This is a genomic window from Archangium sp. Cb G35, assembly GCF_001896145.1.
GTDB classification, from domain to species: domain Bacteria; phylum Myxococcota; class Myxococcia; order Myxococcales; family Myxococcaceae; genus Archangium; species Archangium violaceum.
The window spans coordinates 749,730-806,670 of the sequence record NZ_MPOI01000001.1 but is presented as its reverse complement, the minus strand read 5'-3'; the positions used below and the strand labels follow the sequence as shown (position 1 = coordinate 806,670).

The following is a 56,941-nucleotide window of genomic DNA, read 5'->3' as shown; positions in this document are numbered from 1 at the left end:
CACCACCATGGACACCTTCCAGGCGCGGCTGAAGGCGGCCCTGCCCGGGTGGATCGAGCGCGCGCGGACGGAGGGCGTGGACCTGCGCCTGGGCGTCACCAGTACGGGCCTGGGGGCCCGGGCCGGCGTGTGCGGCGGTCCGGCGGGCGGCGGTGAGGCCGGACGGCTCGCCCCGGTGGATGGCCGGCGCTCCCGGGCCATCTCCAGCACCGCGGCCACGGCGGCCGCGACGGTGCAGGCCAACATCGACGAACTGGGGCTGTGCCACAACCTGGTGCAGGGCCTGGAGACGATGCGCCAGGCGCTCTCCTCGCCCCTGGCCACCAGCGCGGATGATCCGCGCACCCCGCTGCCCAACGACGGCAACCTGGGCTTCATCCGCTCCACGGCCCGGCTCGCGGTGGTGGTGGTGTCCGACGAGGACGACCACTCGGGCTTCGACCCGGAGAGCTACGTGCAGTTCCTCCAGGCCGTGAAGGGCACGGGCATGGCGCACCGCACCCAGCTCTACGCGCTGGTGCCCACCGACACCCGCTGCACCACCGCCGGTGGGCCCGGGCCTCGCTTCTCCAGCGTGGCCCAGCGCACGGGCGGCGCGGTGGACTCCATCTGCATCGGCAACTACGGCCCCTTCCTGGACAAGCTGCTCCAGCGTGCCGGCGAGCCCCAGGCGGACTTCTCCCTGAGCGCCACGCCCAACGGCACGGAGGAGATGTCCGTGCGCGTCCAGGGCCGGCGGCTGCCCGAGGACCAGTGGTTCTATGACCCGGCGCGTAACGCCGTCGTCTTCCAGTCCGCCGCGGTGCCCACCCTGGGCCAGACCATCGAGGTCCGCTACCGCAGCGCCTGCGTGGTCACCCCCGTGAGCACCCCCTGAGGGCTCCTCCGAGGGAGCCTCCGAGGGGGCCCAAGAGGGATTCCGGGGACCCCGTCAAGCGCGCGGGGTCCCTTCCGCTCGTGGCCCGGGGGCGGCTATGGTTGGGTCCTTCGTGGAAACCTTCGGCCGTTACGAGCTGCTCCGAAAACTGGCGACTGGCGGAATGGGCCAGGTCTTCCTGGCCCGGCAGAAGGGGCCCGTGGGCTTCCAGAAGCTGCTCGTCGTCAAGCGGCTGCTGCCCCACCTCTCCGAGGACACGGACTTCATCAAGATGTTCCTGGACGAGGCCCGCATCGCCGGCGTCCTCAACCACCCGAACATCGCCCAAATCTACGAGCTGGGGGACGTGGACGGCGTGCTGTACATCGCCATGGAGTACGTCCAGGGCGAGGCCGTCAGCCAGGTGAACGCCCGCGCCAACCACCGCAAGGGCGGGCTGCCCCTGGGGCTCAAGTGCCGCATCATCGCGGACGCCGCCGCGGGGTTGGATCACGCGCACCAGGCGCGCTCGCCCTCGGGCCGCAAGCTGGGGCTGATCCACCGGGACGTGTCGCCGCAGAACGTGCTCGTGGGCTTCAACGGCAACGTGAAGCTGATCGACTTCGGCGTGGCCAAGGCGTCCGGGAAGCTGAGCCACACGGTGGTGGGCACCATCAAGGGCAAGCACGCATACATGTCCCCGGAGCAGGCCCGCGACGAGGAGCTCGACGCGCGCTCGGACGTGTACGGCCTGGGCATCGTCTTCTACGAGCTGCTCACCAGCCAGCGGCTCTTCAAGCGCGAGTCGGACCTGGCCACCCTCAAGGCCGTGGTGGGCGCCAAGGTGATTCTGCCCTCCGAGGCCGTGCCCGGCATTCCGAAGTCGCTGGACGCCGTGGTGATGAAGGCGCTGGCCCGCAAGCGCGAGGAGCGTTTCCAGAGCGCCGGGGAGTTCCAGCTCGCGCTCGAGGACTTCCTGCTCGCCGAGCGGCTCCCGGGCACCCCGGCCCACCTCACCGCCTTCATGAAGGAGCTGTTCTCCACGGAGCTCGAGGAGGAGCGCTTCGCCAGCGAGCCCACCGTCATCCAGTATGATCCACGGCTGGCACGGGAGATCAGCTCGCCCTCCTCGACCAAGGTGGCGCCCACGCAGGCCCCGGGGCCCCAGGTGAAGCAGGCGCGTCCAGCGGGCGCCACGCCTCCGAAGGGCCGGGTGCAGGCCGCACAGGCTCCCGCCGCCCGGCGTCCTGCTCCGGTCCGCGATCCTGGCGAGGACACCGAGGAGACGTAGGCCTTCCCACAGGCGAGCAGACAGGCGGCTCGCGTGAGGCGCCATGGACATTCTATTGGTCCGGAGGCAACTTCAGAGGGAAGATGGACCCGGGTGACGTGACACGTCAGACTGGGGTGCTAGACCGGCTCCATGGAAACGGAGACGGGCGTCGAGGGGCAGAGGGAAGTCATGGGACGTGAACGAGCCACATACGCCGACCTGGAGGCCCTCCCGGAGCATGTGGTGGGGGAGCTCATCGACGGGGAGTTGTACGCCAGTCCCCGGCCAGCAATGACTCACTCGGTGGCGTCCTCCGTGTTGGGGGCGAGATTGAACGTGGCATTCCATCGAGCAGGCCCCGGCGGGTGGGTCCTCGTGGATGAACCGGAGCTGCACCTGGGTGAGGACGTGCTGGTACCGGACATTGCTGGCTGGCGCAGGGAGCGGATGCCGCGCGCGCCGAGCGCCGCGGCCATCACGCTCGCGCCGGACTGGGTGTGTGAAGTGCTCTCCCCCTCCACGGCCAGGCTGGACCGGAAGGTCAAGCTCCCCGTGTACGCACGCGAAGGCATCCGGCACGTGTGGCTCGTGGATCCAAAAACGCGCACGCTGGAGGTATTCCGGCTGGACGGAGCCAACCATTCACCGCTGGCCACCCACACCGGTACGGCCCGGGTGCGCGCCGAGCCCTTCGAGACGCTGGAGTTGGAGCTCGCCGCCCTCTGGGACGAGGTATAGCCACGCACCAGGAATAGGGATGACAGACCCCGTCCGGAGGAGCACCCTTCCGCCATGGCGAACACCCATCCCGGGACGAGCAGCTTCGACTACCCCATCGCCTACCTCACGGACGTGGAGGGCATCTGGGAGAAGCTGGACAGCTTCTGCCAGGACAACCCACACGTGCACCTCGAGGCCGGGGAGCGGTTGGTGGTGCGTCCTGGCGCCACCTTCGTCTACGGGGGAGACGCCGTGGACCGGGGGGCCGATGGGCTCCGCGTCGTGCGCACGCTGCTGGAGGCCCGGCGGCGGCAGCCCTCCCAGGTGGTGCTGCTGGCGGGCAACCGGGACATCAACAAGCTGCGCCTGCTGCGCGAGCTGAACGGCCACCCCCTCCCGAAAACCCCCGCCGACATGCGGGCCGCCCCCCGGCCAATGCTCCTGCGGTGGATCTTCGACAACACCATGGGCGCCAGCGGCGCCTTCGAGTTCCGCCGCGAAGAGCTGGAGCGCACCGGCACGCCCGTGAGTGAGGAGGACGTGGTGGACAGCTTCCTCGAGGACGTCCGCCCCGGGGGAGCCATGCGCGACTACCTGTCCGTCTGCCAGCTCGCCCACCGCACCGGCAACACGCTCTTCGTCCACGGTGGGGTGCATGAGCGCAGCCTTGGGGCGGTGCCCACGGGCGAGCACGTGGAGGGCGTGGACGCCTGGGTGGAGGCCCTCAACCGCTGGTACCGCGAGCAGCTCTTGGCCTTCCGCGAGGAGCGCCTCGAGCCGGATGGCACCCCGGCCTGGGAGCCCCTCATCGCCTACCAGGCCCCCATTCCCGGCGAGCGCATCAACCTCGGCAGCGTGGTGTACGGACGCATGGCCGACACGCTCAACCACCCCGGGCTGCCCTCCCCCGCCCTCATCGAAACCCTCGCCCGCTCGGGCATCCACCGGGTGGTGGTGGGACACACGCCGAGCGGCGACTGTCCCTCGGTGCTGCGCGAGGAGTCCTTCGAGCTCGTCCTCGCGGACAACTCCTACGGCCGCGTCGAGGGGGCCTCGCGCGTCTTCCTCCGTGACGACAGCATCCACGTGGAAGGACAGGTGAAGCTGGAGGACGGACGGCTGGAGCGGCTCCGCTTCCAGCTCACGCTCGGCGACCCCTCGAGCCCCATCGGCCGGCAGTTGCTCGACACCGGGCAGCTGGTGAAGGGGCCACTCGAGAGCGGGGACTGGCTGCTGTTCCGCGCGCTGCCGCAATACCGCGTCGAGCAGCTCCCCGTGGCCCCGAGCGCACTCGAGGGCCGGGCCCTGGGCCCCGCGCGGGCGGCGGCTCAGGGCGCGTAGAGCCCGGCGTTCAGTCCACGAGCGCCTGATAGACGAGCTGGCGCAACTGCGAGCGCAGCGGATAGGTGTTCGAGGGGAGCAGCTGGGTCATGAAGACGACGGTCATCTCCTCGGCCGGGTCCACCCAGAAGGAGGTGCTCGCCATGCCGCCCCAGTGGTACTCGCCCACGGTGGACAGCGTGCGGTAGGCCACCGGATCCAGGACCACGGCGAAGCCGAGCCCGAAGCCGACGCCGTCGTAGCGCGTCTCGGCGAACAGCGGCCGGCCGAAGGCCGTGAGGTCCGCGCCTCCGGGCAGATGATTCTGAACCATGTAGCGGAGGGTCCTCGGGGAGAGCAGCCGCACGCCCTCGAGCTCGCCGCCGTTCAGGAGCATCCATGTGAAGCGCGTGTAATCGCGGGTCGTCGACACCAGCCCGCCGCCGCCCGACAGCCACGGAGGCGGCTTCAGGATGCCCTTGCCGAGCACCTCGGAGCGGATCGTCCGGGTGCGCGAGGCGTCCGCCGAATACAGCGCGGCCAGCCGGTGCTGCCGGTCCTCGGGGCACCAGAACATCGTGTCCTTCATCCCGAGCGGGCCGAGGATGCGCTCGTGGAAGAAGGCCTCGAGCGTCTGCCCGGACACGACCTCGATGAACCGGCCGAGCACGTCCGTGGCCACCGAGTAGTTCCACTCGGCACCGGGCTGGAAGGCGAGCGGCAGCTCCGCCCAGCCTCGGACGCACGCGGCGAGGTCCGAGAAGTCCGAGGCACCGAGCTCGAAGCCGCGAAGCCGGTAGATCTCATCGGTGACGTGCACGCGGTGGAAGCCGTACGTGAGCCCGGCGGTGTGCGTGAGCAGATGCCACACGCGGATGGGCTCGATGGCGGGCACGGTGATGGGCCGGACCGCTGAGCCTCCGACGTAGACGCGCGGCTGGGAGAACTCGGGCAACCACCGGCTGACGGGATCGGACAGCTCGAACGCGCCCTCCTCCCACAGCATCATCGCCGCGATGGAGGTGATGGGCTTCGTCATGGAGTAGATGCGCCAGAGGGTGTCCGTCTCGACGGGGCGGCCGGCCTCCTTGTCCGCGAGCCCGTACGAGGACAGGTGCGCGACCTTGCCCCGGCGGGACACCATCACCTGCCAGCCCGCGAGCCGCCCGTCGTCCACGTACCGCTGGAAATGCGTGTCGATGCGCCGCAGCCGCCGCGCATCCAGGCCGACCTCACCCGGGTCGACGTTGATGCCAAAGTCCGCCATCCGTTGATTCTCCCTCGGCGGGCCAGGAGCTCAGAGGCTCGCGAGCGCCACGCGGTAGAGGGCCCGGTAGCCCATCCGCGGCGCCGGCTCGAAGCGCTCCGCCGAGAACAGCTCCTCCAGCAGGCGCTTGCCGTCCTCGGTCTCGTGCAGGCTCAGCAGCGCGCGCTCCAACTGGCCCGCCACTTCCGGCGCCACGCCCATGCCCACCGGAACCCCGTCATTGGGCGCTTCCTCGGTGTAGGCGATGAGCTCGAACGCCCCGCCCTTCCCCGGCAGCACCACCTCCACGCCATCCGCGTACGTCAGCCCCGTGGACTCCGGCGGGCAGAAGATGCTCGCCACGTCCGCGTGGCCCCCCTGCACCGCCTCCAGGGCCGCCTTGTACGAGCCCGCGAACTGCTGCGCGGCGAACGTCTTCACCGGCTCGCGGCCCCCGGCCTTCAGATACGCCACCGGCAGCAGGTAGCCACCCACCGAGTCCCGGTCCACCCACGCCACACGCGTGCCCTGCAGCGTGTCCAGCGTCAGCCCGGAGCCCGCCCGCGCCACCAGCGCCGAGCGGTACGACGAGCGCCCGCGCCGCACCCCGCGCGCCAGCACCCGCACACCCATGGCCTCCACGCGCGCGCACACGAAGGGCGGCGCCCACACCGCATCCGCCCGGCCTGCCAGCAGGTCCTTGGCGAGTGCCTCGTAGGTGGAGGCCACGCTCACCTCCACCTTGCGGCCCAGGGCCTTCTCGATGAACGCGGTGAGCCGCTCGGCCCGCTCGCGCGCCAGCGAGTTGCCCAGCGAGGGCGGCAGACCGAAGCGGAAGGAGAATCGTGCCGGGTTGGGAGGAGGGGCGGACATGGTCGGGAGCCCGTGTCTACGCCTCGGCGTCCAGTCGCGCCACTTCGTCGTCCGCCAATCCGAACGTCGCCTGGAGCATGTGCAGAATCCGCTGCTCGGCGAGGCTCGGTTCCTGGCCTCCCGCGTGGGCGATCTTCGTCGCCAGCCGGTAGGCCTTCAGCCGCTGCTGGTGCGTCGTCAGCCCGTGCGCCATCACCTGCAACCGGGCCGGCAGCCCCTCGGCGGCCAGTGCCGACACCGCCTCGCTCACGAAGGCCTGCGCCCGCTCGGGGCTCACGTTGTGGAAGAGCGGATCCGACGCGAAGCTCTCCACCAGCGCCCGCGCCTCGGCCTCCTTCAGGTGCCCGTCCGCCGCGCTCACCAGCACCATCACCTCGGCGAACAGCCGCTCCAGCGGCTCACCCAGCGCCTCCGACAGGCTCCCTCCGCCCTCGATGACGTCGATGATTTGAGCCACCTCATCCTCGGAGATGCCCAGCGCCGCCTGGAACGTCTTGAGCAGGCCCAGCTCCGTGCGCGTGGCCCGGTGGTCCGAGAACGCGATGGACGCCGCCAGCCCGAAGGCCAGCATCCGGTTCTTGTGGTTGGGCAGCCGCGCCCGCAGCGAGGCGAGAATCTCCTCCAGGTCGTGCGCCTTGGACAGCCGCTGGGCGCTCGCCTCCACCAGCGCGTTGAGCTCCTCGGGTTTGGTGCCCTCGAACTCGGGGCGCTCGATGACGCGCCGCAACAACATCTGCAGCTCCCGCTGAGACACCTGGCCATCCGCCATGGCCGCCAGCAGCATCACCTCCACCAGCGCCTCGTTCCGCTCCCTGCGCGCCTTCACCGCTTCCTTAGGCATCCGCCAGCCCTCCCTGGATTCGTGCTGTGGTCGTCGTCTGCGCCTGCGTCTGCGCCTGCGCTTCCCCTGCTGGAGTACCCTCGGAGGCGAGCGAGGAGAAGTCGAAAACGCTCTTGTCCATCAGGTGACTCGGCCGCACGTTGCTCATGGCGGAGAGCACGCTCTGCCGGACGTTGGGAATCTCCTTGCCCAGCTCCTCCATCAGCTTCTGCATGCGCTTGCGCTGGAGGTTCTCCTGCGTGCCGCACAGGTCACAGGGGATGATGGGGAACTGCCTGGCCTCGGCGTAGGCGGCGATCTCCTTCTCCGGCGCGTAGCACAGGGGGCGGATGACGGTGTTGCGCCCATCATCGCTCTTGAGGATGGGCGGCATGGCCTTGAGCGAGCCGGCGAAGAAGAGGTTGAGCAGCAGGGTGTGGATGAGGTCGTCCCGGTGGTGGCCGAGGGCGATCTTGTTGCAGCCCAGCTCCACCGCCGCCGTATAGAGGATGCCGCGGCGCATGCGGGAGCAGACGGCGCATTGCGTCTTCCCGGGAGGCGTCTTCTCCAGGACGATGGAGTAGGTGTCCTCCTTGAGCATCTTGTAGGCGAAGCCCTCGGACTTGAACCAGCCCTCCAGCTTGTCGGCCGGGAAGCCGGGGTGGCCCTGGTCGAGGTTCACCGCCAGCAGGTCGAACTTCACGGGCGCGCGGCGCTGGAGCTCCCGGAGGAGGTACAGCATGGTGTACGAGTCCTTGCCACCGGACACACCCACCATGATGCGGTCCCCCTCGGAGATGAGGGAGTAGTCCGAAATGGCACGGCCCATGTGGCCGAGCAGGCTCTTCTCGAGGCGAAGGACGTCGGGGTTCATCGGGGTTGTCATCCTAGCGGCGGCTTGGGAAAAAACACGCTACACGTACACACCTGGTCCGCTAGCCTGCTCTCCGCCATGCAGAGCTTCCCACAAGGTGCGCAGGACATCATCGATTCAGAGGGGGCCCAGACGGCCGCCCGGAAGCTCGAAGGGGCCCGGGAGCTGGCCGTGGACGTGGAGGCGGATGCGATGCACGCCTTCCGCGCCCGCCTGTGCTTCCTCCAGGTGGCCACGGACGAGGAGGTGCTCCTCTTCGACACGCTCCAGCCCGGGGTAGAAGCCTCGCTGCTGGCCCCGGTGATGGGGGACCCGGACCGGACCAAGTTCTTCCATGCGGCCGGGGGGGACCTGCCCTACCTGGCCGAGGCGGGAGTGAGGGTGCGGGGGCTGTTCGACACGCACCGGGCGGCGACACTGCTGGGCTGGCCCAAGGTGGGGCTGGCGGACCTGGCGCGCGAGCGGCTGGGCGTGGAGCTGCCGAAGGAGCACCAGCAGTCGGACTTCTCGCTGAGGCCGCTGCCGCCGGGGATGCGGGACTACATCGCCAACGACGTGCGCTACCTGGTGGAGCTGGGCCGCCAGGTAAGGGAGGAGACGCGCAAGGCGGGCATCCTCGAGGAGGTGCTGCTGGACTGCCAGCGCATGTGCGACGAGGCGGCGGCGAGGCCGGAGGTAGGGGCGGACTTCAAGCCGCGCCTGCCGAAGGCGGGGCTGACGCCGGCGCAGATGGTGCTGGCCAACGCGATTGCCCAGGCGTTGCACCGCAAGCGGCTGGAGTGGGCCGAGGCGGAGAACGTGCCCATGGGGAGGATGCTCTCCAACATGGCCATCTCGGACATCGCGGTGAAGCCGCCGGGCAACCCGAGGGAGCTGGCGAAGGCGGCGGGAGTCCGGGGTGCCTTCGTGAGGTCGCATGGGGACGAAATCATCGCCCTGGTGCGCGAGCTGCTGGAGAAGTCCCGGCGGGGCGAGCTGAAACCATCGGAGGAGCAGAAGGGACCGAAGGACGCGAACCGGCGCAAGCGCGAGGAAGCGCTGAAGGCGTGGCGCGCGGAGAAGGCGACGGCGCGGAAGGTGATGCCGTCGGTGGTGCTGCCCAACCCGGTGTTCGATGTCCTCCTGTCACGGCCCCCGGCGAATCTGGACGAGCTGAGGGCGGTGCCGTACATCGGGGAGAAGCGGGTGGAACTCTACGGAGAGGACCTGCTGACGCTGCTCGCCCAGCACCCCGTGCAGGGCTGAGTTCCTGCGCCATCCGTCCCCGTGCATCCCCGTCCCTACTTCCCCTCTCCCCCCGGGAGAGGGACGGGGTGAGGGTATCCGGGCCCGTGCTCACGGCTCACGGGCCATTCGAGGCTTGGGTCAAGACGGCTCATTTCTTCCTTTCGTCCAGGTGCGCTCCTGCCGCTTCGGGATTGAAGCCAACCGGCCAGCGTGTGCTCTTGTCGTAGAGAGCACCGAAAAATTTGGTTTCCTCAATGTGAGCATCTCGAAGATTGGCACCGTGGAGTCTGGTCTGTAACAGGTTGGCACGGGTCAGCACCGCCCGCTCGAACGAGGCATCTCGCAGGTTCGCGCTCATGAACTTGGCTTCTGTCAGATCAGCATCAGCCAACACAGCCCCCCTCGCATCAGAGAATTGGAACGACGCACTCGTGAGGTTGGCCCCACTCAAGTCCGCCCCACGGACATCCGCGCTCGTTAAATCCGCCTTCACCATGGAGCACCCGCGGAACCGGACATGGTCGAGAGTCGCTTTCAAGATGGCACCATCGAGCTGAGCTCCCGAGAAATCAGTGGGCCTACTGCCCTCGGCGATATGCCCGGGAGTGAGAATGTCCCGAGAGAAATTGGCGCCTCGCAGGTCGGCACCACGGAAGTCCGCATCTCGTAGCGTCAGGTCAGACATCGAGGCATCCCGGAACTGGCCTTTCGTGGCCACGATGAAGGGGCCGATGCGCATCAACCAGAACCACGCCAACATCGAGCGAAGTGTGAGTTTGTCACGGCCTTTCAAGCCCGGGGTGTCGCGCAGGCTGCTGCCAATCGCCAGGGCAGCCTCGCGCAGCCAGGGCATCCGGTCCTCACGCAGCGAATGCTCGCTGCGTGGCAGGAACGCCTGCTCCTCCGACTCGAAACGCTCCTGGGCCCACCTCAACAACACTTTGTGCTCATCGCCTGTGAGACCGAAGGGGGACTGGGGGCGATGCGGCAGCGGCTCGCCGTTCAGGATCTCCATCAGGAAATCGAAGGTCCGGTCCTCACGGCTAAGGAGCCGCCCACCGAGAAGCGGTCTCTCGATGTCCTTCCACTCTTTTTCCCGGCTCTGGACGAGCGCCTTCAGCCGATCCGCCCAGTAGCGGGCCACCAGATATTCACGGAAGGACTTGTGTCCGAAGAGGATCTGGCTCGCCATTCCCGCGCGCAAGTGAGCCTGCATTGTCAGCAGCAGCCCCACCTGGATGACGTCGATGCTGTCGGATGCATTCTGCTCCACGCCCAACTCTTCCACGATGAGGTTCTCGATGTCGCGCCGGGTGAGCACCTGCTGCTTGCGGTGAGGCTCCAACATCTGACGCTGCTCGAGCTTCGTGGCCTCCCACGCCACACGTCCCATCAGCCAGAGCATTGCGTCCGGGGCCTCCGCATCCGAGGAGAGCAGTTCCTTCTCCACCAGATGCTCACGCAGCTTCGAGGAGGCCTCGGCGACATTCCAGTGCTGCTCACGGGCTACTTCGTGCTTTCCCTTGGCGATCTGCCCGAAGAACTCCTCGTACAGCGCCGCGCGGCTGGTGCTGGCTTCCGCGGAGTGCTGGCTCCAGGTCTGCGCCACCATGAACAGCAGGATGGGCGTGACCATGAGCTCATTGAGTCCGCGGGCCTGCAACTCCGGATAGGCCGGCCCTGTCCCCCCCTGGAGCCCGCGCCAGCGCTCCAACCATCTGTCGCTCTGAGCCCTTGTCCATGGAAGGAGTTCCAGCAACGGGATGTCCTTCAACTCCTTTTCACCCGGAAGGGCCCCTGGACGGGAGAAGATGATGAATCGGTGGCGATCCGTGGCCTCTTCCTTGACGCGTTTGAAGAAGGACTCCAAGCGCCGTTCCCCGAGGATGACCTCGTCCAGGCCGTCGAGCAGGAAGATGGCCCGTTGCCCTGGCTCGGGAAGGGTCAGCGCCTCGTCGCTCGCCTTCAAGTCCAGACCCAAGGCATCGGCCTGCCGCTTCCAGGCACTGCGTACGGTCTGTTCGAGGTTGAAGCCCTCATCGGGAAAGTCCTCGGCGCACCGGATGTAGATGGGCAGCATCAGGTCAGGAGAAGGCGCGCGCGCGCGCAGGAAGTGTTGGGCCCAGCGCTGCGCCAACGTCCGCGCGGTGAGCGACTTCCCCATCCCAAAATCCGCTTTGACAACGAGCACGCCCTTCTTGGGCTCGCGCAGCAAGCGCTCGATGAGCTCCGTGACGGGCTCTCGCGCCTCCTCTCCCGTCATCCGGGCATCCGGCTCGATGTACATCGTCCCGAGTGGCATGAAGGGAATGGGGTCTTCGACGGACCACTCATGTCTCTCGATGTTGCCGAAGATGTGGCGTTCGCCCCAGCTCTCGAGTTCCCTGAGGAGAAGCTCGCGCAGCAGGCGCACGCGGTAGTCACCCGACAGCCGCTCCAGGTATGACTCCAGCGGCTGTCCCTCGGAGGAGCTGAGCGCCTGGTTGTACGCAAGCAGGAAGTAGCGCTCGAACTCCAGCCTCCCCGCCTCCCCCAATTCGAGCAGCGGGGGTGCGGCTTCTTCATCATCGAGCTTCTGGTCCGTGAACGCTTTCCAGAGTGCTCGATAGTACGGCGTGGCCAGCGGGCTGCCGGAGAGCGCCGCGACGTGCCTCCACTCCGTCATTCCAGCGGGGAGGTCACCGGGCCTACCGAGTTCCCCGAGGGATTCGGCCGCGAGGCTCACGCGCAATTCGATCTCCTCCGCCCGCTTCCGCTCCTCCTTCTTCATGAAGCCCCAGAATCCCTTGGAGCTGGGAGCCAGCGACTTGTTGAAGGCCCAGTGGCGCCCGAAGGCCTGCCCGAAGCAACGGGTGATGACCCCGAAGTGCAGTGCCTCCATGTCCAGCGCGCGCTCGCCGCGCCCGCCCCGAAGCTCCCCCAGCAGGTCAACCAACGCGGGAAGGGTCTCCAACTCCTTCGTATCGAAGCCCTGACTCGTCCACGCTTCGTACGCTGTGATACCGAGCTGGAATAGCTTGCCCAGCGCCTTGACCGCACCCGGGATCTCCATCACGGCGTCAGCCTCCATCTCGATGTGGAATGAGAAGGTCCCATTCCACACCAGGGGCCACTCGCCATCCGCGCGGACGAGTGCATGGCTCGTCGTCCATGCTCACTGGTTCACGAACGGGTCCCCCCCCTCCGTTGCCCAGGCCATGAAATCCAGTCCGCGACCTACAACGCGGACTGGACGGCCTGCTCCAGCTCCGAGCGGGTGCACCAGTCCACGGGACGGCGGCCGCTGATCAGCTCCAGCGTGCGGTCCGCGAATGACACCTTGGAGTCCTCGCCAACGCCCAGCCGGATGCGCTGAACGCCCTCGCGCAGCGCGGCGCGGCCGATCTTCTCCTTGGCCAGCGCCTCCAGCACCTCGCGCGCACGGTCCGCCAGGAACCCGAGCGCCCGCAGATCCTGCGCGGACGTCGCCACCACATCCAGAGCGAGCTCCACGGAGACAGACGTCTCCAGCAATCCGCGAAGCTGCACCTCCAGCGACGCGAGCCGGCGTCGGAGCTGGAGCTGCGACGGCGTGGGCGGCGCGTCCCTGCGCAGCGAGCCGAACGCGGGCGCGTCATGCACGGAGATGGCCTCGATGGTGCCCACCGGGACGAGGACCACGTCATCGTAGGGAATGCCGCTCTCCCGAGGCACGTACACGAGCACCGCGCGGCCCTCGCGACGATCCTCCAGAATCTCACGCAGGATGCCGGTGACACCCCGTCCGCTGCGCAGCAGCAACGTCATCCTCGGGAGCAGCACGGGGATACCCGCCTGCTGCCGCCACGCGAGCTTCTGCAGCACGGCGAGCACGGCATCCACGCCATGCGCCTTCCACGACAGGAAGGCCGCCAGAGGATCCTCCACGGATCCGTGCTCCTCGGGAACGGCCTCCAGCGCGTTCTGGATGGCCTCCTGGCGCTCCTGGACGTCATCGACGTTGCTGACGGGCTCATGATCGAGCGTGAGCACGCCGTCCTGGAAGCGGACCATCCTGGAGCCCGAGGACGCGCCGGTGGTGTTGCGGATGACGACACGCTTCAACGTGCTCCGGAGCATCTCCCGGCCCAGGTTGTCGACGGCCAGCGCCTCGAGCGCCCCGATGAGCGGGGTGAAGTAGACCTTCGGCCACGCCTCGCCATAGAGGTGCTCGTAGCCTTCCACGGCCAGGGTGTTCCAATCCACCTCGACGGGCACGTCGAAGTGGGCGGCATCGTCGATCTCTTTCTTGAGCTTCGGGAAGATCGTCTCCTCGAACTCGCTGGCGGCCTTGCGCTCCGCGATTCCCATCGTTCCTCCGGAAAAAGTCGGCACAGTGTGGTCCAACCCCGGACCCAATCAAAGCATCCGCCACGTGCGCTGCCGTGCAATAGAACCGGCGCACAGGCGTTCTCCCGCCACTTCATCGAGGGACACCATGCACCTCCGCCTCCGCCACGCCCCGTGGGCACTGCTCACGCTCACCCTGGCCTGCGCCACACCCCAGCAGGCCACCACCCCCACCGCTCCCCCACCACCGGCCCCCGCGGCCGAGACGCCGCGCCCGCCCACCTTCCGTCTGGGCACCCAGGTAAGGCCCACGAGCTACAAGGTGGAGCTCACGGTGGACGCGGAGCAGGAGGGTTTCAGTGGCGTCGTGGAAATCCCGCTCGAGCTCTCCGAGTCCACGCGGCAGGTGTGGTTGCACGGCGCGGGCCTGACGGTGAAGGAGGCCACGCTCACGGCGGGAGGCCAGTCGCAGCCGGCGCGCGCGGTGACGGAAAACGACACCTTCATCGGATTCCTGCTGGAGCGCCCGGTGGGTCCGGGCACGGCGACGCTGCGCGTGGCGTACCAGGGGCTCGCGCTGGCGAAGGAAACGGTGGGCCTGTTCCGTCAGAAGGATGGAGACCACTGGTACGCGATGACGCACTTCCAGCCGGATGACGCGCGGCGGGCGATTCCGTGCTTCGACGAGCCGGGCTTCAAGGTGCCATGGCAGCTCTCGCTGCGGGTGCCGGCCAGCCAGCGGGCCTTCGCCAACGCGCCGGTGGAGTCCGAGCAGACGGGCCCGGACGGATGGAAGACGGTGCGCTTCCGGCCCACGCCGCCGCTGCCCAGCGAGGTGGTGGCCTTCGCGGTGGGACCCTTCGAGACGGTGGACGCGGCACCGGCCGGACAGAAGAACACCCCCGTGCGCATCGTGGTCCCCAAGGGCCGCACGGCCGAGGCCGCCTATGCCACCCAGGCCACGCCGCCGCTGCTCGGCCTGCTGGAGGACTACTTCGGCATTCCCTACCCCTACGAGAAGCTGGACGTGCTGGCCATTCCGCGGCCCGTGCTCTTCGGGGCCATGGAGAACCCGGGCCTCATCACCTACCAGATGCCGCTGCTGCTGGCCCGGCCCGAGCACGACACGCTCTCGCGCCAGCGCGCCTTCGCACTGGTCCAGGCGCACGAACTGGCCCACCAGTGGTTCGGCAACCTCGTCACCCTGGCCTGGTGGGATGACACCTGGCTCAACGAGTCCTTCGCGGACTGGCTCGCGCTCAAGGTGACGGGCCAGTGGCAGCCCTCGTGGAGCCTGGACGCCGAGCGCGTGCGCAACAGGGCCCACGCCATGAACACGGACCGGCTCGTCACCACGCGCCGCATCCGCCAGCCCGTCGAGAGCGAGGGCGACATCCTCACCGCCTTCGACGGCGCCATCACCTACGCCAAGGGCAACGCGGTGCTCGCCATGTTCGAGTCCTGGGTGGGCCCGGAGCGCTTCCGCGACGGCGTGCGCGCCCACATGCGCAACCACTCCCACGGCAACGCCACCGCGGCCGACTTCTTCCAGGCCCTCACCCAGGCCTCGGGCACCGACCTGTCGGCCGCCCTCTCCACCTTCCTCGACCAGCCCGGCGTGCCGCTCGTCTCCATGGGCCTGCAATGCACCGCGGGCGCGCCCCCGAAGCTGACGCTGGCCCAGCGGCGTTTCCTCCCCGTGGGCTCGCGGGGCGCGGGCACCGCGGAGCAGACGTGGCAGGTGCCCGTGTGCGTGCGCTACGGCACCGGCAAGCAGGAGGCCCGGGCCTGCACCCTCCTCACCGGCAAGACGGGCGAGCTCGTGCTCACGGGCGCCACCGCCTGCCCCGAGTGGGTCGTCCCCAACGCGGACGCGCGCGGCTACTACCACACGAAGCTGGAAGGGGACCTGCTCGGAAGGCTCACGCGCGGGGGCGCGAAGCCGCTCTCCCTGACCGAGCGCATGGGCCTGCTGGGCGATGCACAGGCGTTGATGGCGAGCAACGAGCTGCCGGTGGACGAGGCGCTCGGCGTGGTGGCGAGCCTGCTGCCCACGGATGACCGCGACCTGCTCAACGGCGCGCTGGGCATGGTGGGCTCGGTGCGGCGCGAGTTCATCCCCGAGGCGCTGCGGCCGAAGTACGCGTCCTTCGTGCGCCGCACGTTTGGCGCCAAGGCGCGCGCGCTCGGCCTCCAGCCACGCCCGGGCGAGGACGAGGACACGCGCCTGCTGCGGCCCTCGGTGATTCGCGTCGTGGCGCTCCGGGGCGAGGAGCCGTCGCTCCAGGCCGGCGCCCGCGAGCTGGCACTCGAGTGGCTGGAGGATCGCCGTGCCGTCTCGCCCGAAATGGTGCAGGTGGTGCTGCAACTGGCCGCGGTGAAGGGAGATGCCACGCTCCACCAACGTCTGCTCGCCGAGGCCAGGAAGACACGGGACCCGGCCGAGCGCGGCAAGCTGTTCACCGCACTGGGCTCCTTCCGTGACCCGGCGCTCGCCCGCGCCACCACCGCGCTGATGCTCTCCGAGGACTTCTCCACGCTCGAGGTCCTCATGGGCCTGGCCAACGGCATGCTGAACGAGGAGACGACGCGCGAGCACTTCTACTCCTACGTGAAGGAGCACTTCGACGCGCTCATGGCCCGGATGCCACACGAGATGGGCGGACACATGCCCGTGGTCGGCGAGGGCTTCTGCGACGCCACGCACCGTCAGGACCTGGAAGCCTTCTTCCAGGAGCGCGCGGCCCGCTATCCCGGCGGTCCGGAAATCCTCGGGCGGACGCTGGAGGGCGTGGACCTGTGCATCGCCCAGCGCGAGGCCCTCCAGCCCGGACTGGTGCGCTTCCTCTCGCGCCAGTAATGGAAGAAGCCCTCCGCGAGGCTCGAGTGCTCGCGGAGGGCTTCTGGCCCGGCTCGCCGGCTTCTAGCGCCGGGTCATCGTGAACTTCTGGTTGTCGTAGCCATTGCAGGTCCACTGGAGGATGTGGCCGCCGTCCTCCTGGCTGAAGGCGAAGACGTCCAGGCACTTGCCGCTGTGTTTGGCCTTGAGGCTGTAGTAGCCGTCGCCGTGGTTCACGAGCGAGAACTTCTGGTTGTCGTTGCCGTTCCACGACCACTGATAGACAGTGGCCCCATCCCCCATGGAGCTGGCCTCGACGTCCAGGCACTTGCCGCTGTGCCTCGGCACGATGAAGTAGTAGCCGTCCGGGGTGGCGCGCAGGGAGAACTTCTGGTTGTCACCGTTCCCCCAGCTCCACTGGTGCAGCCAGGCCTGGTCATTGGTGGCGGCGTTCAGGATGTCCATGGACTTGCCGCTGTGCTTCGCCGTGAAGCTGTACAGCTTGTCCGACTGGTCCATCAGCACGGAGAGGTAGCCCGTGTTGTCGTTCACGTGGTCGATGTGGAAGCTGACCAGGTCCTTGCTCCCATCGTTGTTGAAGTCGTGGACGGCCACGTCGGCCCCGTGCGTGGACTCGCCCAGCCGCGCATTGAGCGTGCGGGCGGTGGTCACCGAGGAGCCCGAGCCACTCCAGCCCGATGACACCGCGCCCGTCGACGCCGAGAGGTCATAGCCCACCTGGTAGACGTGGGCGTCATCACCCGATGGGGCATCCACCCAGGAGATCACGAGGTCGGGCCGGCCGTTGCCATCCATGTCCGCGATGTCGAGGCCCATGTCCGAGGTGACGCTGCCCACCCAGCCGGACTTCGCGTGCGTGCCGCTGTACGAGCTGATGCCGCCACTCGTGCTGAGGTCCCACCCCACCGCGTAGTAGATCGTGTTCTCGCCACTCGCATCATCGACGGTACCCACGACCAGGTCGGGCCGGCCGTTGCCATTGATGTCGTGCAGGGCGACATCGGCCCCTTGCGTGCGGCTGCCGTGGAATCCACCCGCGAAGCCGTAGGGGCCACTCCACGACGAGACGGTGCCGCTCGCCGTCAGGTCCCAGCCGATGCGGTAATGGGTGCTGTCCGCGCCGTCCGGATTGTCGACGTGGACGACGACCAGGTCCGGCCGGCCGTTGCCATTGATGTCCCCCACGGCGATGCCGGCGCCGCTCGTGTACTTGCCCCACCAGCCCCCGATGCTCATGAAGCCACTCCAGCTCGTGGGCCGATACTTGCTGCCCGCCCCGTTGGAGTACGTGACCAGGTCGATGTTCCAGCCGATCCGGTAGTAACCGTTGTTGCCTTCGCTCGGGTCATCCACGTGGAAGACGATCATGTCGGGCCGGGAGTCACCGTCGAGCTGGGTGATCGCGACACCGCCGCCCGCGTTGGCGGTCCCCCACCAGCCGGAGACATTGGAGAACTCCGTCACGCCGTCGTAGATGGTCCGGATCGTCTCGATGTCGGTCGAGCTCAGTCCATCGCGCTGGCCGATCGTCACGCCCGAGGTGCGCGGGGTGATCGTCTCCGCGCCGTTGATGCCGAACGCGGTGCGCCCGTAGTGCATGATGGACCCGTAGTCGTACGCCCCCACGTCCATGCCGTCGTACCCACTGGCCGTGTAGGTCTGGAAGTTGTGCGAATAGCCGGACTGGATGTTGTTCCAGTTGATGGTGACGTAGTTGTCACGATCGCCGCGCATCTGCTCGTGCCACACGCCCAGGGCATGTCCGATCTCATGGATGGCGTTGCCGGTGGAGCAGCCGCTCTCCAGCGTGATGCTCTGCGCGCCGCCCGTCCTGCCCACGGACGAGCTGCACCCGGAGCCCGACACGAACTTCACGTAGGCCGTCTCGGCCGTGCGGGGGACGAACTTGATGTTCGTCTTCGTCGTCCAGTGCGCGATGGCGTCGGTGACGCGCGACGGGCTGCTAAGCCCCGAGTCGATCACATAGGGCACCACGCCATTGGGCCAACGCGTCGAGGCATAGGCACGGGCCGTTCCACTGGCATGGCGCTCGCCCGGCTCGGAGAGGAGGTGCAGCGGCATCACGATGTCTCCATCGATGACCGCGTTGCCGTCGATCTCCTCGTAGTCCACCTGGAGCTCGCCCCGCTCCGTGCGCAGCATGCCGGTACGGGCCACGCCGGTGCGGCCTGGATAGGCGCGCTCGGCACCACCGAACGTGGAGGGCGTCTCTTCCGCCCGCGGCGCCTCGACGGCGCCGTCACATCCGGCCTGGGTGGTGACGGCGAGCATGCCGAGGCTCGCGGCGGTGAGGGTGGCGCGGAACGGGGACTTCTTCGGGGTCTTCATCTCGCGTGTCCTTTGTGGAAGCTGGCTTCACTTCCTTGGACACGTGGGTTTTGAAATCGGGCAACGCCGCTGGAACCCACGGCGTCTCCAGAGCTGGACCCATGCGGAGCGTAAACTTCTGTCACGAATGACGAGGCCATCCCGTCAGTGGTGAGGGCCCCGGCATCATCCATGCCAGGGGACGGCGGTGGATTGCGGGAGTTTCGCGAAGAACAGGGCGGGAACTCCGGTGCGTTCCTGTGCGTCCTTCTCGATAGCAGTAGGCACGAAGAGCAGTGTCATGGAGCCGATTGAACATGTGGCTCGAAGGGCGGCGGATTCGGTTGCGGCTGAGGGGAACGTGCGTAGGTTTGAAGCCGCTGTGGAGGTGGCGTGGGCATGTCTGGAGTCCGACTGGGTGGCGCGACGGCCGACATCCATCACTGCATCGACGCGAGCCTGAGCTGTCAGGCCTCGTGCGAGGCGGCGATGGAGCAATTGGCCGCCAATGGAATGCGCGCTGACAGCGAGCCGATGCGCCTGCTGCGGCAATGCGCGGAGTTGTGCGAACTGAACGCCCGTGCCTTGCAAAAGGACAGCCGCCTGGCGCGGCGCACGGCGACGCTGTGCTTCGAGCTGAGCAACCAGGTGGCGCGTGCAGCGTGGCTGGACGGCAACCTGGCCTCCAACGTGCTGGCACGCGACGCGCTGCAACTGGCCCGGGCCTGCCGGCCGCTGCTCTTCACCTGACGGAGCAACCGCGCGTTCTTCCCCGTGGAAATCCCCTCTCCCCCTGGGAGAGGGCTAGGGTGAGGGTCTTCTTCCAAGGAGGACCCCGCCATGCAGACCCCGTTCTTCCTGGGCCCGCGCCTGTACTTCCGTCCACTCGAGCGTGAGGACGCGCCGAGGCTGGCGGCCTTCGTCAACCACCCCGACGTGCGCCGCAACCTGCTGGTGCACCGCCCGATGAACACAGCGCAGGAGGTGGCCTTCGTGGACACCCTCACCTCCAGTCCGAAGGATGTGATGTTCGCCATCGTGCTGCGGGACGGGGACCGGATGATCGGCACGAGCGGGCTGCACGACCTGGACTTCCGGAGCAGGCGAGCGACCTTCGGGATGCTGATCGGCGAGCCGTCCGAGTGGCGCAAGGGCTACGGCACGGAGGCCACGCGGATGACGCTGGAGTACGGCTTCGGCACGCTGAACCTGGAGCGGGTGCAACTGGAGGTGCTGGAGCACAACACGGCGGGTATCCGGGCCTACGAGAAGGCGGGCTTCCAGCGCGAGGGCGTGCTGCGGCGGCACCACTACGTGGACGGCGCGTACGTGGACACGTGGGTGATGGGCATTCTGCGCTCGGAGTGGAGGCCGGCTCCGGCATAAGGTGCGGCCCACGAGGAGCGCATGGTGGAGGGAGACACGCAGGACCTGCGGGACGTGGTGCGGAGGCTGGAGGAGACGGTCTCGCGGCTGGAGGCACGCATCGAGAAACTGGAGACGGCGGCCCCGGCGCGGCCACTGCCCTCCCCCATTGCCAACCCCGCCGTTCCCGGCACGCCCGTACCCGAGGCGGAGCAGAGGGATCTGGAGGCGCACCTCGGCACGTACTGGCTGAGCCGGGTGGGCATCGTGGCGCTCATCATCGGCTTCGCCTTCCTCATCATCTACCACTTCGGTGACCTGGGGGCGCTGGCGCGGGTGGGAGCGGGCTACCTGCTGAGCGCGGGGCTGGCGGCGCTGGGCCTGTGGCTGTCGCGGCGGCACGAGCTCTTCGGGCGCATCGTCTTCGGCGGAGGCCTGGCGCTCGCCTACTTCGTCACGTACGCGCTGCACTTCGTGCCGGCGGTGCGGGTCATCGAGAGCGAGCCCCTGGCGCTGGTGCTACTGGCGCTCAACGTGGTGGGCATCGTCGTCATCGCGCAGCGGATGCAGTCGGAGACGGTGGCGGGCATCGCGCTCTTCCTCGGGTTGCGCACGGGGATGCTCAGCGACATCACCTCCTTCACGCTCATGTCCACCAGCATGCTGGCGGGTGGAGCGCTCTTCTTCCTGGTGAAGAACCGCTGGGTCTTCGTGCCGCTGTCGAGCCTGGTGGCCGTCTACGCGACGCACGTCGTCTGGGCGATGCGCACGGACGCCATCGCCCCGGGCCAGCCCGACGGCGAGCGGCTGACGCTGAGCCTGTCCTTCCTGGCGCTCTACTACGTCATCTTCTCGGTGGCGCTGCTGGTGCACCCGCGCGAGCTGTCGAGGCGCGCGGCGCTCTCCTTCGCGCTGCTCAACTGGGTGGGGATGCTCACCCTGGGAGCGGTGGAGGTGGGGCGCTGGGGCGAGCCGCACCTCTTCACCTTCTTCATCACGCTCGCGCTGGCGCAGGGCGTGGGCGCCGCGGTGGCCGGGTGGAGGAACGCGCACCCGGCGGTGCTCCAGGCCTTCCTGGCCACGAGCGGCCTCACGCTCGCGCTGGGCCTGCCCTGGCAGTACGAGGACCTGGCGCTGGTGCGGGCGTGGACGGCCGTGGGGCTGGTGGCGGGAATCGCCGGGCGCGTCCTGGGCGCGGGCGCCCTGCAGGTGGTGGGCGTGGGCATCCTCTACGTGGCGCTCGGGGCCACGTGGCAGGTGCCGCCCACGGGGCGCGCGCTCCTGGACGCGGCCCTGCTGGTGGGCTTCGCGCTCGTCGAGCGGGCCGCGGTGGCACGGACGGACCGGCTGCCTCCGCCTCTCGAGGGGCGCCGCCGCGGCGCGCTCCAGTTCGCCTGCGCGGCCGGAGCGGGGCTCGCGCTGCTGTGGCTCGTGGGCGAGCTGATGCCCTCGAACCTCACCACGCTGAGCTGGGGTGTGGCGGCCTTCGGCCTGTTCGCCCTGGGCTTCGCCGTGCGCGAGCGCTGGTACCGGCTCGTGGGCATCGCCGTGCTGGCCGTCACCCTGGGGCGCCTGCTCTTCGTGGACCTGTCCGGGCTGCCCCCCAACCAGCGCATCCTCACCTTCATCCTGCTCGGGCTGATGCTGCTGGCCGTGTCGTACGTGTACACGCGCCTGCGCGGGAACCGGAGCTGAACGGGCCTACTCCATCACCGGCGGCTGGGGCGCGTTCGTCTTGCGCAACGGCAGCTCCGGAAGCGCCAGGGTGACGAGCAGCGCCAGCACCGCGATGAGCAGGGTGATGCGGTAGATGTCGCGGATGGCCTCGGAGAAGGCCTCCTTGAAGGCCAGGGCCACCTTGTCCACGGTGGCCTCGGCGGCCCGCTGGGCCTGGGCGAGTCCCTCGAGCCGGCCCTTCGCCGCGGGGTCTCCCGCCTGGGCCGCGGGGGCGAGCGCCTCGCGCTGCTTCTCGAAGCCCTCGGAGATGCGGGCCTTGATGGCCGCCGCATCGAACGAGCGGCCGGTTGCCCCACCCTCCTCGCTCACCTGTCCGCCCCCGGCCTGCTGGGACATGAGCTGCTGGCGGAACTCCGCGGGCACATCCCGGGTGGCCTCGGTCATGTGCGTGGCCATGGACGAGGAGAGCGCCAGGCCGAACACCGTGCCCATCAACGCCACGCCGATGGTGGAACCCATCTGGCGGAAGAACGTGGCGCTGGACGTGGCCACGCCCACCTGATGAGGCGCCACCGCGTTCTGGATGGCCAGGGTGAACAGTGGGATGGAGGGGCCCAGCCCCAGGCCCACGAAGATCATCTTCAGCGTGAGCTCCCCCTGGGTGGAGGCGGGCCGGAGGGTGAAGGCCATGAGCGCGAAGGCGGCCACCGCGATGGTCTGCCCGGCGAGCATGAACACCTTGTAGCGGCCCAGCCGGGACACGAGCTGCCCGGAGAGGACGTTGCCGGCGACGATGCCCAGGGTGAGCGGCATCATCGTGAAGCCCGAGTTGGTGGCCGACAGGCCCACCACGTTCACCATGAAGAGGGGCAGGAAGACGATGGCGCTCAGGAACACCGCGCCGCTGATGAAGGCGGCCACGTTGCCCACGGCGAATGCCTTGTTGCGGAAGAGCTTCAGGTCGAGCAGCGGCTCCGCCACGGAGCGCTCGACCAGGATGAAGGCGATGAACCCCACCACCGAGAGCGCGAACATGCCCAGGATCTGGGGCGAGCCCCACACGTAACCCGTCTCGCCCGGAGCCACGGTGCGGCGGCCCAGCGACAGCGCGAGCAGCAGCGGCACGGCGAACAGCGACAACGTGATCGCGCCCGGGATGTCCACCGAGGCCTTGCGGCCCTCGTGCCGCAGCGGCGGCATGCGGGTGAGGATGAAGCCGAGCGCCACCGCGCCCACGGGCAGGTTGACGAAGAACACCCAGTGCCAGCTCAGGTGGTCCGTGAGGAAGCCGCCCACCAGCGGGCCCACGACACTCGCGAGCCCGAACACGGCGCCGAAGATGCCCTGGTACTTGCCGCGCTCGGCGGGCGGGAAGATGTCCGCGACGATGGCGAACGCACTGGTGAAGAGCGACGCCGAGCCGACGCCCTGCAACGCGCGGGCGAGGATGAGCTGGAGCGTCGTCTGCGACAGGCCGCACAGCGCCGAGCCCAGCAGGAAGATGAGGATGCCGATGACGAGGATGCGCCGCCGGCCGAACGCATCCGACAGCTTCCCGTACACCGGCACGAGCACCGTGGAGGCCACCAGGTACGAGGTCGTGATCCACGCGTAGAGCGAGGCGGGGATGTGCAGGTCACGCTGGATGGCGGGGCCGGCGGTGGACACGATGGTCTGGTCGAGCGCGGCCAGCAACATGCCCAGCAGGACGCCCAGCAGGGTGAGGATCTTCTGCGGGCGGGTAAGCTCGAAGGCCATATGTCGGCGGCTCCAGTTCAAGGGACTTCCGACAGCTCGCAGGCCCTCCATATCTCTAAGGAGAGAGGACTTCATGGGCAATGGAGGCCGGGTGATGAGCCCGTGACGTCCCAGGTCGACCGGGCAAGGCCGCTCGGCTACCGTGCCAGGAAGGAGGCACCGTGAGCTCGCTCGTCGATCCCCTCATGCGCATGGCGTACCGGGGCGCCTATACCCTGGCGCTCGGGTACTGGTTCGTGCGCCGCCCCGAGACCCAGGGCACCCTCGTCGGCGTGTGGCACGGCCGCAAGGTGCTGCTGCTACAGAACTCGTACAAGCGCGTCTTCAGCCTGCCCGGTGGTGGCCAGAACCGGAACGAATCCCCGCGAGAGACGGGCGCACGCGAGCTGCGCGAGGAGGTGGGGTTGAGCGTCGCCCCGAGCGAGCTGCGCCAGGTCTTCGAGGCCCGGGGTACCGCCGAGTACAAGCGCGACCGGTGCTTCTTCGTCGAACTCACGGTGGAGGAACCGCCCACCCTCGCCCTCGACAACCGCGAGGTGGTGTGGGCGGCGTTCATCGACGTGGACACGGCGCTCCAGCTCCCCCTCGCGGAGATGGTGCGCGCCTACCTCGAGGAGGCCGCGCACCGGCGCGCCTGACCTGCCGGTACGCGCCCAACAGCTCGCCAGCGCCTGAGCCGCGCCCGTTACCGGAGCTGGCGGGTCCGCTTACTCACCGGCTCCATCTGACGAGTCCTCTGTCTCCAAGGCCGTATCGAACTCGACGGCCCTCTTGCGCTCCTCCCAAGCCGCCAGGGCCGACGCCACATGGTGGAGGGAGTGGCGCTTCAGCCTCGGGTGATGCACCGCGAAGAAGTGCTCCCCGGCGATTGCCACGAATGAATAGGGATGGGCTGGGTGGCTCGTCAACCATGTCTCCGCCTCCGCGCGCGTGGCGAATGAAGGTGTCCCCTGAGGGATTCCCCTAGCGGTTAGCGATTCCAGCACCGGCTCTATGGGATGATCGCGATACATTCCGCGCGTATTGGCCTCACGCATATACCAGAATTGATAATACTCATCGCCGATGAGGATGCGGACAGGGCTCGGTGGCTCCGCGACGCGCTCCATCCAGGCCTGGGCCTCCTCATGATTGGCGAAGTGCGCGATGGCCACCGGGGCGTAGTCCAGCCGATTGACGACGAAGTCATCCGCTTCACCGAGTTGCCCCGTCTCAGCGATGAAGTTGATGAGGGCGATGAGAACGCGCACCTGCTGCTTGTGTTCAGGCTCAGGCGTTTCGTCCAGGGACTCGAGCAGCAATTGCATCGCCGGTTGCGCGAGCGTCCCTTCATGCTTGCCCAGACGCGTGCTGACGAAGGGCCGTTCCGCTGAAAGCTCTCTCTTGAGTGAGTCTTCGAACCGGTAGACCTGGCCTGTCACGCGGACGAAGTCGTCGAGCATCCTCACATAGCGCCAGAGCTTCACTTCCTCGTGCCAACCCTTCGCCTCCGCTGCTCGCAACCGGGTCCCCATGAAAAGCACCACGTCCGCAAGCTGCTCATGGATTGTCACCTGCATGCCCCCTCGAGCTGGATTTCGGGGAGCATTCCCGGGGAGATTTCCGCCATGACCAGGAGTGGCGCCAGAACGAGTGCCGCGCCTCCCGAGCCAGCGGCCACGACAGCAAAGGCCACACCGGCGATGACTACGACGGCGCCCACGACAAGCTCCTCGCGATGATTCTTGAGCCAGTCAATGGCAGGTTCTATCGCGTCGAACTCGGCAGCGTACTCCTCTGCCCACTCACCGCGGCCCTTCGTGCATTCAACAAAAGCATCCATGCAGTTTTCCGGACACCACCATCCCCTGGCGATGCGCCACGGCTGTACCCGGGTGTCCTGGTATTTGCGGCGACCAATCGAAAAGGGCCTGCCACTCCTGAGACAGTCCATTTCGCACTGTGCACGCCGTCCCTCGCAATACGCATTCAAGTCCGACGAGGAGACACGCACGATGTTTCGACGAACGTTCCTCGTGCTCATGGCGTGCTGGAGCTTCGCCAGATCAAACTCCTTCAATGGAATCCAGGCATGCACCACCTGCCCATCTGCTTGTTGCTCGAGAACAATCACGTACCTGGCCAGGTCTCGGGGGCCCGTGGGTCCCACTGCCGCGGAGCGTGCCGCACTGCAGGAAACAAGCATGAGGGCAAGGCTCATCGCCATCGCCCTCTGTATGACCGAGGCCGTTCTCATGGGGGGGGCGTATCATTCTGGGAAGGTATGGCCCTCAGAGCGTCACGCCGTAGAGGGCGCCGTACTTGGACTTGAGGTAGGCGAGGAAGTCCACGTCGGTGAGGCCCTGGCCCGTCACCCTGCGCACCAGGTCCTCGGCGGGCATGCGGTAGCCCTCGGCGTGGATGTGGGTGCGCAGCCACTCGCGCAGGGGCTTGAGCTCACCTCGGGCGAGCCCCTCCTCCAGCCCGGGCATGGCGCGCTGCGCGGCGCGGTAGATGGACGCGGAGTAGAGGTTGCCCAGCGCGTACGTGGGGAAGTAGCCGAACTCGCCCCAGGACCAGTGGATGTCCTGCAACACGCCCTGGGTGTCGTCCGGCGGCGTGACGCCCAGGAAGCGCCGCATGCGCTCGTTCCACGCAGCGGGCAGCTCGTCCAACGGCAGCTCGTCACGGATGAGCATCAGCTCCAGCTCGTAGCGCAGGACGATGTGCAGGTTGTACGTCACCTCGTCCGCATCCACGCGGATGAGCGAGCGCGAGACGCGGTTGACCGCCCGATGGAAGGTGTCCAGGTCCACATCCGCGAGCGCCTGGGGGAAGGTCTCGCGCAGCACCGGGAAGTAGTGCGTCCAGAAGGACCGGCCACGCCCCACCTGGTTCTCCCACAGGCGTGACTGCGACTCGTGCAGGCCCGTGGAGGGCGCGTTCGCCAGCGGGGTGCGATGGTGGGCGGGGGAGAAGCCCTGCTCGTACAGGCCATGTCCTCCCTCGTGCAGCGTGCTGAAGAGGGCCGAGAGCGCGCCCTCCTCCAGGGCCGTGGTGAGGCGCACGTCCATGGGGTGCTGCCCGTTGGAGAAGGGGTGGATGCTCTTGTCCAACCGCCCCGCTTCCAGATCGAAGCCCATGTCCCCCAGCAGCCGCAGCGTGAGGCGCCACTGCGCCTCGGGGTCGAAGTTCCGGCCCACGAAGAGGTCCGCCACCTTCCGCGGCGCGGACTGGAGGGCCTCCACCAGGGGGATGAGGTTGTCGCGGAGCGCGCTGAGCACCGGGGTCAGGCGTGCCACGCGCATGCCGGGCTCGTAGACCTCGAGCAGCGCGTCATAGCGCTCTCCGCCATGGCCGTAGGCATCCGCCTGCTCGCGGCGCAGGGCCAGCAGCCGCTCCAGGGCGGGCTTGAAGGCGGAGAAGCGGTTCTCCTTGCGAGCCTCTCGCCACGCCACGAGACCCCGGCTCTGCGCCTCGGCGAGCGCCTGCACCAGCGCCTTGGGCACCTTCACCGCCCGGTCCCGCTCCTCGCCGAGCACGCGCGCCATGGCCCGCTGGTCATCCGTGAGGTTGGGGTTGCCCACCGCCCAGGCGAGCAGTTCGCCCAGCCGGGGGTCCACCAAGCGCTCGTGGTGGAGGCCCTGGACCGTGGAAAGCTGGAAGGCCCGCGACTCGGCGGCCTTGGGGGGCAGGTAGGTCTCCTGGTCCCACGTGGCCAGGGCGATGAGCCCACCGAGGTCCCGGAGCTCGTGCATCCGGGCGAGCAGCGCGTCGAAGGTCTTTTCCATGGCGGATTCTTTAGTCCGAATCTCCCCGGACTTCCGCAACGCGCGGCATTCGGTTAATTGCCCCACCATGGCCAGCCAGCTTCAGTTCTTCATGTCCCCCGACGACGAGGTCGCCTTCTTCCGCTTCCTCGAGCGCTTCGAGCTGGAGGTGTACCCCCGGCGCGTCCCGCCGGACTGGGAGACCTTCCGCGCCCGCGAGGAGAACGTCCCCCGGCTGCCCGAGGAAGACGTGTACCTGGTGGCCGTCAGTGTGGGGCCGGCCATCGTGGACAAGGTGAAGCGCGGCCCGGACAAGGGCTTCTGGCGCATCGACGAGGTGCGCTCGCCCGTCATCTTCCTGGAGCGCTGCCGGATGAACGAGGAGGGCGAGCTGCTCAGCGGCCAGATGTGGGCCGAGATGGAGGTGACGCCCCAGACGGGCCGCAAGGACGCGGCCTCGGACCAGTTCCGGCGCATCTACCGGGAGATCGAGGAGTACATCAAGAAGACGTTCCGCAAGGGCGACCCCAAGGCCTTCTTCGTGGGCCCCAAGGCAGCGCGCCTCTACAAGGAGACCCGCCTGGTGCTGCGCGACTCGGCCCACCGCGGCGGCACCGTGGTGCCGTACAAGTGAATTAGAGTCCGTCTCCCCGGCACCTGTGTGCGGGTGGTTCCCTGGAGACGCGGCCTTGCGACGATTCCTTTCCCTGATTCTTCCCCTCTCGCTCGGCCTCGTCCTCGTGGCCACCTCCTGCAACCCGAACGGGCCCGATGAGGGCTCCAACGACGCGGGGAGCGAGACCCCAGCGGATGCGGGGGGTGACGCGGGGAGTGACACCGACGCCGGAACGGACGCGGGGACGGACGCTGGAACGGACGCGGGCACCGACCCGGATCCCGAGGAGCCCGGAGACCCCTGCGCCCTCGCCGATCCCCAGCCCTCCACCTGCGCCTACGGCTCGTACTGCAGCGCCCGCAGCAGCACCTGCCAGCGCGTGCCCACCCCGGCGTGCGCGAACTTCAACAAGTTCCCCGTCTCGTGGGACCCGGCCACCTCCACCGGCCCGGTCACCTACGCCGCCGAGTTGCTGTCCCTGGCGTCCAGCGCGGGCTGCCCCTCGCAGATCCCCATGCGCTTCCAGGTCCGCGTCCGGGCCTATTCGCCCTCCGGCGAGCTCCCCACCACGGCTTCCGAGCTCTCGAAGGTGTTCAGCTACGTCAACCCGAGTGGCTCGTACCTCACGGAGGCCAGCCAGTTCAGCGACATCGTGACCAGCGGCGATCTGAAGAACACGGAGTTCGTGGTGAGCAACTGCATCGCCAATCAGCCCTCCGTCGACCTCGGCTTCTACTTCGAGGAGGGCAACGGGCTCTGCTTCACCGCCACGAAGTAGCGCTTCGGGACCCGGGGCAACCCGGGTCCCCTACGGCGCCTCCGTCCGCAGCACCTCGACCGTCCCCTGCCCGCCGTTGACCCGCACCCGGTCGCCCGTGCGCAGCCGCATCGTCGCGTTGCCACAGCCCACCACCGCGGGGATGCCCAGCTCCCGCGCGACGATGGCGGCATGCGACAGCGGCGCTCCAATATCGGTGACGACCGCCGCCGCGCGGGGAAACAGCGGCGTCCACCCCACGTTCGTCACGCTCGTCACGAGAATCTCTCCAGGCTGCAACTGGCTCCACTCGTCGGGCGAGAGCAACACCCGCGCCCGGCCCTCGATGATCCCGGCCGCGCCGGGAAAGCCAGTGATGGAATCGCTGGCGGGTGCCTCCGCTCCACTCGCGTCGAACCTGTCGCTGCGCCGCCGCGGATCCGCCGCCCACTGGAACGGGTCGAAGCGTCCGCGAATCAGCGCCGGATAGGGCGGCAACGCACGATAGCGTGCATGCATCTCGCGCCGCGCTGGGATGGAGGCGAGCGGCGCCTCATCCCCTCCGAGGACGGCGAGGAGCTCGTCGATGGACAGGAAGAAGAGGGCCTCGCCGTGTCCGGAGAGCGCACCGGCCCGCTGAACGAACGTGCGCAGCGGCCAGAACACACGGACCACCTCCGAGCGCCCCACCTCCCGGGAATGGGCCGCCACGGCCGCCCGGTCGAGACGGCGGCGCATCGCGGTGGCCAGGCGCGGATGGCGTTGCCGGAACCGCTCCCACGCCGCGTCGTGCGCGGCCTTCTGACGCGCGAGCAGCGTGTCCACATCCACCGGCGCCTCACGCAAGCCGGCGAGCTGCCGCTCCATCCATTCCGGATCCTCCGCCGGTCTCGGAATGGAGACCTCGAACTCATGCGGACCGCGGTGGCCATATCGCCGCGCATAGGTCTCGCGGTCGAGCTCTCCGCGGGCCAGTTGCGTGAGCCCCAGCAGGGGCCCGAGGCTCGCGAGCTTGCTCTCCCCCGCACTCAGCCCCGAGAGCAGGGCGTTGGCATCGGCATCGCCCACCAGCCCGCCCAGCTCACGCCGGAGCCTGGCCACGAGGTTGCGATCGCGCCGGGCACAGACCTCGAACATGTGGCAGCACTCGTGGAAGAAGGGCTCCAGTTCAGCCTTCCACAGTTGGCGCAACTCCGCCGGGCTGGACGCTGCCTGGATCCGGGCGCGCAGGGCCTCGCAGCGCGCGGGCGCCGTCGCGAGGAACGCAGGCAGCCGCTCGTCATTGGCGCGCAACCGGCGCTTGAGGCGCAGCAGGCCCGGCAGCAGGGCCCGCAGCACGCTCCAGCGCGAGATGGGCATCAGGGGAATCTCCAGGTCGTCCGGGAACTTCCCGAAGGCCTCCTGGCTCGTCTCGGTGAGCCGCTTCTGGCTGATGCCGAACGCCGCACCCACCGTCGAGGTCAGGCTCAGGTTCATGTAGCAGCGCCCTCCGATGTTGCCGATCGGCTGGTACCCGAAAAGGAACAACAACGGCAGCGTCTGCTCGATGAAGATCTGGAAGAGCGACCAGGTGCAGGGCGTCATGACATCGGGCACCGCCTCGCCGAGGTTCGTGCTCGTCCACAGGTAATCGCCCGTCCGGCTGTCGTTCCAATCCCCCGTCGCCGGATCGTGCCCACGCAAGGTAGTGATGGGCCGCGCCTGCAGCAGGGCGAGCCCGCCGCCCGCGATGGCCCACTCGATGTCCTGGGGCCCGCCGAGCTCCTCCTCGAGCCGCTCGGAGAGCCGGTACAACCGCCGCGCATGACGGCGCAGCTCCTCGGGGCCGGAGTAGCCGCCTCGCGGCCTGCTCAGCGTGAACGCGGGTGCATTCGTGTCACCCGCGACCAGGCGCTCGCCCAGGCCTCGCACATAGTTGCCAACCATCGTCGCGCGGCTGCCCGTCACCGGATCCGCGGTGAACAGCACTCCCGCGAAGTCGGCCCGCACGAGCACCTGGACGACAACGGCCACCTCATGAGCGGTCTCGAGTCCCTGTGCCTGGCTGTAGGCCGCCACACGGCCCGCGTGACGTGACCGGCGAACGGATTCGATCGCGTCCCGCACGGCGTCGTCCTCGCGCACATCGAGCACGGTCTCGAACTCTCCCGCGAACGAGGCCTGCGCGGAGTCCTCACTCAGGGCCGACGAGCGGACCGCGAACGAGCATCCGGGTTGGTCCGCCCGCAGCCGGGCCAGCGCGGCGCGGACCCGCTCCCACTCCGAGGGCAGCAACGAGTCCCCCTCGAACGCGCTGGCCAGCACGAGGAAGCCGTCCGGCACCGGATGGCCCCCCTGCTGAAGCCGGGCGAGCGTCCGGCCCTTGCCACCCGCCAGCACGGCCTGCTCGGCCGTGAGCTCCCGAAAGAAGCAGACCCTGTTCGTCATGGCCCACTTCGTACACCGCGGGCCGGAAGCCGGGGAAGCTCAGCTCCCCGTGGGGGAGAGCTGGCGCAGGATCGGCGCCGCGGAGAGGAACTTCAGCTCCGGGTGCTTCTCCTCGGCGTGCTGCAGCGCCCAGTCGTCCCGGAAGAGCACCAGCGGCAGCCCGTCCCGGTCCTGCACCGTCTGCCGGTTGCCTTCCCAGTCGAACGTCTTTGGATCGAAGTTCTGCCCCACCACCCACCGCGCGTGGCCGAAGGGCAGCCGGTCCAGAATGATGCGCGCGCCGTACTCGTGCTCCACCCGGTACTGGAGCACCTCGAACTGCAGCGCTCCCACCACGCCCACGATGGGATCCTTCATGCCCATCCCGAGCTGCTGGAAGATCTGCACCGTGCCCTCCTCGGAGAGCTGCTCCAGCCCCTTCTCCATCTGCTTGCGGCGCAAGGGATCCTTCGAGCGCACCACCGCGAAGTACTCCGGGCTGAAGCGCGGCACGCTGTCGAACAGCAGGTCCTCGCCCTCGCACAGCGTGTCGCCGATGCGGAACATGCCCGGGTCGAACAGGCCAATCACGTCCCCCGGCCACGCGTCCTCGATGGCCGTGCGCTCGGCCGCGAGGAACTGGCTCGGCTTGGCCAGGCGCACTTCCTTGCCCAGCCGCGAGTGGAACGCGCTCATCCCCTTCGTGTACCGGCCTGACACCACGCGCATGAACGCGATGCGGTCGCGGTGCGCCGGGTCCATGTTCGCTTGAATCTTGAACACGAAGCCCGCGAACTTCGGGTGCGTGGGCTCGCGCGGCCCGTTCTTCGTCTGACGCGACGTGGGCGCCGGCGCCAGCTCCAGGAAGTGGTCCAGGAACGGCCGCACGCCGAAGTTCGTCATGGCGCTGCCGAAGAACATCGGCGTGAGCTGCCCCTGCTCCACCTTCTCGCGGGTGAACTCGTCGCCGCCGATGTCCAGCAGCTCGATCTCCTCCTTGAGCGTGGCCAGCTCGCGCTCGTTCAGGACGGTGAGGATGTCCGGCGAGTCGATGGAGACGGAGCGCTCGGCGACCTCGGACTCACCATGGCGGCCCTCGGCGGCGAAGACGTGCACCACCTTGGACTGCCGGTCATACACGCCCCGGAACTCGGGCCCCATGCCAATGGGCCAGTTCATCGGGTAGGCGCGGATGCCGAGCACCTGCTCCAGCTCGTCCATGAGCTCCAGCGGCGCGCGGCCCCAGCGGTCGAGCTTGTTGACGAAGGTGAAGATGGGGATGCCGCGCATGCGGCAGACCTTGAAGAGCTTCTTGGTCTGCGGCTCGACGCCCTTGGCCGCGTCGATGAGCATGACGGCCGAGTCGGCCGCCGCCAGGGTGCGGTAGGTGTCCTCGGAGAAGTCCTGGTGGCCCGGGGTGTCCAGCAGGTTCACCGCGTGGCCACGGTAGGGGAACTGGAGCACCGAGGAGGTGACGGAGATTCCGCGCTCCTTCTCCAGCTCCATCCAGTCGCTCGTGGCGTGGCGGCTCGCACGGCGGGCCTTCACGCTGCCGGCCAGGTGGATGGCGCCGCCGTAGAGCAGCAGCTTCTCGGTAAGGGTCGTCTTACCGGCGTCGGGGTGGGAGATGATCGCGAAGGTTCGCCGACGGGCGACTTCCTGGTCGAGCTCGGGTGCCATATCGGGAAGGGAACTATCACGGGGCGTGCGTTTTTTCGCGGGCTTCAATGTAGGGAGCCGTTCCGCCGGAAAGCGGACGGGCCAGCGGGCCCCCGCCTGGACCCCGGGTATGTGTCCACTCCCGCTCGGAGAGCGCTAGGGTGGGGGCTTCCTCCACCCCTTTCCCAAGGAGCCCCATGCAGCGCACCACCTACTCGACTGGTACCGCCTGGGAACCACGTGTGGGCTACTGCCGGGCCGTCCGCATGGGCCCGTTCATCTCCGTTTCCGGCACCACCGCCACGGACGCCTCGGGCCACGTGGTGGGCGAGGGAGACATCTACGCCCAGACCGTGCAGGCGCTGACCAACATCCAGACGGCCATCGAGGCCCTGGGTGGCCGGATGGAGCACGTGGTCCGCACCCGCATGTACGTGACGGATATCGCCCTCTGGGGAGACGTGGGCCGGGCCCATGGCGAGTTCTTCGGCACCATCCGCCCCGCCACCAGCATGGTGGAGGTGCAACGGCTCATCGATCCGGTGATGCTCGTGGAGATCGAGGCCGAGGCCATCGTCCCCGAGTGAGCGGAGCGCCGGGCTTCGCCGCTCACCGCTTCTCCATCCATATCATCAGCACACAATCCTGGAAGAGCCGCTCCACGGTCCGCACATCGGGGCTCTCCTCGCCCGTCGCGGCGCTCAGCACCTTGCGTGCCCGCTCATCCAGGAGGCTCACGTACCCGCAGACCCTGTCCGAACAGTCCCGGGGCTTCGCACGGAAGCGCGAGCACCATTGCTTCCGCTCCGGCAGCGGAGCGCCGGGATTCGGAATTGGCCCCGCCGCCGCCAGGCCGGGCGCATGGCACGCGACGTACTCACGCATCTCCCCGAGGCACGCCCGTGCCGCCTCCTCCGGGATGTCCGAGGCCCCAGCGTTCGCCATGGCTCCGGCCGCCGCGGCGCGAATGGAGGCGGAGGGAGAGCGCAGCGGACCCTGGAAGATCTCCCGCAGCTCCGCATGGGGGAGTGGCAGGCGCCACGCATTAGAGAAGAAGACGACGTCCGGGGGCTCGCTGGCCACGCCCTTCGCCAATTCCCGGCTCACGTCGGCACCGGCAGCCCTGAGCTCGTCACGGCTGTGTGAGAACAAGCTCTGGAGCACCACGCGCTTCCCTCCAAGCGCCCCCATCTTCCCGCCAAACGCCTCCAGCGTCCCGGGCACGAACGCGAGCCGGACCAGGTGGGGCCTGAGCGGCATCTTCGTCGAGATGGCCAGCAGGGAGCGCACCACATGGGGACACTGCTTCGCCAGCCACGGAAAGAGAACCGCCGCACGCTCGGCATCCTCCCACCCCAGCCGCGGCCCCACCGGCTCCAGCGCACGACAAGGGGCCCGCGACAGCTCCTGGACGAGTTGGGACGGCTCCATCCGTGTGAGCTGTTCCTCGAAGGCCTGCACCGAATCCCAGCACCGGTCCGCCTGCGCCGCCACCGCCGCGAGCCGCCCCGGAGCCTCCACCGGCACGTCTCCCGCCTGGGAGAAGAAGACACATGGCACGGCGGCCATCCCCTCGGCGAATGCTTGCGGTGAGGCACGGGCCCTCCCCAGCCGCTCGAGCAGCACCTCCGCCACGCTCGCGGAGGGCGAGTGGCTTCCGCTCCGCACCGACTCCAGCAGAGACACCAGCAACGGGCTCTCGGGAGCCCACGGCAACGAGGTCCCGAGCCGTGCATCGGTAGACACCGTGCCCGTCAGCAGCAACGCCAACCAGCGTGTGGCGTCCGTGTCGAGCCCCAGCAGCCCGGACAGCAGCGGCATCAGCGCCTCCGGCTCCCGCGTCTCGCGGACCCGCGCCTCCAGCAGCGGCAGCAACACCCGCGCCTCCCGCCCGGCGAGACGGCGCGTCGCCGCCGCGTCCACCTGGGAGGCCCGCTCCAGGGCCGTGAGGCACTCTCCGGTCCGGCATTGCCGGGCAAGTCCCCGCTCCAACAAGGGAAGGCCGAGGCGGAAGGCCTCGGGCGAACATCCGTCCGCGGCCAGGGCCCGCATGAGCATGCCCTTCTGGGCAAGCCCGCGCGCGAGCGCCACACGCTCGTTCCGGGTGGAGCTCGGGCCACACAGCTTCTGCGCGGGGGATTGCCGGGCACGCGAGTGGAGGTCCTGCGCGGCGGGGCACTGGTTGAAGTCCTCGCGCGCCAGTCCCGCCGCGTACGCCTGGGCGAGGACCCGTATCGCTGCCCGGCACCGGGGCTCGGCATCCAGGTCCTGGCGCATGCAGCAGTCCACCTCCTGCTCCACCTCGCGCCAACGCCACACGGGGTCGCGGCGGCGCCACACCTGCTGGCAGTCCCGCCCCTCCACCCCTTCCCGCTTGCCCACGCGGAACTCGAGGCCCTGGGAGCGGGCGGATACCCCCAGCGCCACGAACGCGTACGCGGACCCGGACAGCTCCATCCGGTAGGCGAAGTGGCACCCGGAGACCCATCCAGGCCCTGGCACCTGTGGCCGCGAGCCATCCTTGCAGGGCAGAGGCCGGAAGTCGGATTCGTTCAGGTGGACCTGGTCGCCGTCCTGGATCCGGATCGGAGCGGACGCCGACATGACCAGGGAGCGGAGCTCGAGGAGATCGCAGAGCGCTTCATCCTCGAGTGCCTCGGAGGCAGGAGTCCTCGCTTGCACCGGACTGGCCAGCAGCACGGCCATGAAGAGGAGTCCCGCCGCGACCACGTACCGGCCACACCTGCTCGTCATGATGGGGCTCCCAGCGGGACTTCATTCACCAGGGCCCAGTGTAGCGGAGGAAGTCTGCCCCCCACGCCACGCAACAGGCGGCTTCACGGAAGAGCCCCGCCCGGAGGGCTGGTGTCAGCCCGGGCCGCCGCGCAGCCGCGCCAGCTCGGCGAGGGCCTCGGCCAGTTGACTGCTCTGAGGGAACCTAAGCCCCCCTCGGGCGGCGGACCAAGGGGGTCTCGAATGGAATCGTTCGGCGGAAGGCGGCTGGTCGTCGGCTCGGGATGGCATTGGAGTGGCCCCTCGTGCAGGTACCGGGCCGCCGGACCCGGACGCCTACACCTTACCTCGGAGATGATAGCCATCCCATGTGACTTCGCAAGTCACGTCGGGCCGTGCTTCGGGATTCAACCCGCGTGACGGGCACCCTCACCCCGTCCCTCTCCCGAGGGGAGAGGGGAAGTAGGCAAGAAGTCAGGTGGGGTGACGCTCAACTGCTCGCGGAAGTGTAGCGGCCAATCGAGTGCAGCCACACCCGCCTCGACAGGAAGGCGAAGAGGATGGAGCCCACCACCGCCCAGACCAGCGACGTCCACGGCAGCCGTCCCAGCATCGCCTCCGCCGGGAAGGTCGTCATCACCGCCAGCGGAATCACGAAGGTGAAGACGAAGGCCAGCACCCCACGGAACACCGACGCCGGCCAGCGCGCCGCGTCGAAGATGGACGTGAAGAAGTACGTGAGGTTGTCCACCTTCACCACGTAGAAGGCCGCGGCCACCGTCAATATCCACAGCGAGTAGAGCAGCAGCACGCTCGTGCCCAGCAGCACCAGCGACGCCAGCACGCCCAGGAGTGAGGGAGCACGGCCAATCAGGTGGAAGCCGTAGACGAACAGCCCCAGGCCCGCCAGCACGTTGATGGAACGCCACGGCAGGAAGCGCGCGGTGGACACCAGGAACTGCGCGTCCGCAGGCTTGAGCAACACGAAGTCCAACGTCCCCTTGCGGATGTGCTCCACCACGCCGGTGAGGCTCGGATTGATGGCCCCCTCCAGAATCCCCTGCAGCAGGGTGAACCACCCGATGACCAGCAACGCCTCGCCGAAGCTCCACCCGGCGATGGACTGCCGCTCGCGGTAGACGACGAACAGCGGTGCCAGCGCGGTGGCCGTCCAGAAGAGGGAGATGATGCCCTCGATGACGAAGTCGCCCCGGTATTGCATCGCCAGCAGGCTCGAGGCCCGCAGCTGCACTCCGAGCAGACGCAGGTAGCGCCGCAGCATCTCCCTCACCCTCCAAAGGCCGCGAAGCGCTTCAGGCCCCGGTTCCAGAGTCCCAGGCTGATGACCAGCATCAACCCCACCCACAGCCACTGACGTCCCAGGAGCGCCAGCGCATCCCCGAAGCCGTGCGCGTTCGTCATCAACTCCACCGGCAGACCGATCTGATAGCGGAAGGGCAGCCAGTCGATAATGGTCCGCCACAGGGGCGGGAACAGGTCCACCGGGTAGAGGTAGCCCGAGCACACGAAGAAGAGCGCCAGCCACACGTCCATCAGCTTGGTGCTGCTCTCCATGTAGAGGCTCAGCGTGCCGATGGCCACGTTCACCAGGAAGGTGATGAGCCACCCGCCGAAGAGCGACACCAGGAAGAAGGCCCAGCCCCACGCCGTCCCGGGCACCGACTTCCACCCCACCGTGGACACGGCGAAGATGGCCACCGGCACCACCACGAACAGCCGCATGGGCATGGCGCCAATGTTCTCCGCCGCGTAGCTCCACAGCGGCGAGATGGGCCGCAACAGGCGCATGGCCAGCGTGCCCTGGCGGACCTCGTAGTTGATCATCCACGCCGCCCACGCCCCCGTCAGCTGCCGCACCACGAAGGCCGCCAGGAAGTAGCGCACGAAGTCCTGCGAGCCGTACGGGCCCACCGGCGCCTCCCGCGCCACCGCCGTCCACAACGCCAGCATGATGAGCGGCATGGTGGTGGACAGCACCCAGACGAACATCTCCGCCCGGTAGGCCACCGCCTCGGAGACGCCGATGCGCAGCAGCGTGGGCAGCGCCCGCAGTGTGCTCCGCGCGCTCATGGCCCCACCTTCTCCCGGCGCGCCTTGCTCTCGGCGAACAGCTCGCTCATGACCTCCTCCAGCGGCGCGTTCTCCACCGTCAGGTCCTGCACCGGCAGGCTGGAGAGGGCCCGGCTCACGGTGGCGTTGACGGCGTCCTGCGGCACCTGCAGCACCGCGGTGACGTTGTCGTGCGTCACCACCTTGCCCAGCGGCGCCAGGCTGTCCGCCCCCACCGCCTGGTTGAGGCGCAGCACCACCCGCTTCTCTGGCCGCACCCGCTGCACCAGCGCGTCCAGGCCGCCGTCGTACGACAGCAGGCCCTTGTCGATGACGATGACGCGCGGGCACAGCGCCGCCACGTCGTCCATGTAGTGGCTGGTGAGGATGAGCGTGGCCCCGTTGCGCTCGTTGTAGGACTTGATGAAGGTCCGCATGATGGCCTGCATGGACACGTCCAGGCCGATGGTGGGCTCGTCCAGGAAGAGCACCTTGGGCCGGTGGATGAGCGCCGCCGCCAGCTCGCACTTCATCCGCTCGCCCAGCGACAGCTGCCTCGCCGGCTTGCCGATGAGCTCCTCCAGCTCCAACAACGTCACCAGCTCGTCCAGCGTCTGCTTGTATTGGGCGCGGGGGACGTCGTAGATGGCTCGATTGAGCTCGAACGTCTCGGCGGGCGGCAGGTCCCACAGGAGCTGCTGCTTCTGCCCCATCACCAGCATGATCTTCTTGAGGAACGCATCCTCGCGATGGCGGGGAACATGACCATCCACCCGCACTTCACCGCTCGACGGGTGGAGCAGCCCGGAGAGCACCTTGAGGGTGGTGGTCTTCCCCGCCCCGTTGGGACCGAGGAAGCCCACGCGCTCGCCGGGCTTTATCTCGAAGGAGATGCCATCCACCGCCTTCACGGACGTATAGGTCCGGTGGATGACGGAGCGGAGGGCGGCCTTGAGGCCAGGCGGGCGCTTGTGGACCTGGTAGTGCTTGCGCAGGTCTCGGACGGAAATCATTTGGGACGGGGTTTAACGCGGTTGCCCTTCAGAGGCGACCCCTCGTTGGAAGGCAGGGTTGGATGAGTGGCGCTTACGGCAAGGACCTGGAGCGGTGGATACCGCGGCTCATCGCCGTCTGGCGCGAGGCCCGGAAGCGTGGGGACGGCCCCGAGACGCGCCTGACGCCCCAGGAGGTGAAGGAGGTGGGCGCCGGGGTGAAGCAGCTCTCCCTGGGGCTGACGCGCGACCGGAAGCTGGCCGGCGCGAAGTACATGGACGACCCGAAGCTCCTGGGCGCCTACCTGCTCTTCTACTGGCCCGTCTCCTACGCCCAGGCCCGTGAGGCCCTCGGGGAGCTTCCCAACCGGCCCCGGACGGTGTTGGACCTCGGAAGCGGACCGGGCCCCATGGCCTTCGCCGCCCTGGACGCGGGAGCCGCCGAGGTGACGGCCGCGGACCGGAGCAAGCCGGCGCTGACGCTCGCCCGGGCGCTTGCCGCGGAGGCGGGCGAGGCACTGGCCACCCGGGAGTGGGACCCCACGCGCAAGGCGGCTCCGCCCGAGGGCAAGTACGACCTCATCACCATGGGCCATGTGCTCAACGAGCTGTACGGCTCGGGGGACGAGGCGGTGAAACCGCGCGCGGCGCTCCTGGAGCAGGTGCTGGCACAGGTGAAGCCGGGCGGGAGCCTGCTGGTGCTGGAGCCGGCGCTGCGCGAGACGTCCCGGCTGCTGCTGAAGGTGCGGGACGAGATGGTGGAGAAGGGCTACGCCATCCGCGCGCCGTGCATGTACCGGGGGGCGTGCCCGGCGCTGGTGAAGGAGAGCGACTGGTGCCACGCGGAGCGCGACTGGCCCATGCCCAAGGTGGTGGAGGAGATCGCCCGGGCGGCGGGGCTCCACAAGGAGTCGCTGAAGATGAGCTACCTGATGCTGGCGCCCAAGGGCGAGGGCTGGCCGGAGCCGAGGCCGGAGCGGCTGTTCCGCATCGTGTCCGAGTCGCTCGAGGGCAAGGGACGGCAGCGCTTCATCGGCTGCGGACCCGAGGGGCGCATGGGGCTGGCGATGCAGGAGAAGCACCGCACGGAGAAGAACGAGCGCTTCTTCAAGCTCCACCGCGGGGACGTCATCTCGGTGACGAACACGGAGGCGAAGGGGGACGGGCTCGCGCTGGACGACACGTCCGAGGTGAAGGTGGTGGCCTACGCGGGCAAGGGTGTCCCACCGGCGCCCCCCACCCCTCTCCCCTCGGGAGAGGGAAAGGGTGAGGGTAGCTGAACCCCGGGTTGCCCCGGGAAGAGGGCCCGTGTCACCAGGGCCCACCCTCGGGCCCTACTTCCGGGGATCGGAGAACCCGCCATCGAGCAGCAGGCCGCGCATGAAGCGGAAGGCGAGCACGCTCTCGATGGCGGAGGCGATAAGCGCCTGGGTGAGCACGCTGGCCTCGACACGCAGCAGCGCCAGGGTGCTCGGCGAGGGAGCCTCGGTGCGAGGGGCATTCAAGAAGGACGCGACGTTCATGGGAGCCTACTCTTCACCCTCCATGAGAAGCCCGAGTGGCTCGCAGGTGAATTCGTGGTGACGTCGCGCCCTCAGATGGCCAGGCCGAACGAGAGGTACGGGCCGGGCAGCACGTCCTGGTGGACGACGCCATCCACATGGCCCGCGTCATTCAGCACCAGCATGCGCATACCACCGCGCAGGGCCAACAGGCGCGAGTCACCGAAGTACCACGCCAGACCTCCCGCCGCGTCGAACTGGCGATAGGGCCAGGGAGTGAGTTGCACCCGGGCCTCCAGGGCCAGCGAGCTCACCAGGTACAGCTCGGACGAGAGCCCCACGCTGGGGCCGATGAAGGTGACATCCGCCGCCTTCGCGATGGACACACCGCCCTCCAACCGTACCCGTCCCACCCGCCCCTTCAACACGGCCATGGACAGGTGCAGCCCCGTCACGGAGACGTCTTCCGTCACGCCGCTCCCATCCTCCGCTCGCAGGGAGAGCGCGCTCGCCCGCACGAAGGCTCCGAACTGCTCCCCCTCCAGGCCCAGATGGAGGCCCACCCCCGCGCCCTCACGCATGACCTGGGCCTCGAGGCCCAGGGTGAAGTTCCTGTGCTGGCGGGATGCGAATTCGTTCTCGTGCCAGGAGGCGCGCGAACGCCTGGGCGACACATAGGTATAGGAGGACTCGTACTCCTGCGGCGGCGGATACGGCTCCACCGGAGAGGCATCATGCACGTCGCCACCGGAGCCCGAGTCCTCCGTCACGGGGGAGGCATCGTGCACGGGGCCGCTGGAGCCCACGGCGGAGGCATCATGGGTCCGCGAGTCCGACGCCTCGTCCGAGGACGTCGAGCTCTTGCCGAAGCGAGCCTCGGCGGAGGCGGACACGAGCAACGCCCCGGCGAGCAGGGCACACGACAGGGTACGGAGGGGCGAGGACATAGCGGTTTCCGGTGGTGGACGACTCATACTCTCGGACGGGACGGGTTCCCGGGTATTCAATCAGGCGGCCTGGACCCTCACCCCGGCCCTCTCCCAAAGGGAGAGGGAGGAACTACTTCAGGTCCTTCGCCAGCTCCTCGTAGAGGTGGATGGCGCTGCGCACCGCCTTCTCGTAGTCGCCCAGGTGCAGGCTCTCGTTCTCCGAGTGTGCGTTCGTGTACGGGTCCTCCACGCCGATGAGCAGCGCCGGCACGCCGCCCAGCTCCTTGGCGAACGGCTCCACGAAGGGAATCGACGCACCGCATCCAATGGCCACCGGCTCCGCCCCGTAGCCCTTGCGCAGCGCGCGGAACGCCGCCTGGAAGGCCGGGTGCGAGATGTCCGTGAACCACGGGCCCGCCGGCGGGTCCTGCTTGATGTGAAGCTCCAGGCCCCAGGGCACTACCTTCTCCAGGTGCTCCACCAGCCGCCGCTGTACGTCCTGAGCGTCCATGTCCGGCACGACGCGGATGCCCACGCGCGCCCACGCCACGTCGCAGATGATGTTGCGCGCGTCCTTGCGGCTGCTGGCCTGGATGGCGTTGATGGCCAACGCCGGCTGCCGCCAGTTCATCTCCCACGGGTGGCGTCCGCCCAGCAGTTGCGCCTCCGGCACCAGGCCCGCCTGCTTCTTGAAGTACTCCGCGTCACCCGGCAGCGCCTGGATGCTCTGGCGCTCGGCCTCGCTCAGCGGACGCACCCGGTCGTAGATGCCCTCGACGGCGATGCTCCCGTCCGGATTCGTCAACGTCGCCAGCATCCGGCACAGCGCCATCACCGGATCCGGCACCGGCCCGCCCCACATGCCCGAGTGCACCGCCTGCCGCAGCGCGCGCACCTCCACGTCCACCGTCACCAGTCCACGCAGCGCCGTGGTGATGGAGGGCAACCCCGTCTCGAAGTTCGACGTGTCCGTCAGCACGATGGCATCCGCCTTCAGCAGCGCCTTGTGCTTCTGCAGGAACGTCCCGAGGTGTTCGCTGCCCACCTCTTCCTCGCCCTCGATGACGACCTTCACGTTGAGCGGCAGACTTCCCGCCCCCTTCAGCCACGCGTCCACCGCGGAGGTGTGCACCACGATGCCCGCCTTGTCGTCCGCCGAGCCCCGGCCGTACAGCCGGCCCTCCCGCTCCTGCGGCTCGAACGGCGGGCTCTTCCACGCCGCCTCGTCTCCCGCTGGCTGTACGTCATGGTGGGCATACAGCAGCAACGTGGGTTTGCCAGGGGCCTTCAAAATCTCGCCATACACATACGGATGTGCGCCTTGTATCTCCAAAAGCTGCACATTTTCGAAACCACGCGACTTCAACAGTCTCGCTGTCGCTTCCGCGCTCGCGCGCACATGGGCGGGATCGAACCCATCGAAAGACACACTGGGAATGCGGATCAACTGCTTCAAATCTTCGAGATAGCTGTTCTTCTGCGCGTCGAAATGGGCCAGGGCCTTGTCGGTGGACATGCGCTCTCACTTACTCGAAAAGCAGGCGGCGCGGGACGCATGCGTCGACTTCCCGTCCATCCTCTTTCACGCTGCGTTCAGCGATGCACGGCGTTTCAGGTTGTGCGGGCATTCGTCTGGGATATGCTTTACCATTCACGCGCATGACCACCCCGACGCTCCTGCTGGTCGATGACGATCGTTTCGTCCGTCACCTCCTGAAAGACGCCATCCACGAGAGTGGCCTGGATGTGCGGCTGCTCGAGGCCTCCGATGGTCAGGAGGGGCTCGAGGTGGCGGCGCGCGAGCATCCCTCGGTGATGCTGCTGGATCTCTTCATGCCCCGGCGCAGCGGGCTGGAGGTGCTGGCCGCCATCAAGGAGTCATCTCCCGACACGCGGGTGCTCATCATCAGCAGCATGGATGCCGAGCCCGTGGTGGAGCAGGCGATGTCCGCCGGGGCCGTGGGCTTCGTGGGCAAGCCCTTCCATCCGTTGGAGATCGCCCTCGCCGTCCGGAAGGCCCTGGCGCACTGAGCCCCTCACGAGGAGACCGCGTGTCGACGAATTATTGGATCGGAGATTCCATCGGTCGCGTGCTGGGGCCCCTGACGCTCCAGTCGCTGCGTGAGCTGATCGGCTCGGGGCGGCTCAGGGCCGTCACCCGCGCCTCGCGCGACGGCTCCTCGTGGGAGCCCATCGAGCAGTTCAACGAGGTGAAGGATCTGCTGAGCGCGCTCCAGGCCAACCCGGCCGCCGAGCAGCAGCAGGCCGAGCGGATACGCCAGCAGCTGCGGCAGATGCAGGGGATGCCGGCCCACCAGCTCTTCGGCGTGAAGCCGGACGCGCCGGTGGAGGAGCTGCGCGGCGCCTTCTTCCGGCTGGCGAAGCGCTACTCGCCGGAGCACCAGAGCCCGGACACCCATCCCGAGCTGCGCAAGGTGCACGCCGAGGTCTTCGAGCTGCTCTCCAGCCGCATGCGCGAGGCGGAAGCCCAGGCTCCCCGCGCGGCCCCTGGCGCCCGGACGGGCACGCCCCACGCCGGGATGCGCGCCGTCCAGCAGCAGGCCCCGGTCTACACCTACTCGGCGGAGGAGTTCGTCGGGCTGCAGCAGACGCGCAACGACCGGCTCCAGGTGGACGTCAAGGTGACCCCGCGCACCCTGGGCATCTTCACCGACCACCGCATCATCAACCTCCAGGCTGGCGGCCTCTTCATCCCCACCGCCACGCCGCTGCGGCTGGGCACGCGCGTGGACCTGGTGCTCCACTTCGAGCAGCAGCAGAAGCAGATCAAACTGCGCAGCTCCGTCATCTGGGAGTACACCCTGGACGACGGCAAGCAGCCGCGCGGCTACGGCCTCGGCCTGGCGGATCTCCGTGCGGAGGAGCGCTCGTTCCTCGACGAGTTCCTCCGCAGCGGTGGCCGCGCCGGGGCGACTACAACAAGCCGCTGAGGAAGATGGCGGCCAGCATCAGGTAGCCGGCCGCCACCACCACCACGGCCTTCAGTTCCAGCTCGTCCGGATTCGTCACGTTGGCGAAGCGCATGTGCAATTCCCCCGTCATGCCCTACGCTTGGGTCTACGGAGCACGGCGGAAGTGATTGCATCCGGGAGGAACTGAAGTGTCCGACATGGCGGAGTACCGGCCGCTCGAGGGGCTCCCCGCTCCGATCCTGGTGGTACGCGACAACCACGTGGTCTACGCCAACCCGGCGCTGCTGAGGTTGCTGGGCATCGGCCTGGAGGAGGTGCGGGCCACGGAGCTTCTGAAGCTGCTGGCCCACTACGCGCCTGGGGATCAGTCGTGGTTGGAGCCCATGCACGCGAACCTAGCGAGCGGGCAGGGATTCCCCGACACGGTGTGGGTCCGCATCCGCGAGGCGGGAGGCCAGGAGCGGACCTGGTGCATGCGCCGGGGCGAGGGGCCCAAACCCGGGGAGCTGCTGCTGATGCTGACGGACGCCGAGGGCGAGGCCAGCACGCGGCGGCTCACCGAGGCACTCGTGCAGACGGCCGGTGAGATGGTGCGCTGCCGCGACGAGCAGACGGTGCTGGAGACGGCCGTGGAGGCCATCCACCAGCAGGGCTTCTTCGTGACGGTGCTGTTGCTCGAGGGGGAAGTGCTCGTCCATGGGCCCATGCGGCAGGACCCCGCCCAGGTGGCCGCTGGCGAGCTGCTCTATGGGAAACCCATTCAGGAAGTGCGCTTTCCCCGCTCCAGCATGCCCCACCTCGAGGAGGTGCTCACCCGGCGCAAGGCGGCCTTCCACCAGGATTTCCTGCGGGCCCTGGAGAACTTCCATCCCTCGGAGCTGCTGGCGCAGATGCGGCGTGCCCACCCCGTCGTCCGGGCCCTGGACGCCCCCATCTTCGTGGAGGGGCAACCCTACGGGGTGTTGTCCGTCCAGGGCACGACGCTGACGCCCACGAGCGCGGCCACGCTGGAGTTGTTCGCGCGGCAGGTGGGCGGAGCGCTGGAGAACGTGCGCCACCACCGGCTGGCCGCCCTGCGGCTGGCCGAGCTGTCGCGGCTGCAGTCGGAGCTGGTGGCGCAGGAGCGGCTGACGGTGCTCGGCGAGGCCGCGGGCGTGGTGGCCCACGAGGTGCGCAACCCGCTGGGCTCCATCCTCAACGCGGTGGCGGTGCTCAAGCGGGACAAGCTGGGCCCCGTGGGCACGAGCGCGGTGGAGATGCTGGAGGAGGAGGCCACGCGGCTGGACGCGATGGTGCGCGACCTGTTGGACGTGGTGCGTCCGCTGGAGCCCCGGCCGCGCCCGCTCAACCTGGGTGAACTGGCCCGGCGCACGCTGGAACTCTTCCACGAGCGGCGCCAGCTGGGCACCGTGAAGGTGACGATGGACGAGACGCCCGGCCTGCCCGTGATTCAGGCGGACGAGACGCTGCTGCAGCTGGCGATGGAGAACCTGTTGCGCAACGCGGTGCAGGCCTCGCCCACGGGAGGGCTGGTGCGCGTGGCGGTGGGGGGCGTGCCGGAGGGCGTCTGCCTCATCGTGGAGGACCACGGCCCCGGCGTCGCCTCGGGGGATGTCCATCGCATCTTCGAGCCCTTCTTCACCACGCGCACCACGGGCACGGGACTGGGCCTGGCCGTGGTGCGGCGGGTGGTGCTCGCCCATGGGGGCACGGTGTCGGTGAGCCAGCGGCACGGAGGCGGCGCGCGCTTCGAGCTTCGGCTGCCGCTCCACCTGGAGCCGAAGCCCCTTCCACCCACGCCCGCTGGACACAAGCATGGCTGAGGAGCGCGAGGCACGGTTGCTGGCGACTCCGCCCGAGGCGTGGCACGTCCGGGACTCCCTGGTGGTGGGCTGGTACGACGGACCCACCGAGGGGTTCTGCTGGCTGGAGCCGCCAGGGGCCCGGTTGTATTTCTCGCTCCTGGAGGAGCGGCACAACCCCCACGGCCTGGATGACAGGCTGTTCACCGTCCACCTGCTCTCGCCTGGCACCTACGAGGTACTCCAGCCCCTCTTCGACTTCGAGGGCGGGCGCATGGACCCCGTCAGGGAGGAGCGGCTCGACCGCGAGGTGAAACAGGCCATCGCCAGCGCCACCCCCCTGGACCTCCTCGTCTACACCCAGAACTGGAGGCAGGTACTCGGGTGCTGGAGGAGGAGCGCCTACGAGCCCAGGGGCAGGACCTGGTTCGAAACGCTCGGCATCGAGTGAGGGCGCGGCCCGGCCTTCAGGGAAGGGTGCACACCAGCAGGCGGCAGCGCAGGCCGCCGTTGCGCACCGGGAGATTGCGCCCCTCGGGCAGGCCCAGCGCGCGGAGGAGGCCCGGGTCCTCCGGGAGCAGCACCGCGGCACGCCAGCCCGCGAAGGCCCGCCGGAAGGTGGCCCCCATCGCCCGGTACAACCCCGGCAGGTCCTCCGCCTCCCCCACCCGCTTGCCGTAGGGAGGATTCACCACCACCAACCCGGGTCCGAGCCCCGCCGGTGCCGCCAGCGTGCGCACGTCCTGGCGCTCCAGCGTGAGCGTCACCCCGGCCCGCCGCGCGTTGCGCCGCGCCGTGCCCAGCGAGCCCGCGTTGATGTCGTAGCCCCTCAGCGCCGAGCGCGGTGAGGCCAGGGCCTCCGCCTCCGCCCTCGCCTTGCGCGCGCCCCAATCCGCCGCGTCGAAGCCGGGGAAGCGCTCGAAGGCGAACGTCCGCTGGAGCCCCGGCGCCCGCCGCTGGGACATCCACGCTCCCTCGATGAGGAAGGTGCCCGAGCCACACATCGGGTCCACCAGCGGCTCCACCCCGTCATACCCGGCCAGCACCAGGATGCCCGCCGCGAGCGTCTCGCGCAGGGGCGCCCGGCTCACCTCCTGCCGGTACCCGCGCCGGTGCATCGGCTCGCCGCTGGTGTCCACGCTCACCGTGCACGTGTCGCCCTCCACGCGGACCAGCAGGGTGAGGCCCTCCGAGGACTCCTCGTCCAGCGGGCCCGCGCGCTCCACCGAGGGCAGCCCCCAGGCCCGTGCCGCGGCGGCCAGCACCGCGTCCGGCCCCTTGAAGCGCGCGCGGTGCAGCACCACCGAGAGCCTCGGCGCCGTCCGCCCGTCCCACACCGCGCCCAGGGGCAACCCCGCCAGGCCCTTGGCGAGGGCGTTGGCGTCCGCCGCGGCGAAGCGCCCCAGGCGCAGCCACACCCGGCTCGCCGTGCGCAGCCGCAGGTTGGCCTCCTGGTGCAGCCCCGGCGCGCCCGTGAGCTCCACGCCTCCGTCCACCGGACGGGACGAGAAGCCCAGGGCCTCGGCCTCGGTGTGGACGGCGGGCTCCAGCCCCGGCAGCGCCGGGACGAAGACGTGCTCCCTCTGTTGGACGTTCGTCACCTGAAGCGGCATTGTCCGCGGCTGACGCCCGGCCGCAATGCTTTCCTCGAAGGAACGTCCACCGGGCTGGTAGGAAGCAGGCCATGAGCGCAGCCGTGACGACCGCCCGGAATCGTCCCAAGGAGTACGAGGTAACGGTGAGCGAGGTGCGCCTGGAGACGCACGACACCGCCACCCTCTCCCTGGACTTCGGCCCGGAGCGTCCCGAGTACAAGGCCGGCCAGTTCATCAACCTGGACCCGCACCAGTTCCCCGCGCTGGGCCGCTTCTCCGCCTACCTCCAGGAGCACAAGGGCCGCAAGGAGCCCGCGCGCTCGTACTCGCTCGCCTCCGCGCCGCACGAGCCCCTGGTGGCCATCACCGTGAAGGACGAGGACTACATCCCCGGCTTCACCCGCTACCCGCCCCTGCTCTCGCCCTACCTCGTCCACGCGCCGCTCACCGGCTCGCGCATGAAGGTGCTGGGCTTCATGGGGCCCTACGTGCTGCCGGACGACGTGGAGGAGCGCACGGACCACCTCGTCCACATCGTCGCCGGCTCCGGCGCGGTGCCCAACTTCTCCATCATCAAGGACGCCCTGCACCGGGGTCTCAAGCCACGCCACACCGTCATCTGCTCCAACAAGACGTGGGGCGACATCCTCTACCGCGAGGCCTTCGAGGCGCTCGAGCGCGCGCACCCGGGCAGGCTGCGCGTGGTGCACACCCTCACCCGGGAAACGGACGAGTCGCGCTTCGGCGCCACCGTGCGCAAGGGCCGCGTGGGCGAGGCCCTGCTGGAGGAGCTCCTCCCGGACAAGGCCACGTGCCTCGTCTACGTGTGCGGTCCGGCCATCACCCCATGGGACCGGCGCAAGGCCCTGGAGACTCGCACCCCCGCCACACCGCGCTTCATGGAGGCGGTGCTCGGCCACCTCCACACGCTCGGCCTCGAGGACAAGCGGATCAAACGGGAGTCGTACGGGTAGCCGGGCACCAGGCCAAAGCCGGAGGACGGGCAGGCGCGGGCGTTCGCTTCACCCGGAAGAGCCGTCGTCGTCCGGCTTCGCTGGCTCCCGGGCGCCGGAGGCCCGCTCGTGCTCCCGCTGCGCGTACCGGGCTTCCCACTCCGCCGCCCTCCGGGCCCGCTGCTCCTCCTGGCGGGCCACGAGGTCATTGCCCATCCGCATGAAGTCCGCGAGCACCGGCCAATGCTCCTGGCAGAACGCCATCTCCTCCTCGGGAATCGGCGCGAGCGACAGCAGCGTCATGTAGATGAAGTCGGTATTGCGCTCGGGGTCCACCTTCCACTGCGCGTACGCCCGGAACAGCCGGAGCCGGGAGCACACGCGCCCGTCCTCCATCAGCACCGGCCAGCAGTCCTCCATCATCTTCAACGCCGCGCCCAGGTGCCCTTCGCGGCAGAGGATGATCACCTCGGGCAGCACCAGGAAGGTGACCCGCCCACCGAAGCGCCCATGGGCCTCGCCGAGCCAGTGCCGGGCCCGTGAGGTCTCCCCCATCATGGCCAGACACAACGCGAGGTGACCGGGCAGGACGATCTCGTCCAGCCGCATCGAGCGAGGCAGCCGCCGCACCATGAGCGGCTCCAGCACCGCCGCGGCCTCCACGTACCCGCTCCGGAGCATGCGGCAGAGCCCCACGCCCGCCAGCGCCGCCGTCCGGTGGGTGCCATACAGCCCCCGGGCCGCCCTCCGGAAGAGGGCCTCCGCCCGCTGGGGCTCTCCGCGCTCGCCCAGCAGGTGGAAGGCCTGATGGTAGTCCCGCAACCAGCGGCCGAGCCGCAGCAGCACCCACGCCGCGGCGCCCAGCAGCACGCCCAGCATCAACATCGCCAACACGTATTCCATGAGGGGCTCCTGGCTGACGGCGGAGGTCCAGTGCCCCACCCTACCGCGAACGTCACCCCGGGTCACGCACCCGGGCCCGGCGCGTGGACACGCCGGGAGCCTCGGGCCCGGGGCCCGTCACGCTCAGGAGGAAGGAGGAAGCGTCCGCGGCGCGGGCTCCACGCCCAGCACCCGCGCCAGCTTGGGCCGCACCCCGAAGGAGCCCAGCAGCGCCTCCAGCTTCGCGCGCGCCTGCCGGTTCTCCCGGTGCACCCGCCGGCCGAGAATCAGCTCGTTCTTCAGCGAGTGCTCCCAGCCCGTCAGCTCCGTCACCGTCACCTGGTAGCCGAAGGCCTCCAGCGTCAGCGCGCGAATGACGTTGGTGAGGTGGCTGCCGAACTCCCGCCGGTGCCACGCGTGCTGGTAGAGCAGCGCCAGCGTCGGGTCCACCGACTGCCGGGCCTCCTTGAGCTGCTGGGCCACCTCGGCCTGGCAGCACGGAACCACCGCCACATGGTCCGCGCCCTTCTGGATGGCCACCGCCAACGCGTCGTCCGTCGCCGTGTCGCACGCGTGCAGCGCCATGAGCACGTGGATGCGCTCGGGCCACTGCGCCTCGTCCAGGTGCGCCGTCTGGAACTCCATCCGCCCGAAGCCCAGCCGCCCGGCCCGCTCCTTCGCCCGCTGCGTCAGCTCCGGCCGCCCCTCCACGTTCAGCAGCGTGCCCGCCTCGGCGTCCTTGAGGAACAGCTCGTAGAGGATGAAGCCCAGGTACGCGTTGCCGCTGCCCGCGTCCACCACCACGGGCGCGCCATGCCGCGACTGCACGTCCTCCATGGCCGGCCGCACCAGGCCCACCAGGTGGTTGACCTGCTTGAGCTTGCGCAGCGCGTCCGCGTTGAGGTTGCCCTCACGCGTGAGCAGGTGCAGCTCGCGCAGCAGCTCCTTCGACTGGTCCGGCAACAACTCCCGCCGGACCTGCTTGCCTTTGACCTGCCGCCTCAGACGGACACCACCTCGGTGACCTCGGGGACGAGCTCACGCAGACGCGTCTCGATTCCCATCTTCAAGGTCGCCGTGGAAGAGGGGCAGCCCGCGCACGAGCCCTTCATGTGCAGGTAGACGATGCCCTCCTCGAAGCGGTCCAGGGTGATGTCGCCGCCGTCCTGCGCCACCGCCGGGCGGATCTCCGCGTCCAGGATGTCCTGGATGCGCGCCTCCACCGAGCCGCCCGCCCCCACCGCCGTGCGCGCCGCCGCCAGCGCCTCCTCGTTCACCGACGGCAGCCCCGCCGTCAGGTGCTCGTCCAGCGTGGCCATCACCGCGTCGTTCAGCTCGTCCCACTCGCCCTCGTCGCCCTTGGTGACGGTGACGAAGTTGCTGCCCACCATCACCGCCATCACACCCTTGATGCCCATGAGCTTGACCGCCAGCGGCGACTTCTCCTCCGCCGCCTGCTTGCTCGTGATGTTCACCGCACCGGACGACACGAGCCGCCGGTCCACCACGTACTTCAACGTGCTGGGGTTGGGCGTCCACTCGAGCTGGATGTTCACCGACATTTGGAAATTTCTCCTGTGCCCTTCCTCTAAGCCGCCCGTACGCCGGTGGCAACCGGGAGCTGGGGGAGTTATCTCCTTCCTCGTTCGCTTTATCTGACAATCAGATTTTTACCCGACTTCAGTGGAAGACCGTCCGGGCATGATAAGCTGAGTGAACGGTTGGAACTCCAACCGGGGGAGATGTCCCATGGAGAGCCCGAGTCTGCTGGCGCAGACCCCCAGATTGGCAACGCAGCCGCGCATCCCATCGAGTGTCTTCGAGGGCCTCTTCGTCCGTGGGCTGGAGCCGAACAGCCACCTGGCCCGGGCCCTGGAGGCCGAGGGGTATGACCCGAAGTGCCCCGAGCTGGACTACCCGGTGCAGGTGTGGAAGCGGTGCGTGGCGCTGGCCAGGGACCTGGCCTACGGAGAGCTGAGCGACGCGGACGCCTACCGCATCCTCGGCCGCAAGCTGACCGAGGGCTTCGCGAACACGTTGGTGGGCCGGGTGGCCGCGGTGGCGCTGCCCATGATTGGCCCGGCGCGCGTGGTGGAGCGGCTGCCGCGCTACCTGGCGATGATGGGGCGGCCGGACCTGGAGGTGCAGCTGGTGCCGGTGGGAGATCGCGCCCGGCGCATCACCATCCCGGACATCCACAACCGCCCGGAGTTCATCGCCGGCGCGCTCGAGGTGGCGCTGGAGCGGGCCCACGTGCAGCCCATCGTGAGCGTGGAGGATCGCTCGCACCTGGGCTTCCGCCTCCTGGTGCGCTGGTAGGAGGCACGCCATGGCCTACCCTCCCCGGCTGGCGCACCTGGCCACACGCCCCGTGGTGGTGGCGAAGCTGATTCCCACCTATGCACGCGCCCACCACATCGACGAGGACGAGGCCGCCCAGCGGCTCTCCTCCGCCCTCCAGGGAAGGCTGCTGCCGTGGCTGCTGGAGGAGGCGTGGACGGCCATGCGGGGCAAGTCCAAGCGGCTCGATGACGAGGGCCTGGTGGAGAAGGTGGCCACCACGTTGAAGGACCGGCCCATGCGGCCCGGACGAGTGGCGGAGCTGAACCCCGCGTGGAGCGCCTTCCTGGTGCTCGCGGACCTGGAGGCCGGCACCGCCAGCGAGGCCGCGCGCCGGGTGATGGAGTCGCCCGAGGGCCGTGAACGAGCCCAGGCCGGGCTGGCCGAGGTGGGCCGTTTCCTCGCCGCCGAGCTCACCCGGGGCCGATAGGCCGCTGCCCCCGGCCTGCCTTCCGGGCGCGGTCCGCGCGAACTTGTCCAACTGTTGGACAAGTTCAGGAAGACCGGGCCCGGCGGGCGCCCTCCCCCGGCTCGAGCGGGCTGGCGGGGCGGAAGCCCGGTCGTTATAGGCTGCGGCCGCTCGACGATGTCCGACCCGCTGCCGCCCACCCTGCGCATCCATCGCGCCATCACCGAGGTTCCCCGGGGAGCCTGGGACGCGTTGCTCGACGACGCGGGCCGCCCCTTCCTGGAGTGGGCCTTCCTCGCGGCACTGGAGGAGAGTGGCAGTGTGGGGCCCCATGTGGGCTGGCACCCGCACCACCTCACGCTGTGGCGGGGTGCCCGGCTGGTGGCAGCGGCGCCCGCGTACCTCAAGGACGACAGCCACGGGGAGTTCGTCGCGGACGGAGCCTGGGCCACCGCCGCCGAGCGGCTGGGCGTGCGCTACTACCCCAAGCTGGTGCTGGCCGTGCCCTTCACCCCCGTCACCGGCCGCCGGCTGCTGGTGGCCCCCGGCGAGGACCGGCCCGCCCGGGAAGCGGAGCTGGCCCTCGCCGCCCTGGAGTACGCCCGCGCCCGGAGCTTCTCCAGCGTCCACGTCCTCTTCCCCACCGAGGCCGAGACCCAGGCCCTGGAGGCCGCCGGTTACGCGGTGCGTCTGGGCGTGCAGTACCAGTGGCGCAATACGGGCTACGGCTCCTTCGAGGACTTCCTCGGCCGCTTCCACACCCGGCGGCGCAACCAGCTGCGCCGGGAGCTGCGCGCCCCCGCCACCCAGGGCCTCACCCTGCGCACCCTCCGGGGCCAGGCGCTGTCCGAGGTGCAACCGGACGACCTCTGCCGCCTGTATGCCTCCACGGTGGACAAGTATCCGTGGGGGATGCGCTTCCTGACCCGGGACTTCTTCGCCCGGATGCTGTCCACCCTTCCGCACGCCTGCGAGGTGGTGGAGGCTCGCCGCGAGGGCCGGTTGGTGGCAGGCGCCTTCAACCTGGTGGGGCCCCGGGCGCTCTACGGCCGTTATTGGGGCTGCTTCGAGGAGCACCCCTTCCTCCACTTCAACGTGTGCCTCTACCATCCGGTGGCGGACGCCATCTCCCGGGGGCTGGAGCGCTTCGAGCCGGGGGCGGGGGGAGAGCACAAGCTCCTCCGGGGATTCGAGCCGAGCCTCACCTGGAGTGCTCACTTGCTCTTCCACCCGGGGGTCGACCGGGCTGTACGCTCCTTCCTGGAGCACGAACGGGCGGCCGTGCTGGCTGGCCTGCCCCGGTGGCAGGCCGAAACAGGATTCAAGCGGGGGCCGTTGGTGCCCCCTACTCGTTAGAGGGAGACCATGTCCCGAGAGAAGTACGACCCGGATTCCAACGTTGTCACGGAGACGGTACCGCAGAAGAAGCTCAAGCGGCCCACCCTCTACAAGGTACTGCTGCACAACGACAACTACACGACCCGGGAGTTCGTGGTGGCCGTCTTGAAGGAGGTCTTCCACAAATCCGAGGCGGACGCCGTGCAGATCATGCTGCACGTTCATTACAACGGAATCGGCGTAGCTGGCGTTTATACGTTCGAGGTCGCCGAGACGAAGGTACGGACCGTGGAGGCGGCGGCGCGGGAGAATGGCTTCCCGCTGCGCCTCTCGATGGAACCAGAGGAAGGTTGAGACCGTGGCAGGACCGCTGATTGCCAAGGCATTGCAGGACAGCTTCCGGAACGCGATGGACGAGGCGAGCCGGATGCGTCACGAGTACCTGACGCTCGAGCACCTGGTGCTCGCGCTCACCAAGGACCCCCGCACCCGCGAAGTGCTCAAGGCCTGCGGGGCCAACATCAAGCGCCTCCAGGAGCGGCTGGTGGAGTTCCTCGAGGAGACCGTTGAGCGGCTCCCCGAGGGCGAGGAGGCCGAACCGCAGCAGACCATGGGCGTGGAGCGCGTGCTGCACAGCGCCGCCGTGCACGCCCTGTCCGCCGAGCAGAAGCTCATCGACGGCGGTGACATCCTCGTGGCCCTCTTCCGCGAGAGCGAGAGCCACGCCCTCTACCTCCTGCAGGAGGAGGGCGTCTCCCGGTTGGATCTGCTCAACTACATCTCCCACGGCACCACCAAGGACGGCGCCTCGTCCCCCGGGAGTGGAGGCGAGCCTCGCGGTGCCGTGCCCACGGGCGACGACGAGGAGGGTGAGGGCCCGCGCAAGAGTCCGCTGGAGGCCTACACCACCAACCTCAACGCCGAGGCGAAGCTGGGCCGCATCGACCCACTCATCGGGCGGCAGAAGGAGCTGGAGCGCACCATCCAGGTGCTGTGCCGGCGCCGGAAGAACAACCCGCTCTACGTGGGCGAGACGGGCGTGGGCAAGACGGCCATCGCCGAGGGCCTCGCGCTGCACATCCACGAGGGCAAGGTGCCCGAGGTGCTGAAGAACTCGACCATCTTCTCGCTGGACATGGGCGCGCTGCTGGCGGGCACCAAGTTCCGCGGGCAGTTCGAGGAGCGCCTCAAGGGCGTGCTCAAGGCGCTGCAGGAGCACCCGGACGCCATCCTCTTCATCGATGAAATCCACACCATCGTCGGTGCGGGGGCCACCAGCGGCGGCTCCATGGACGCATCCAACCTGCTCAAGCCCGCGCTGGCCAGCGGCAAGCTGCGGTGCATCGGCTCCACGACGTACCAGGAGTTCAAGGCCTCCTTCGAGCGCGACCGGGCCCTGTCCCGGCGCTTCCAGAAGATCGAGGTGGGCGAGCCGAGCGTGGAGGACACCATCCTCATCCTCGAGGGGCTGCGCAGCCGCTACGAGGACCACCACGGGGTGAAGTACGACACGGAGGCCCTGAGGGCGTCGGCGGAGCTGAGCGCCAAGCACATCAACGACCGCTTCCTGCCGGACAAGGCCATCGACGTGGTGGACGAGACGGGCGCGGCCGAGCGTCTCAAGCCCGAGGGCCAGCGCACCGGGAAGGTGACGGTGGCGGACGTGGAGTCCGTCATCTCGAAGATGGCGCGGATTCCGGCCAAGAGCGTGTCCGCCAGCGAGGGCGTGCAGCTCAAGAACCTGGAGCCGGAGCTCAACAAGGTCATCTTCGGGCAGGAGCCGGCCATCAAGTCGGTGGTGGACGCCATCAAGCTGGCGCGCAGCGGCCTGCGCGCGCCGGAGAAGCCGATTGGCAGCTTCCTCTTCTCGGGCCCCACGGGCGTGGGCAAGACGGAGCTGGCCAAGCAACTGGCCGCGGTGCTGGGCGTGGAGTTCCTGCGCTTCGACATGAGCGAGTACTCGGAGAAGCACACGGTGAGCCGGCTCATCGGCGCGCCTCCGGGCTACGTGGGCTTCGACCAGGGCGGTCTGCTCACCGACGCCATCCGCAAGCACCCCTACGCGGTGCTGGTGCTGGACGAGATTGAAAAGGCCCACCCGGACCTCTTCAACATCCTGCTCCAGGTGATGGACCACGCGACGTTGACGGACAACAACGGCCGCAAGGCGGACTTCCGCAACATCATCCTCATCCTGACGACGAACGCGGGCGCGAGGGAGATGAGCACCAAGTCCATCGGCTTCGGTGACAAGCAGGCGCCGGCGGACGCGCAGCGGGCGAAGAAGGCGATTGAAAACACCTTCACGCCGGAGTTCCGCAACCGCCTGGACGGGTGGGTGCTCTTCTCCGGACTGCCGCCCGAGGTCATCCTCAAGGTGGTGGACAAGGAAGTGGGCCTGCTCCAGAAGATGCTCACGGAGAAGAACGTGAAGCTGGAGCTGACGCCGGCGGCGAAGGCGTGGCTGGCGGAGCACGGGTACGACCCGGCCTTCGGCGCGCGGCCCATGGCGCGGCTGGTGGACAACACGCTCAAGAAGCCGCTGGCCGAGGCACTGCTCTTCGGCGAGCTGGCGAGCGGAGGCATCGCGCGCTTCGACGTGGAGGGCGAGGGCCTGAAGCTCAAGGCGCTGCCCGCTCCGGCGCCCGCCCCCGCGGCGTAGCGCGAAGACCCTCACCCCAACCCTCTCCCAAAGGGCAGGGGAAAAGCATCTAAAGCGCAAGGAAATCAGTGACTTGGCAGGTGGACCACCTGCCAGGTCAGACTGGCTCCATAGGGTGGCTCCCGTATGGGGGCGGCAATGGGGCAGGGCGAGGGAGAGGGCGGGCAGGTTGTTGAGCTGATTCTCAAGCACTTCGGCACGCTGAGGGACCCGCGTGTGGAGCGCACCAGACGGCATGCACTGCTCAACGTGCTGGTGATAGCGCTGTGTGGAGTGATAGCCGGGGCAGACGGGTGGAAGCAGCTGGCGCTGTTCGCCAGGACGAGAGCCGGATGGTTCGCCACCTTCCTGGAAATTCCGCATGGAGTGCCCAGCGCGGACACATTTCGCCGGGTGTTTTGCGCACTCAGGCCCCAGGCCTTCGAGGCGTGCTTCCGCAGCTGGGTGCAGGCCATGGCCGAGACACTGCGCCAGGAGGTAGTGGCGGTGGACGGCAAGAGTGTGCGAGGGGCATTGGGCAAGGCGCTGACGGGCTCGCCGCTGCACCTGGTGCACGTGTGGGCCACGCAGCAGCGGTTGCTGCTGGCGCAAGCCGCAGTACAAGGGGCGCCCGGGGAGGTGAAGGCCATACCCGAGTTGCTGGCGCTGCTGGACTTGAAGGGGGCGGTGGTAACGGTGGACGCCAACGGGTGCACGGCCCAGGTGGCCCAGGCCGTGGTGCGGGCCGAGGCGGACTACGTGCTGTGTCTCAAGGGCAACCGCGGGCCGCTGCACGCGTATGTGCAGGACTTGTTCGCCCCAGTGCGTGAGGGCCAGGCTCGTGCCCGGGTGGACTCCCACTCTCGCACCGAGGAAGAGGGGCATGGCCGCCACGAGGTGCGCACTGCCTGGGCCATTGCCCTCCAACTCGAGGCCTGCCCTGCCTCAGCCTCCAAATGGCCCAAGCTCAAGACGGCCGTCATGCTGCGGCGTGAGCGCACCCAGGGGGGCAAGACGCAGGTGCAGTGGCACTACTACCTCACCAGTCTGCCACCCAAGGCGCGCAAGCTCGCCCGAATCATCCGTACTCACTGGGGCGTGGAGAATGGCCTGCACTGGAGCCTGGACGT

General features: G+C 68.9%; 49 protein-coding genes (2 of these 49 only partly in view). 25 read left to right on the top strand and 24 right to left on the bottom strand.

From position 1 onward, the window contains the following. The 4 genes from BO221_RS03335 to BO221_RS03320 form a co-directional block, all read left to right on the top strand. Nucleotides 1-877: the 3' portion of a hypothetical protein gene (locus BO221_RS03335; protein WP_369864218.1), read on the top strand. The gene continues 2,162 nt to the left of window position 1, outside the view; 877 of the gene's 3,039 nt are visible here — the last part of the coding sequence; its start codon lies beyond the left edge, outside the window; its stop codon occupies nt 875-877. A gap of 97 nt (nt 878-974) precedes the next feature. Beyond that, on the top strand, nt 975-2,147 hold the full coding sequence (locus BO221_RS03330; RefSeq protein ID WP_073558837.1) for a serine/threonine-protein kinase: 1,173 nt from the start codon (nt 975-977) through the stop codon (nt 2,145-2,147). A 171-nt stretch (nt 2,148-2,318) separates the two neighbouring features. After that, entirely contained in the window at nt 2,319-2,867 is a 549-nt protein-coding gene (locus tag BO221_RS03325) for a Uma2 family endonuclease (protein ID WP_073558836.1), read from the top strand. Between the two features lie 54 nt (nt 2,868-2,921). Continuing rightward, complete coding sequence (locus tag BO221_RS03320; protein WP_073558835.1) at nt 2,922-4,190, top strand: metallophosphoesterase; 1,269 nt, start codon at nt 2,922-2,924, stop codon at nt 4,188-4,190. Between the two features lie 10 nt (nt 4,191-4,200). Here BO221_RS03320 and BO221_RS03315 read toward each other — a convergent pair whose 3' ends face one another. From BO221_RS03315 to ttcA, 4 genes are read right to left on the bottom strand one after another with little or no spacing between them, the layout of a single operon-like run. Continuing rightward, nucleotides 4,201-5,436: a serine hydrolase gene (locus tag BO221_RS03315; protein ID WP_073558834.1), complete on the bottom strand. Its 1,236-nt coding sequence runs from the start codon at nt 5,434-5,436 to the stop codon at nt 4,201-4,203. Between the two features lie 30 nt (nt 5,437-5,466). After that, nucleotides 5,467-6,288 (bottom strand): phosphate/phosphite/phosphonate ABC transporter substrate-binding protein, encoded by an 822-nt coding sequence (locus BO221_RS03310; RefSeq protein WP_073558833.1) that lies wholly within the window; start codon nt 6,286-6,288, stop codon nt 5,467-5,469. A 16-nt stretch (nt 6,289-6,304) separates the two neighbouring features. Next, complete coding sequence (locus BO221_RS03305) at nt 6,305-7,129, bottom strand: TerB family tellurite resistance protein (protein ID WP_043406072.1); 825 nt, start codon at nt 7,127-7,129, stop codon at nt 6,305-6,307. After that, entirely contained in the window at nt 7,122-7,994 is an 873-nt protein-coding gene (ttcA, locus tag BO221_RS03300) for a tRNA 2-thiocytidine(32) synthetase TtcA (RefSeq protein ID WP_073558832.1), read from the bottom strand. Before ttcA ends, BO221_RS03305 begins: the two co-directional genes overlap by 8 nt. Nucleotides 7,995-8,060: 66 nt before the next feature. Here ttcA and BO221_RS03295 point away from each other — a divergent pair, with 66 nt between their 5' ends. Further along, nucleotides 8,061-9,227, top strand: coding sequence for a ribonuclease D (locus BO221_RS03295; RefSeq protein ID WP_073558831.1), 1,167 nt, complete (start codon nt 8,061-8,063; stop codon nt 9,225-9,227). A 130-nt stretch (nt 9,228-9,357) separates the two neighbouring features. Here the strand turns inward: BO221_RS03295 and BO221_RS52240 are convergent, their stop codons facing one another. Next, a complete protein-coding gene (locus tag BO221_RS52240; protein WP_233165718.1) occupies nt 9,358-12,261 on the bottom strand; it encodes a pentapeptide repeat-containing protein in 2,904 nt (967 codons plus the stop codon). 164 nt (nt 12,262-12,425) lie between these two features. Next, nucleotides 12,426-13,538 carry a hypothetical protein gene (locus BO221_RS55325; RefSeq protein WP_073558830.1) on the bottom strand — a complete coding sequence of 371 codons (1,113 nt, stop codon included), beginning with the start codon at nt 13,536-13,538 and terminating at the stop codon, nt 12,426-12,428. Between the two features lie 127 nt (nt 13,539-13,665). Between BO221_RS55325 and BO221_RS03280 the strand changes: the two genes are divergently transcribed. Beyond that, entirely contained in the window at nt 13,666-16,377 is a 2,712-nt protein-coding gene (locus BO221_RS03280; RefSeq protein ID WP_073558829.1) for a M1 family metallopeptidase, read from the top strand. Nucleotides 16,378-16,440: 63 nt separating this feature from the next. Here BO221_RS03280 and BO221_RS03275 read toward each other — a convergent pair whose 3' ends face one another. Then, nucleotides 16,441-18,726, bottom strand: a complete 2,286-nt coding sequence (locus tag BO221_RS03275; protein ID WP_073558828.1) for a M12 family metallopeptidase — start codon at nt 18,724-18,726, stop codon at nt 16,441-16,443. Nucleotides 18,727-19,104: 378 nt separating this feature from the next. Between BO221_RS03275 and BO221_RS03270 the strand changes: the two genes are divergently transcribed. The 3 genes from BO221_RS03270 to BO221_RS03260 all read left to right on the top strand — a co-directional run bounded on the left by BO221_RS03270 (nt 19,105) and on the right by BO221_RS03260 (nt 21,765). Continuing rightward, entirely contained in the window at nt 19,105-19,455 is a 351-nt protein-coding gene (locus BO221_RS03270) for a hypothetical protein (protein WP_073558827.1), read from the top strand. A gap of 90 nt (nt 19,456-19,545) precedes the next feature. Beyond that, nucleotides 19,546-20,091: a GNAT family N-acetyltransferase gene (locus tag BO221_RS03265; RefSeq protein WP_073558826.1), complete on the top strand. Its 546-nt coding sequence runs from the start codon at nt 19,546-19,548 to the stop codon at nt 20,089-20,091. A 21-nt stretch (nt 20,092-20,112) separates the two neighbouring features. Further along, nucleotides 20,113-21,765 carry a DUF2339 domain-containing protein gene (locus tag BO221_RS03260; RefSeq protein WP_073558825.1) on the top strand — a complete coding sequence of 551 codons (1,653 nt, stop codon included), beginning with the start codon at nt 20,113-20,115 and terminating at the stop codon, nt 21,763-21,765. Between the two features lie 6 nt (nt 21,766-21,771). On the opposite strand, the gene BO221_RS03255 is transcribed toward BO221_RS03260, so the two are convergent. Next, the gene (locus tag BO221_RS03255; protein ID WP_073558824.1) at nt 21,772-23,505 is read right to left on the bottom strand and encodes an MDR family MFS transporter; all 1,734 of its coding nucleotides are present in this window, start codon (nt 23,503-23,505) and stop codon (nt 21,772-21,774) included. A 161-nt stretch (nt 23,506-23,666) separates the two neighbouring features. On the opposite strand from BO221_RS03255, the gene BO221_RS03250 reads away from it, so the two are divergent. Further along, nucleotides 23,667-24,143, top strand: a complete 477-nt coding sequence (locus tag BO221_RS03250) for an NUDIX hydrolase (protein WP_233165610.1) — start codon at nt 23,667-23,669, stop codon at nt 24,141-24,143. Nucleotides 24,144-24,212: 69 nt separating this feature from the next. Here the strand turns inward: BO221_RS03250 and BO221_RS55825 are convergent, their stop codons facing one another. From BO221_RS55825 to BO221_RS03235, 3 genes are all read right to left on the bottom strand, one after another. After that, nucleotides 24,213-25,064, bottom strand: a complete 852-nt coding sequence (locus tag BO221_RS55825) for a hypothetical protein (RefSeq protein ID WP_233165608.1) — start codon at nt 25,062-25,064, stop codon at nt 24,213-24,215. After that, a complete protein-coding gene (locus tag BO221_RS55820; RefSeq protein WP_233165606.1) occupies nt 25,055-25,618 on the bottom strand; it encodes a hypothetical protein in 564 nt (187 codons plus the stop codon). Before BO221_RS55820 ends, BO221_RS55825 begins: the two co-directional genes overlap by 10 nt. Before the next feature lie 157 nt (nt 25,619-25,775). Then, entirely contained in the window at nt 25,776-27,275 is a 1,500-nt protein-coding gene (locus tag BO221_RS03235) for a carboxypeptidase M32 (protein ID WP_073558822.1), read from the bottom strand. Between the two features lie 67 nt (nt 27,276-27,342). On the opposite strand from BO221_RS03235, the gene BO221_RS03230 reads away from it, so the two are divergent. Continuing rightward, nucleotides 27,343-27,888: a hypothetical protein gene (locus BO221_RS03230; RefSeq protein ID WP_143195234.1), complete on the top strand. Its 546-nt coding sequence runs from the start codon at nt 27,343-27,345 to the stop codon at nt 27,886-27,888. 55 nt (nt 27,889-27,943) lie between these two features. Continuing rightward, complete coding sequence (locus BO221_RS57220; RefSeq protein WP_083680698.1) at nt 27,944-28,648, top strand: hypothetical protein; 705 nt, start codon at nt 27,944-27,946, stop codon at nt 28,646-28,648. A 30-nt stretch (nt 28,649-28,678) separates the two neighbouring features. Here BO221_RS57220 and BO221_RS03220 read toward each other — a convergent pair whose 3' ends face one another. Together BO221_RS03220 and BO221_RS03215 are read right to left on the bottom strand one after the other, a co-directional pair. Next, a complete protein-coding gene (locus tag BO221_RS03220; RefSeq protein WP_073558820.1) occupies nt 28,679-31,054 on the bottom strand; it encodes a PEP/pyruvate-binding domain-containing protein in 2,376 nt (791 codons plus the stop codon). Nucleotides 31,055-31,093: 39 nt separating this feature from the next. Continuing rightward, nucleotides 31,094-32,713, bottom strand: a complete 1,620-nt coding sequence (locus tag BO221_RS03215) for a peptide chain release factor 3 (protein WP_073558819.1) — start codon at nt 32,711-32,713, stop codon at nt 31,094-31,096. A gap of 176 nt (nt 32,714-32,889) precedes the next feature. Between BO221_RS03215 and BO221_RS03210 the strand changes: the two genes are divergently transcribed. Continuing rightward, on the top strand, nt 32,890-33,279 hold the full coding sequence (locus BO221_RS03210) for a RidA family protein (RefSeq protein WP_073558818.1): 390 nt from the start codon (nt 32,890-32,892) through the stop codon (nt 33,277-33,279). Between the two features lie 22 nt (nt 33,280-33,301). Here the strand turns inward: BO221_RS03210 and BO221_RS03205 are convergent, their stop codons facing one another. The 4 genes from BO221_RS03205 to BO221_RS03190 all read right to left on the bottom strand — a co-directional run bounded on the left by BO221_RS03205 (nt 33,302) and on the right by BO221_RS03190 (nt 38,508). Further along, entirely contained in the window at nt 33,302-35,446 is a 2,145-nt protein-coding gene (locus BO221_RS03205; protein ID WP_073558817.1) for a hypothetical protein, read from the bottom strand. A 469-nt stretch (nt 35,447-35,915) separates the two neighbouring features. Then, a complete protein-coding gene (locus BO221_RS03200; RefSeq protein WP_073558816.1) occupies nt 35,916-36,707 on the bottom strand; it encodes an ABC transporter permease in 792 nt (263 codons plus the stop codon). Nucleotides 36,708-36,712: 5 nt separating this feature from the next. Then, nucleotides 36,713-37,516, bottom strand: coding sequence for an ABC-2 family transporter protein (locus tag BO221_RS03195; RefSeq protein ID WP_073558815.1), 804 nt, complete (start codon nt 37,514-37,516; stop codon nt 36,713-36,715). Beyond that, on the bottom strand, nt 37,513-38,508 hold the full coding sequence (locus BO221_RS03190) for an ATP-binding cassette domain-containing protein (RefSeq protein WP_073558814.1): 996 nt from the start codon (nt 38,506-38,508) through the stop codon (nt 37,513-37,515). Before BO221_RS03190 ends, BO221_RS03195 begins: the two co-directional genes overlap by 4 nt. 62 nt (nt 38,509-38,570) lie before the next feature. Here BO221_RS03190 and BO221_RS03185 point away from each other — a divergent pair, with 62 nt between their 5' ends. After that, nucleotides 38,571-39,767, top strand: coding sequence for a small ribosomal subunit Rsm22 family protein (locus BO221_RS03185; protein ID WP_073558813.1), 1,197 nt, complete (start codon nt 38,571-38,573; stop codon nt 39,765-39,767). Nucleotides 39,768-39,821: 54 nt separating this feature from the next. Here the strand turns inward: BO221_RS03185 and BO221_RS03180 are convergent, their stop codons facing one another. The 3 genes from BO221_RS03180 to BO221_RS03170 form a co-directional block, all read right to left on the bottom strand. Then, nucleotides 39,822-40,010 (bottom strand): hypothetical protein, encoded by a 189-nt coding sequence (locus BO221_RS03180; protein WP_073558812.1) that lies wholly within the window; start codon nt 40,008-40,010, stop codon nt 39,822-39,824. A 71-nt stretch (nt 40,011-40,081) separates the two neighbouring features. Further along, nucleotides 40,082-40,936 (bottom strand): hypothetical protein, encoded by an 855-nt coding sequence (locus BO221_RS03175; RefSeq protein ID WP_073558811.1) that lies wholly within the window; start codon nt 40,934-40,936, stop codon nt 40,082-40,084. Between the two features lie 112 nt (nt 40,937-41,048). Further along, nucleotides 41,049-42,434 (bottom strand): M20/M25/M40 family metallo-hydrolase, encoded by a 1,386-nt coding sequence (locus BO221_RS03170; protein WP_073558810.1) that lies wholly within the window; start codon nt 42,432-42,434, stop codon nt 41,049-41,051. 143 nt (nt 42,435-42,577) lie between these two features. Here BO221_RS03170 and BO221_RS03165 point away from each other — a divergent pair, with 143 nt between their 5' ends. The 4 genes from BO221_RS03165 (at nt 42,578) to BO221_RS03150 (ending at nt 46,104) form a co-directional block, all read left to right on the top strand. After that, nucleotides 42,578-42,949: a response regulator gene (locus BO221_RS03165; protein ID WP_043406008.1), complete on the top strand. Its 372-nt coding sequence runs from the start codon at nt 42,578-42,580 to the stop codon at nt 42,947-42,949. Between the two features lie 20 nt (nt 42,950-42,969). Then, nucleotides 42,970-43,869, top strand: a complete 900-nt coding sequence (locus BO221_RS03160; RefSeq protein ID WP_233165604.1) for a TIGR02266 family protein — start codon at nt 42,970-42,972, stop codon at nt 43,867-43,869. 179 nt (nt 43,870-44,048) lie between these two features. Then, nucleotides 44,049-45,674: an ATP-binding protein gene (locus tag BO221_RS03155; RefSeq protein ID WP_073559442.1), complete on the top strand. Its 1,626-nt coding sequence runs from the start codon at nt 44,049-44,051 to the stop codon at nt 45,672-45,674. Continuing rightward, a complete protein-coding gene (locus tag BO221_RS03150; protein WP_073558809.1) occupies nt 45,667-46,104 on the top strand; it encodes a hypothetical protein in 438 nt (145 codons plus the stop codon). The genes BO221_RS03155 and BO221_RS03150 overlap by 8 nt, the downstream gene beginning before the upstream one ends. Nucleotides 46,105-46,120: 16 nt before the next feature. Here BO221_RS03150 and BO221_RS03145 read toward each other — a convergent pair whose 3' ends face one another. Further along, nucleotides 46,121-47,266 carry a class I SAM-dependent RNA methyltransferase gene (locus BO221_RS03145; protein ID WP_073558808.1) on the bottom strand — a complete coding sequence of 382 codons (1,146 nt, stop codon included), beginning with the start codon at nt 47,264-47,266 and terminating at the stop codon, nt 46,121-46,123. Between the two features lie 71 nt (nt 47,267-47,337). Between BO221_RS03145 and BO221_RS03140 the strand changes: the two genes are divergently transcribed. Beyond that, a complete protein-coding gene (locus BO221_RS03140; protein WP_073558807.1) occupies nt 47,338-48,222 on the top strand; it encodes an oxidoreductase in 885 nt (294 codons plus the stop codon). A 48-nt stretch (nt 48,223-48,270) separates the two neighbouring features. Here the strand turns inward: BO221_RS03140 and BO221_RS03135 are convergent, their stop codons facing one another. From BO221_RS03135 to BO221_RS03125, 3 genes are all read right to left on the bottom strand, one after another. Further along, complete coding sequence (locus BO221_RS03135) at nt 48,271-49,104, bottom strand: hypothetical protein (RefSeq protein WP_073558806.1); 834 nt, start codon at nt 49,102-49,104, stop codon at nt 48,271-48,273. A gap of 123 nt (nt 49,105-49,227) precedes the next feature. Continuing rightward, complete coding sequence (locus BO221_RS03130; RefSeq protein ID WP_255408428.1) at nt 49,228-50,046, bottom strand: SAM-dependent methyltransferase; 819 nt, start codon at nt 50,044-50,046, stop codon at nt 49,228-49,230. A gap of 38 nt (nt 50,047-50,084) precedes the next feature. Continuing rightward, entirely contained in the window at nt 50,085-50,645 is a 561-nt protein-coding gene (locus BO221_RS03125; protein ID WP_083680696.1) for a NifU family protein, read from the bottom strand. A 187-nt stretch (nt 50,646-50,832) separates the two neighbouring features. Here BO221_RS03125 and BO221_RS03120 point away from each other — a divergent pair, with 187 nt between their 5' ends. The 6 genes from BO221_RS03120 to BO221_RS03095 all read left to right on the top strand — a co-directional run. Next, nucleotides 50,833-51,402, top strand: a complete 570-nt coding sequence (locus BO221_RS03120; RefSeq protein ID WP_073558804.1) for a DUF2378 family protein — start codon at nt 50,833-50,835, stop codon at nt 51,400-51,402. Between the two features lie 10 nt (nt 51,403-51,412). Beyond that, entirely contained in the window at nt 51,413-51,853 is a 441-nt protein-coding gene (locus tag BO221_RS03115) for a hypothetical protein (RefSeq protein ID WP_073558803.1), read from the top strand. Between the two features lie 156 nt (nt 51,854-52,009). Beyond that, complete coding sequence (locus BO221_RS03110) at nt 52,010-53,188, top strand: GNAT family N-acetyltransferase (RefSeq protein WP_073558802.1); 1,179 nt, start codon at nt 52,010-52,012, stop codon at nt 53,186-53,188. A 9-nt stretch (nt 53,189-53,197) separates the two neighbouring features. Next, nucleotides 53,198-53,524, top strand: coding sequence for an ATP-dependent Clp protease adaptor ClpS (locus tag BO221_RS03105; protein WP_073558801.1), 327 nt, complete (start codon nt 53,198-53,200; stop codon nt 53,522-53,524). Between the two features lie 4 nt (nt 53,525-53,528). Further along, nucleotides 53,529-55,832, top strand: coding sequence for an ATP-dependent Clp protease ATP-binding subunit ClpA (gene clpA / locus BO221_RS03100; protein WP_073558800.1), 2,304 nt, complete (start codon nt 53,529-53,531; stop codon nt 55,830-55,832). A 126-nt stretch (nt 55,833-55,958) separates the two neighbouring features. Continuing rightward, nucleotides 55,959-56,941, top strand: partial view of an ISAs1 family transposase gene (locus BO221_RS03095; RefSeq protein ID WP_083680695.1) — the 5' portion only. The gene runs 196 nt beyond the window's last position; 983 of the gene's 1,179 nt are visible here — the first part of the coding sequence; its start codon is at nt 55,959-55,961; its stop codon lies beyond the right edge, outside the window.

Excerpts from the sequence above, each read along its gene's own strand:
- BO221_RS03275 (WP_073558828.1), bottom strand. The coding sequence starts at position 18,726 with ATGAAGACCCCGAAGAAGTCCCCGTTCCGCGCCACCCTCACCGCCGCG.
- BO221_RS03190 (WP_073558814.1), bottom strand. The coding sequence starts at position 38,508 with ATGATTTCCGTCCGAGACCTGCGCAAGCACTACCAGGTCCACAAGCGC.
- BO221_RS52240 (WP_233165718.1), bottom strand. The coding sequence starts at position 12,261 with ATGGAGATCCCGGGTGCGGTCAAGGCGCTGGGCAAGCTATTCCAGCTC.
- BO221_RS03305 (WP_043406072.1), bottom strand. The coding sequence starts at position 7,129 with ATGCCTAAGGAAGCGGTGAAGGCGCGCAGGGAGCGGAACGAGGCGCTG.
- BO221_RS03325 (WP_073558836.1), top strand. The coding sequence starts at position 2,319 with ATGGGACGTGAACGAGCCACATACGCCGACCTGGAGGCCCTCCCGGAG.
- BO221_RS03120 (WP_073558804.1), top strand. The coding sequence starts at position 50,833 with ATGGAGAGCCCGAGTCTGCTGGCGCAGACCCCCAGATTGGCAACGCAG.
- BO221_RS03105 (WP_073558801.1), top strand. The coding sequence starts at position 53,198 with ATGTCCCGAGAGAAGTACGACCCGGATTCCAACGTTGTCACGGAGACG.
- BO221_RS03195 (WP_073558815.1), bottom strand. The coding sequence starts at position 37,516 with ATGAGCGCGCGGAGCACACTGCGGGCGCTGCCCACGCTGCTGCGCATC.
- BO221_RS03310 (WP_073558833.1), bottom strand. The coding sequence starts at position 6,288 with ATGTCCGCCCCTCCTCCCAACCCGGCACGATTCTCCTTCCGCTTCGGT.
- BO221_RS03170 (WP_073558810.1), bottom strand. The coding sequence starts at position 42,434 with ATGTCCACCGACAAGGCCCTGGCCCATTTCGACGCGCAGAAGAACAGC.
- BO221_RS03255 (WP_073558824.1), bottom strand. The coding sequence starts at position 23,505 with ATGGCCTTCGAGCTTACCCGCCCGCAGAAGATCCTCACCCTGCTGGGC.
- BO221_RS03320 (WP_073558835.1), top strand. The coding sequence starts at position 2,922 with ATGGCGAACACCCATCCCGGGACGAGCAGCTTCGACTACCCCATCGCC.
- BO221_RS03260 (WP_073558825.1), top strand. The coding sequence starts at position 20,113 with ATGGTGGAGGGAGACACGCAGGACCTGCGGGACGTGGTGCGGAGGCTG.
- BO221_RS03125 (WP_083680696.1), bottom strand. The coding sequence starts at position 50,645 with ATGTCGGTGAACATCCAGCTCGAGTGGACGCCCAACCCCAGCACGTTG.
- BO221_RS03145 (WP_073558808.1), bottom strand. The coding sequence starts at position 47,266 with ATGCCGCTTCAGGTGACGAACGTCCAACAGAGGGAGCACGTCTTCGTC.
- BO221_RS03210 (WP_073558818.1), top strand. The coding sequence starts at position 32,890 with ATGCAGCGCACCACCTACTCGACTGGTACCGCCTGGGAACCACGTGTG.
- BO221_RS03270 (WP_073558827.1), top strand. The coding sequence starts at position 19,105 with ATGTCTGGAGTCCGACTGGGTGGCGCGACGGCCGACATCCATCACTGC.
- BO221_RS03235 (WP_073558822.1), bottom strand. The coding sequence starts at position 27,275 with ATGGAAAAGACCTTCGACGCGCTGCTCGCCCGGATGCACGAGCTCCGG.
- BO221_RS03205 (WP_073558817.1), bottom strand. The coding sequence starts at position 35,446 with ATGACGAGCAGGTGTGGCCGGTACGTGGTCGCGGCGGGACTCCTCTTC.
- BO221_RS03175 (WP_073558811.1), bottom strand. The coding sequence starts at position 40,936 with ATGTCCTCGCCCCTCCGTACCCTGTCGTGTGCCCTGCTCGCCGGGGCG.
- BO221_RS55825 (WP_233165608.1), bottom strand. The coding sequence starts at position 25,064 with ATGCAGGTGACAATCCATGAGCAGCTTGCGGACGTGGTGCTTTTCATG.
- BO221_RS03135 (WP_073558806.1), bottom strand. The coding sequence starts at position 49,104 with ATGGAATACGTGTTGGCGATGTTGATGCTGGGCGTGCTGCTGGGCGCC.
- BO221_RS03315 (WP_073558834.1), bottom strand. The coding sequence starts at position 5,436 with ATGGCGGACTTTGGCATCAACGTCGACCCGGGTGAGGTCGGCCTGGAT.
- BO221_RS03110 (WP_073558802.1), top strand. The coding sequence starts at position 52,010 with ATGTCCGACCCGCTGCCGCCCACCCTGCGCATCCATCGCGCCATCACC.
- BO221_RS03220 (WP_073558820.1), bottom strand. The coding sequence starts at position 31,054 with ATGACGAACAGGGTCTGCTTCTTTCGGGAGCTCACGGCCGAGCAGGCC.
- BO221_RS03200 (WP_073558816.1), bottom strand. The coding sequence starts at position 36,707 with ATGCTGCGGCGCTACCTGCGTCTGCTCGGAGTGCAGCTGCGGGCCTCG.
- BO221_RS03140 (WP_073558807.1), top strand. The coding sequence starts at position 47,338 with ATGAGCGCAGCCGTGACGACCGCCCGGAATCGTCCCAAGGAGTACGAG.
- BO221_RS03265 (WP_073558826.1), top strand. The coding sequence starts at position 19,546 with ATGCAGACCCCGTTCTTCCTGGGCCCGCGCCTGTACTTCCGTCCACTC.
- BO221_RS03115 (WP_073558803.1), top strand. The coding sequence starts at position 51,413 with ATGGCCTACCCTCCCCGGCTGGCGCACCTGGCCACACGCCCCGTGGTG.
- BO221_RS03230 (WP_143195234.1), top strand. The coding sequence starts at position 27,343 with ATGGCCAGCCAGCTTCAGTTCTTCATGTCCCCCGACGACGAGGTCGCC.
- ttcA (WP_073558832.1), bottom strand. The coding sequence starts at position 7,994 with ATGACAACCCCGATGAACCCCGACGTCCTTCGCCTCGAGAAGAGCCTG.
- BO221_RS03180 (WP_073558812.1), bottom strand. The coding sequence starts at position 40,010 with ATGAACGTCGCGTCCTTCTTGAATGCCCCTCGCACCGAGGCTCCCTCG.
- BO221_RS03165 (WP_043406008.1), top strand. The coding sequence starts at position 42,578 with ATGACCACCCCGACGCTCCTGCTGGTCGATGACGATCGTTTCGTCCGT.
- BO221_RS03215 (WP_073558819.1), bottom strand. The coding sequence starts at position 32,713 with ATGGCACCCGAGCTCGACCAGGAAGTCGCCCGTCGGCGAACCTTCGCG.
- BO221_RS03185 (WP_073558813.1), top strand. The coding sequence starts at position 38,571 with ATGAGTGGCGCTTACGGCAAGGACCTGGAGCGGTGGATACCGCGGCTC.
- BO221_RS03155 (WP_073559442.1), top strand. The coding sequence starts at position 44,049 with ATGGCGGAGTACCGGCCGCTCGAGGGGCTCCCCGCTCCGATCCTGGTG.
- BO221_RS55325 (WP_073558830.1), bottom strand. The coding sequence starts at position 13,538 with ATGGGAATCGCGGAGCGCAAGGCCGCCAGCGAGTTCGAGGAGACGATC.
- BO221_RS03150 (WP_073558809.1), top strand. The coding sequence starts at position 45,667 with ATGGCTGAGGAGCGCGAGGCACGGTTGCTGGCGACTCCGCCCGAGGCG.
- BO221_RS03330 (WP_073558837.1), top strand. The coding sequence starts at position 975 with ATGGTTGGGTCCTTCGTGGAAACCTTCGGCCGTTACGAGCTGCTCCGA.
- BO221_RS03295 (WP_073558831.1), top strand. The coding sequence starts at position 8,061 with ATGCAGAGCTTCCCACAAGGTGCGCAGGACATCATCGATTCAGAGGGG.
- BO221_RS03280 (WP_073558829.1), top strand. The coding sequence starts at position 13,666 with ATGCACCTCCGCCTCCGCCACGCCCCGTGGGCACTGCTCACGCTCACC.